General features: G+C 61.0%; 48 protein-coding genes and 2 pseudogenes (1 of these 50 only partly in view). 32 read left to right on the top strand and 18 right to left on the bottom strand.

Features of this window, described 5'->3' with window-relative positions; translation table 11 throughout:
* Window positions 1–883: 883 nt before the first annotated feature.
* The gene (locus PspS35_RS30550) at window positions 884–1012 is read left to right on the top strand and encodes a hypothetical protein (protein WP_275113824.1); all 129 of its coding nucleotides are present in this window, start codon (window positions 884–886) and stop codon (window positions 1010–1012) included.
* 184 nt (window positions 1013–1196) lie between these two features.
* Here PspS35_RS30550 and PspS35_RS19025 read toward each other — a convergent pair.
* The 5 genes and pseudogenes from PspS35_RS19025 to PspS35_RS19005 form a co-directional block, all read right to left on the bottom strand.
* Window positions 1197–1394: pseudogene (locus tag PspS35_RS19025) on the bottom strand (site-specific integrase); the annotation flags it as partial.
* Window positions 1395–1926: 532 nt separating this feature from the next.
* Window positions 1927–3243 (bottom strand): D-glucuronyl C5-epimerase family protein, encoded by a 1317-nt coding sequence (locus tag PspS35_RS19020; protein WP_159936328.1) that lies wholly within the window; start codon window positions 3241–3243, stop codon window positions 1927–1929.
* Between the two features lie 402 nt (window positions 3244–3645).
* The gene (locus PspS35_RS19015) at window positions 3646–3969 is read right to left on the bottom strand and encodes a DUF2388 domain-containing protein (RefSeq protein ID WP_159936327.1); all 324 of its coding nucleotides are present in this window, start codon (window positions 3967–3969) and stop codon (window positions 3646–3648) included.
* Between the two features lie 80 nt (window positions 3970–4049).
* Window positions 4050–4376 carry a DUF2388 domain-containing protein gene (locus tag PspS35_RS19010; protein ID WP_159936326.1) on the bottom strand — a complete coding sequence of 109 codons (327 nt, stop codon included), beginning with the start codon at window positions 4374–4376 and terminating at the stop codon, window positions 4050–4052.
* A gap of 90 nt (window positions 4377–4466) precedes the next feature.
* On the bottom strand, window positions 4467–5357 hold the full coding sequence (locus PspS35_RS19005; RefSeq protein WP_238785889.1) for a lipopolysaccharide biosynthesis protein: 891 nt from the start codon (window positions 5355–5357) through the stop codon (window positions 4467–4469).
* Between the two features lie 319 nt (window positions 5358–5676).
* Between PspS35_RS19005 and PspS35_RS19000 the strand changes: the two genes are divergently transcribed.
* The 5 genes from PspS35_RS19000 to fecE all read left to right on the top strand — a co-directional run bounded on the left by PspS35_RS19000 (window position 5677) and on the right by fecE (window position 11924).
* On the top strand, window positions 5677–8082 hold the full coding sequence (locus PspS35_RS19000; RefSeq protein WP_159936325.1) for a TonB-dependent receptor: 2406 nt from the start codon (window positions 5677–5679) through the stop codon (window positions 8080–8082).
* Between the two features lie 174 nt (window positions 8083–8256).
* Window positions 8257–9171: a Fe(3+) dicitrate ABC transporter substrate-binding protein FecB gene (locus PspS35_RS18995; protein WP_174244878.1), complete on the top strand. Its 915-nt coding sequence runs from the start codon at window positions 8257–8259 to the stop codon at window positions 9169–9171.
* A 2-nt stretch (window positions 9172–9173) separates the two neighbouring features.
* Entirely contained in the window at window positions 9174–10163 is a 990-nt protein-coding gene (fecC, locus tag PspS35_RS18990; protein ID WP_159936323.1) for an iron-dicitrate ABC transporter permease FecC, read from the top strand.
* Window positions 10160–11128 (top strand): iron chelate uptake ABC transporter family permease subunit, encoded by a 969-nt coding sequence (locus PspS35_RS18985; protein ID WP_159936322.1) that lies wholly within the window; start codon window positions 10160–10162, stop codon window positions 11126–11128. Before fecC ends, PspS35_RS18985 begins: the two co-directional genes overlap by 4 nt.
* A gap of 4 nt (window positions 11129–11132) precedes the next feature.
* Window positions 11133–11924, top strand: coding sequence for a Fe(3+) dicitrate ABC transporter ATP-binding protein FecE (gene fecE, locus PspS35_RS18980; RefSeq protein WP_159936321.1), 792 nt, complete (start codon window positions 11133–11135; stop codon window positions 11922–11924).
* Window positions 11925–12033: 109 nt separating this feature from the next.
* On the opposite strand, the gene PspS35_RS18975 is transcribed toward fecE, so the two are convergent.
* From PspS35_RS18975 to PspS35_RS18965, 3 genes are read right to left on the bottom strand one after another with little or no spacing between them, the layout of a single operon-like run.
* The gene (locus PspS35_RS18975) at window positions 12034–12963 is read right to left on the bottom strand and encodes a sulfonate ABC transporter substrate-binding protein (RefSeq protein WP_159936320.1); all 930 of its coding nucleotides are present in this window, start codon (window positions 12961–12963) and stop codon (window positions 12034–12036) included.
* Window positions 12960–14300: an LLM class flavin-dependent oxidoreductase gene (locus PspS35_RS18970; RefSeq protein ID WP_159938078.1), complete on the bottom strand. Its 1341-nt coding sequence runs from the start codon at window positions 14298–14300 to the stop codon at window positions 12960–12962. Before PspS35_RS18970 ends, PspS35_RS18975 begins: the two co-directional genes overlap by 4 nt.
* Entirely contained in the window at window positions 14293–16476 is a 2184-nt protein-coding gene (locus PspS35_RS18965) for a TonB-dependent receptor (RefSeq protein ID WP_159936319.1), read from the bottom strand. The genes PspS35_RS18970 and PspS35_RS18965 overlap by 8 nt, the downstream gene beginning before the upstream one ends.
* Window positions 16477–16683: 207 nt before the next feature.
* Here PspS35_RS18965 and PspS35_RS18960 point away from each other — a divergent pair, with 207 nt between their 5' ends.
* Both PspS35_RS18960 and PspS35_RS18955 read left to right on the top strand, forming a co-directional pair.
* Window positions 16684–17706 carry a LacI family DNA-binding transcriptional regulator gene (locus PspS35_RS18960; protein WP_159936318.1) on the top strand — a complete coding sequence of 341 codons (1023 nt, stop codon included), beginning with the start codon at window positions 16684–16686 and terminating at the stop codon, window positions 17704–17706.
* A gap of 29 nt (window positions 17707–17735) precedes the next feature.
* The gene (locus PspS35_RS18955; protein WP_159936317.1) at window positions 17736–18350 is read left to right on the top strand and encodes a TetR/AcrR family transcriptional regulator; all 615 of its coding nucleotides are present in this window, start codon (window positions 17736–17738) and stop codon (window positions 18348–18350) included.
* 248 nt (window positions 18351–18598) lie between these two features.
* Here PspS35_RS18955 and PspS35_RS18950 read toward each other — a convergent pair whose 3' ends face one another.
* A complete protein-coding gene (locus PspS35_RS18950) occupies window positions 18599–21352 on the bottom strand; it encodes a glycoside hydrolase family 3 C-terminal domain-containing protein (protein WP_159936316.1) in 2754 nt (917 codons plus the stop codon).
* A gap of 488 nt (window positions 21353–21840) precedes the next feature.
* On the opposite strand from PspS35_RS18950, the gene PspS35_RS18945 reads away from it, so the two are divergent.
* From PspS35_RS18945 to PspS35_RS18855, 19 genes are all read left to right on the top strand, one after another.
* Window positions 21841–22065: a hypothetical protein gene (locus tag PspS35_RS18945; RefSeq protein ID WP_159936315.1), complete on the top strand. Its 225-nt coding sequence runs from the start codon at window positions 21841–21843 to the stop codon at window positions 22063–22065.
* A 154-nt stretch (window positions 22066–22219) separates the two neighbouring features.
* A complete protein-coding gene (gspE, locus tag PspS35_RS18940; protein WP_159936314.1) occupies window positions 22220–23950 on the top strand; it encodes a type II secretion system ATPase GspE in 1731 nt (576 codons plus the stop codon).
* Window positions 23947–25149, top strand: a complete 1203-nt coding sequence (gene gspF / locus PspS35_RS18935; RefSeq protein ID WP_159936313.1) for a type II secretion system inner membrane protein GspF — start codon at window positions 23947–23949, stop codon at window positions 25147–25149. The genes gspE and gspF overlap by 4 nt, the downstream gene beginning before the upstream one ends.
* The gene (gene gspG / locus PspS35_RS18930) at window positions 25146–25586 is read left to right on the top strand and encodes a type II secretion system major pseudopilin GspG (protein ID WP_174244826.1); all 441 of its coding nucleotides are present in this window, start codon (window positions 25146–25148) and stop codon (window positions 25584–25586) included. The genes gspF and gspG overlap by 4 nt, the downstream gene beginning before the upstream one ends.
* Before the next feature lie 9 nt (window positions 25587–25595).
* Window positions 25596–26027, top strand: a complete 432-nt coding sequence (locus PspS35_RS18925; protein ID WP_159936311.1) for a type II secretion system protein — start codon at window positions 25596–25598, stop codon at window positions 26025–26027.
* Window positions 26024–26386: a prepilin-type N-terminal cleavage/methylation domain-containing protein gene (locus PspS35_RS18920; protein WP_159936310.1), complete on the top strand. Its 363-nt coding sequence runs from the start codon at window positions 26024–26026 to the stop codon at window positions 26384–26386. The genes PspS35_RS18925 and PspS35_RS18920 overlap by 4 nt, the downstream gene beginning before the upstream one ends.
* On the top strand, window positions 26383–27012 hold the full coding sequence (locus PspS35_RS18915; RefSeq protein WP_159936309.1) for a prepilin-type N-terminal cleavage/methylation domain-containing protein: 630 nt from the start codon (window positions 26383–26385) through the stop codon (window positions 27010–27012). Before PspS35_RS18920 ends, PspS35_RS18915 begins: the two co-directional genes overlap by 4 nt.
* Complete coding sequence (locus PspS35_RS18910; protein ID WP_159936308.1) at window positions 27009–27734, top strand: general secretion pathway protein GspK; 726 nt, start codon at window positions 27009–27011, stop codon at window positions 27732–27734. The genes PspS35_RS18915 and PspS35_RS18910 overlap by 4 nt, the downstream gene beginning before the upstream one ends.
* A complete protein-coding gene (locus PspS35_RS18905) occupies window positions 27731–28750 on the top strand; it encodes a PilN domain-containing protein (RefSeq protein ID WP_159936307.1) in 1020 nt (339 codons plus the stop codon). Before PspS35_RS18910 ends, PspS35_RS18905 begins: the two co-directional genes overlap by 4 nt.
* Window positions 28725–29333: a type II secretion system protein GspM gene (gspM, locus tag PspS35_RS18900; RefSeq protein ID WP_159936306.1), complete on the top strand. Its 609-nt coding sequence runs from the start codon at window positions 28725–28727 to the stop codon at window positions 29331–29333. The genes PspS35_RS18905 and gspM overlap by 26 nt, the downstream gene beginning before the upstream one ends.
* Window positions 29330–29854, top strand: a complete 525-nt coding sequence (locus PspS35_RS18895) for a general secretion pathway protein GspN (protein ID WP_159936305.1) — start codon at window positions 29330–29332, stop codon at window positions 29852–29854. Before gspM ends, PspS35_RS18895 begins: the two co-directional genes overlap by 4 nt.
* Window positions 29851–32058 (top strand): type II secretion system secretin GspD, encoded by a 2208-nt coding sequence (gspD, locus tag PspS35_RS18890; protein ID WP_159936304.1) that lies wholly within the window; start codon window positions 29851–29853, stop codon window positions 32056–32058. The genes PspS35_RS18895 and gspD overlap by 4 nt, the downstream gene beginning before the upstream one ends.
* A 544-nt stretch (window positions 32059–32602) precedes the next feature.
* Complete coding sequence (locus PspS35_RS18885) at window positions 32603–34996, top strand: TonB-dependent receptor (RefSeq protein WP_159936303.1); 2394 nt, start codon at window positions 32603–32605, stop codon at window positions 34994–34996.
* Between the two features lie 16 nt (window positions 34997–35012).
* Complete coding sequence (locus PspS35_RS18880) at window positions 35013–35978, top strand: amino acid ABC transporter permease (RefSeq protein WP_159936302.1); 966 nt, start codon at window positions 35013–35015, stop codon at window positions 35976–35978.
* Complete coding sequence (locus PspS35_RS18875) at window positions 35971–36744, top strand: amino acid ABC transporter ATP-binding protein (RefSeq protein ID WP_159936301.1); 774 nt, start codon at window positions 35971–35973, stop codon at window positions 36742–36744. The genes PspS35_RS18880 and PspS35_RS18875 overlap by 8 nt, the downstream gene beginning before the upstream one ends.
* An 18-nt stretch (window positions 36745–36762) precedes the next feature.
* Complete coding sequence (locus PspS35_RS18870; protein WP_159936300.1) at window positions 36763–37686, top strand: ABC transporter substrate-binding protein; 924 nt, start codon at window positions 36763–36765, stop codon at window positions 37684–37686.
* Window positions 37687–37698: 12 nt separating this feature from the next.
* Window positions 37699–39282 carry an FAD-dependent oxidoreductase gene (locus PspS35_RS18865; RefSeq protein ID WP_159936299.1) on the top strand — a complete coding sequence of 528 codons (1584 nt, stop codon included), beginning with the start codon at window positions 37699–37701 and terminating at the stop codon, window positions 39280–39282.
* 11 nt (window positions 39283–39293) lie between these two features.
* Window positions 39294–39716, top strand: coding sequence for a RidA family protein (locus tag PspS35_RS18860; protein WP_159936298.1), 423 nt, complete (start codon window positions 39294–39296; stop codon window positions 39714–39716).
* Between the two features lie 85 nt (window positions 39717–39801).
* Complete coding sequence (locus tag PspS35_RS18855) at window positions 39802–41136, top strand: LLM class flavin-dependent oxidoreductase (RefSeq protein ID WP_159936297.1); 1335 nt, start codon at window positions 39802–39804, stop codon at window positions 41134–41136.
* Between the two features lie 32 nt (window positions 41137–41168).
* Here PspS35_RS18855 and PspS35_RS18850 read toward each other — a convergent pair whose 3' ends face one another.
* Window positions 41169–41618 carry a hypothetical protein gene (locus PspS35_RS18850; RefSeq protein WP_159936296.1) on the bottom strand — a complete coding sequence of 150 codons (450 nt, stop codon included), beginning with the start codon at window positions 41616–41618 and terminating at the stop codon, window positions 41169–41171.
* A complete protein-coding gene (locus PspS35_RS18845; RefSeq protein ID WP_159936295.1) occupies window positions 41615–42529 on the bottom strand; it encodes an NAD synthetase in 915 nt (304 codons plus the stop codon). Before PspS35_RS18845 ends, PspS35_RS18850 begins: the two co-directional genes overlap by 4 nt.
* Before the next feature lie 183 nt (window positions 42530–42712).
* On the opposite strand from PspS35_RS18845, the gene PspS35_RS18840 reads away from it, so the two are divergent.
* Entirely contained in the window at window positions 42713–43201 is a 489-nt protein-coding gene (locus tag PspS35_RS18840) for a type VI secretion system tube protein Hcp (RefSeq protein ID WP_159936294.1), read from the top strand.
* 141 nt (window positions 43202–43342) lie between these two features.
* Here PspS35_RS18840 and PspS35_RS18835 read toward each other — a convergent pair whose 3' ends face one another.
* Both PspS35_RS18835 and PspS35_RS18830 read right to left on the bottom strand, forming a co-directional pair.
* A complete protein-coding gene (locus PspS35_RS18835; RefSeq protein ID WP_159936293.1) occupies window positions 43343–43849 on the bottom strand; it encodes a hypothetical protein in 507 nt (168 codons plus the stop codon).
* Window positions 43846–44760 (bottom strand): NAD synthetase, encoded by a 915-nt coding sequence (locus PspS35_RS18830; protein WP_159936292.1) that lies wholly within the window; start codon window positions 44758–44760, stop codon window positions 43846–43848. Before PspS35_RS18830 ends, PspS35_RS18835 begins: the two co-directional genes overlap by 4 nt.
* Window positions 44761–44943: 183 nt before the next feature.
* Here PspS35_RS18830 and PspS35_RS18825 point away from each other — a divergent pair, with 183 nt between their 5' ends.
* Window positions 44944–45432 carry a type VI secretion system tube protein Hcp gene (locus PspS35_RS18825; protein WP_159936291.1) on the top strand — a complete coding sequence of 163 codons (489 nt, stop codon included), beginning with the start codon at window positions 44944–44946 and terminating at the stop codon, window positions 45430–45432.
* Between the two features lie 141 nt (window positions 45433–45573).
* On the opposite strand, the gene PspS35_RS18820 is transcribed toward PspS35_RS18825, so the two are convergent.
* From PspS35_RS18820 to PspS35_RS18800, 5 genes and pseudogenes are all read right to left on the bottom strand, one after another.
* Window positions 45574–46131, bottom strand: a complete 558-nt coding sequence (locus tag PspS35_RS18820; RefSeq protein WP_238785888.1) for a hypothetical protein — start codon at window positions 46129–46131, stop codon at window positions 45574–45576.
* Window positions 46128–46843, bottom strand: a pseudogene (locus PspS35_RS18815) (hypothetical protein). The gene PspS35_RS18820 and the pseudogene PspS35_RS18815 overlap by 4 nt, the downstream one beginning before the upstream one ends.
* A 159-nt stretch (window positions 46844–47002) precedes the next feature.
* Window positions 47003–48466: an aldehyde dehydrogenase family protein gene (locus tag PspS35_RS18810; RefSeq protein WP_159936290.1), complete on the bottom strand. Its 1464-nt coding sequence runs from the start codon at window positions 48464–48466 to the stop codon at window positions 47003–47005.
* Window positions 48467–48522: 56 nt separating this feature from the next.
* Window positions 48523–49236, bottom strand: coding sequence for a cupin domain-containing protein (locus PspS35_RS18805; protein ID WP_159936289.1), 714 nt, complete (start codon window positions 49234–49236; stop codon window positions 48523–48525).
* Window positions 49237–49258: 22 nt separating this feature from the next.
* Window positions 49259–50110, bottom strand: a complete 852-nt coding sequence (locus tag PspS35_RS18800; protein WP_159936288.1) for a GNAT family N-acetyltransferase — start codon at window positions 50108–50110, stop codon at window positions 49259–49261.
* Between the two features lie 351 nt (window positions 50111–50461).
* Here PspS35_RS18800 and PspS35_RS18795 point away from each other — a divergent pair, with 351 nt between their 5' ends.
* The 3 genes from PspS35_RS18795 to PspS35_RS18785 all read left to right on the top strand — a co-directional run.
* On the top strand, window positions 50462–55288 hold the full coding sequence (locus tag PspS35_RS18795; RefSeq protein ID WP_159936287.1) for a hypothetical protein: 4827 nt from the start codon (window positions 50462–50464) through the stop codon (window positions 55286–55288).
* Between the two features lie 556 nt (window positions 55289–55844).
* Entirely contained in the window at window positions 55845–56513 is a 669-nt protein-coding gene (locus PspS35_RS18790) for a haloacid dehalogenase type II (RefSeq protein WP_090406246.1), read from the top strand.
* Between the two features lie 19 nt (window positions 56514–56532).
* Window positions 56533–57671, top strand: the 5' portion of a protein-coding gene (locus tag PspS35_RS18785; RefSeq protein ID WP_159936286.1) for an FAD-binding oxidoreductase. The gene runs 136 nt beyond the window's last position; the window shows 1139 of its 1275 coding nt (coding positions 1–1139); the start codon lies at window positions 56533–56535; its stop codon lies off the right edge, out of view.

Below are 57671 nucleotides of genomic sequence, written 5' to 3'. Positions count from 1 at the left end.
AGTATCCGATAATTGCCCTACGAGAACCATGGGCTGAGGAACGCTATTGATCGGAAAATTTTGCTCGCGCACGAATAGCTACAATCATCAGAAGTAGCTTTCTCAGCATGACGCGCGCAGATCATCCCCCTCCGTTGCTGATAGCTGCGATTAATTGTGGGCAGCTATCAGCCAGAAGCAGTCATTCAATCTCGGGTTGCTAGCGGCTTGACAGCGAAATTTCGCAGTGGACGAGTACATACCTGACTCCATTTTCCCTAACACCACTATTACCCTCTCAAGTACTCTAACTTTCCGTGAACATCAGGTAGGATCTGCTGATCCCTTTGCCGGAGGCCTCGGTCTGGTCTTCTCCAGATCGTGAACGATTTCACATGAATTCAAGGTATCACCGACGACATGGTGGCCATCGCACGTAGCCGAGCAATACGTGGCTATCGTCTCGGGGCGAACTGTCGTTGCTTATAGCGCCTCCTTTGATCGGCGCCTGCCCGCCATCGCTACGGACTAACAACCCCCGGAGCTGACAACCGCCTGCGCAATGCTGCTGTATATGGAGCGGTGAATGGGTGAAAGGGCTGGCAATGGAGCTGGATCAAGCTTATCGAGACCGCTATCGAATGCGGGGTGCTGGAGGTCGGCTCCCACCGCGCACCAAGCAATGCACTAATGACTCTGGACGTGCTGTACTACCTGCAACGTCGCACAAATGGATGTAAATCAACAACTTGGCCTGCTGGTAGATAATCAGTAGATACTGCCAAAGCTAATTCAATTTTTCACATAGCTAAATCAAGCATCTCATGTCTATTGAAAGTATTGGTCAGTATCAATAAGATGATTCTGCAACAACAAATTAATATTAACATCAGGGAGAGATCTTATGGCACTTAAACCAGGCCCAAAGCCAATTGCTAAATCAACCGGCGAAGTTGATAAGCGTCGTCGTGACAATAAAGACACGCAGGGAAATAATCCCGACTTGAAACCTAGCAAGACCTCAAAAAAATAGGTTGTCACTGGCAGAAGCTACTTTAATGGTAGCTTTTGTCATTGAGGCTTTTAGGGAATGAAGGCATAGTCGGTAATTTTTATTTATCTGAGGATCATTACTCACTATATGAGCGCTATAACAACATATCAGATAGCATCATTGCTGCAGCAGAGCTTGAGAGTTCAATTCTCTTGGTTTTTCTCGTGAGGAATTTGCGCGGCCAAGACCCGCAGGCGTACTCTTTGTTCTGCTCGCCCCAGCGATACCGATAGAAAAAGCTGACCGACACGCCGTCCTTACTCAGGGAAATTCGACCGGCGAGATTGCCATCCTCCCGGCGGATTCGGCCGGCATCGTTGGGAGTCAGCGACTCGAGTTCTTTGACGGTGATTTTGGCCATGAAATGGGCTCCCCCTACTTTTACCCCCACAAAAACGTCGGCTCTTAATGGACGTTACTGGACTCTCGTAGAGCAGAACACCGCTGGAGCTCAAGTAAATACTAGCTTATAAAATTCCAGAGTAAAATTTTGGAATCTTTCAAGAAGTATGAAAAAGGAGATGGGGTGCTAGGGGTCGAGTGTTCGAATCACTCCGTCCCGACCATTATTCCTGAGTAAAATCAGACTCTTAAGCCGATCAGATAGATCGGCTTTTTTGTGCCTGCGCAAAACCCGCGCAAAACTACCCGGTGATTTTGTAAGGAGGCGTCGGATTTGGCACCGCCTTGCAGGATGTTTGGCGCAGGGTGTCTGCCTTAGGAACGCGGTATTTCGCGGAATTGTTGGCACCGCAATGGTGTCACTCAGATTCTGGTTTCGACGGCCGAGGAAACTTTGCATTTGGAAAGCCTTTTTTAAGCGCCATTAGGCACGCTTCGGGCCAGGGTCGAGAAGATTTAACGGGATGGGCGGGCGCGGAGCCCGCCCTTTATTACTTGTTGTACCGCTCAAGTGATATTGCAGGGTCTTGATACTCAGGCACATCCTTCCAGTGATCGAAGTAGCCTTCCCACTTCGTGGCGTACTCATTGAATATTTCGTTGCCCGTGTTTTTGTACAACAGCTGCAATTGTTTTACGTGAATAAGGTGATAAACGTTCTGTTTCTTCTCGCCATTTTTTTTCGTGAAGGCAGTTGGGTAAGCAACCAAGTACGCCTTGTTCCATGGAATATCTATGGAGCCTTTGTTTCCTTTTGTTTGAATGGTGCCCACTTCAACCCAGCTCTTGGCTGGCAAAGAGGTTGATGTAGGGTTGTAAATGGATTCGGATATTTCCACCTTCACCACACCATCCTTGACGGTCTCCAGCTTGATCTTGTTGGGTGCTGGAGCTGAAGAGTAGCTAAGTACCGCATTCATCAGCTGCGAGTTTCCACGATCGGTTAGATAGTTCGTCCACATCTTTCCGGTCTTTTCCACATCACCCAAGCCATGCTCGCCATTGCCTGGTATTTCGATTATTGCATTGGTGACTTTCTCGCCGGATAGACGAATCTTGACGATGTTGGTCAGTTGATAGCGGCTGTTATAAAGTTCAGGGACATCAAACAGTGGAAGCATGGCGGCGAGTGCTTTCACGTTCTCTGCGGCCAGTTTTTTGGCTACTTGGTCGTCTTCGGAGTTTGCATAGGCGATCAGGATGTTGAGCGCGGTCAGCCAGCCATTCAGTGTCAGCAACGGAACTTCATGCGGATACTCTTCAATGGTCAGACCATGTGGCACCTTCTCAAGCACACCACCTTCGGCTGTCGGAATTGAAAAGCTTTTGGCGATCCGCTTATTTACATCGACATACTTCTGATCTCCACTTACTGCATGCAGGCTGGACAGGGAGTCAAGCCAGCGCGCCTGGGTGAGCGCGCTATAGAACTTGCCCGGAAGGGAAGAGAGACCGCCTTCTGGGTCGTAGTAGAAGACGAGGGCGCCTTTAAAGTTGGCCATCCTGGCAATTCCTGCATCTGCCACCTTCTTTGCAGCCTCGATGTACCTCGGGTCCTTGGTGGTGCGATAGGACTGGATGTAGTCGTTGATGACATACGGCCCGTAGATAGGGTGCTCGACAACCCCCTTTTCCGTAATTCGTCCAGGGTAGCCATCTGGAAGCCATCCAAGCTTGTAGTAAGCGAATACGTCCGCTCGTTCAGGGTTAAGCGGCATCGGCGCTCCGACCGTGGCTTTGTCGTCAGCTGGGCACCCAGTCAGGGTGGCGACGACGAAGGCGGCTAGTAGAGAACGTATTGCAATCATTGCGAAATTCCTTGAAGTATCCATTCAATTTCAAACACCCGTAGCGCTGGCCCGGTCAGTTTGCGGCGGATTCTACAAGCGAACGTCTGTTGTGTCTGGGGTTGTGGTTTTGGTGTTCGTCGGCAGGACGCCGGGGCAGGGACTTTCTTGGCGAAAGCCTGTAGGGAGTTTTGCGGGGGATCGTGATTCCAGGTCCAACCACGTTAGGCGTCGATTGCAGTGGGCGTCTACGTAAGTTGTTGCTATTGACTCCAGCATTGCTCAGATGGCGGAACGCAGCAATTGCGCACAAACCGCAGGCAAAGAAAAGCCCGCGATGGGGAGGGCGGGCTTAAAGGGTTTCACTAGGAGCTGGGGCAACCATAGGCGCTCGACTGTGAAAAGATCGTGAATAGTCTCAAGTCAGTACGATGCAGCTATGGCCTGGGCCAGTTGCTGGTCATTCATCAGCGGCGGCGTGTATGTGGTGCGATAAAAGCGAATGGCTTGTTCAAATTGGGCGCCGCGAATCTCGCCGTTTGAGCCAATGAACGCAAGGGCGTCAGCCTTCGCGGGTTTGAAATTGTTCGACGCGAGCATGGTCAGCCCAGTCGTTCCCGCAACGGTGTAGGTTGGAGCCATTAGTACAGATAGCATCGAGTTATTATAGGAGTCATCGGACTCCTCAGAGGCATGAGCGTTGATCGACACTATGAGGGCGGCTACCAGGGTCTTCCATGAGTCCATTCTTCGTTGCTTCCATTGCGGCCTGCGTGGGACGCATAGAATATGCTGGGACGAGAGGAGTGAACAGCCTTGAGTCGGCATCAGAACGAGGTCGCTATCGCCTGCGCCAGTTGCATGTCAGACATGTGAGGCGATGTGTAGGTCGAACGATAGTACCGGGACGCTTGCTCAAATTCCGCACCGCGAATATCGCCGCCTGAACCAATGAACGCCAAGGCGTCGGTCTTCGCCGATTTGAAAATCTTTGGTGGCTCGGTCGTGAGCGATGTGATTCCGCCAACGATGATAGTCGGCAAGGAAATGGTGATAAATATCCCAGCAGCGATAGGGTTGACGTTGTCGCCTGACAGGGCTGGTGTGCTAATCGACAACAAGAGTGCGATTGCCAGAGTCTTCCATGAGTCCATTCTTCGTTGCGTCCGTTGTGATCAGAGGGCGCCACCCTATCAGGGAGTGGCGCACCAGGAGCAAGAACCCCCGCCCGCCGCCACTGCCGATCAGCTCGCGGGCAAGGTGGGTGAGGCGTTTGTCTGCTGCTGGAGCATTGCGTCGACCTGTGCAAGCGTCACCCGCGCAATGATACTCGTGGGAATGCGCGACGTGTCGGACAAGTTGTACACCCGGAAGTCATCCCCTATCACTTTTTCGGCCATCAGTTCGAGCGAAGGCAATATGCGCGTGTGATAGTGCTGATCGAGCCCGCAGGGCGACTTGGCGGATTTATCGTTTTCGTAAAACCTCCCGGCGTTTTCGTGCAGGTCAACGCCGACAAGAAACACTTGGGAAAAGCCCATGTGGAATGCCAGCTGTAGCGCCAGATAAGCCACGGTGCGAGCATCGAAAAAACCTTCGCTCATGTCTTTACTGAACCCAATCGGCCTTTTACGAAGAGGCAGCAGAGCGTGATTGGCGACCAATGCGCTGTGCCGCCCCAGCATCCTGTCGAGCCAGGAGGGTCTTGTGGCCTTGGATAGCGGGTAAAGCTCGCCGGTGGCAAGACTCTGCGAGGCGCGTGCGTGGTCCTCCCAAAGCGCGACTCTTTGGCTATTGGCCAGCGCGTAGTGGAACAGATCGGGTTGTTGATCGGAAAAGCTTCGGTCTGTGCAGGCGTAGAAACACGGTTTGACGGTGCTGTTCATAAACATGGAGATAGCGCCGTTCATCGTGATCATGGGCACGTGCGCAAATCGTTCAAGAGGAAATGACTTCGCCGAAGCGCCGGAGGCAATGATGAACACTGCGCCTGCGTGGCTCTTGCGACAGTCAGCAAAATCGTGCAGCACCAGGGGGCGAGGGTGTGAACGCAGGGCGCCCGCTTGCGGTGCGAACAACAATGCATGCTTGTGTTTGCCAGCCTGCTCGGCATGGACGAAGGACATCTGTTTCATCAAGCCCAACCGTTCACTGAAGGAGTGGTGTGTATCACCGGACCTTGAGTGAGCGCTTGAATTCCATCGATCAGATAAACGGTGCTACTTGATTAAGCGCGCCGAGGAGCTCGCCGTGTTCAGCACTTGCTCGTCGACCCACCACGGATGCACGTAGGCCAGCCCGTAGGTTTTCGATTCACCCTCTATATGCGCCACGCACCCTGTACTATCCGGCGACTGTTGAGCACAGCGTTGAAAAATAATGGCTGAAGCCTGTCCCTTTTTTTCTTCTCGCCTGTCATTCCAGGCAAGTGAACAAAATCGAGAGCTTCTTCCAATGCCCGCAGTCCTACCTTTGCGCTTGCGCCCGCTGCTCAAGCTGAGCCTGATGCTGAGCCTCAGCGCCAGCCCGTTGTTCGTCCCTACCAGCTTTGCCGAAGACGCCGCTGCCCGCCGCAGCTATCAGGTGCCAGCCGGCAGCCTGAGCGCGGCGTTGACCCGATTTGCCGGGTTGTCGGGCGTCAACCTGTCGGTGGACCCGGCGCTGGTCAGTGGGCGCAGCAGCAGCGGTTTGTCCGGCGAGTACGGCGTGGAGGAGGGCTTTGCGCGTTTGCTGCAAGGCTCCGGCCTGCAATTGCAACCGATGGGTACGCAGGCCTACATGCTGGTGCCGGCGCCGGAAGGCAGCGCGCTGGAGCTGGCGCCGACCTCCATCCTCGGCACCACCGGCCTGTACGACGGCGACACCTATGCCGGTGGCCAGGTGGCGCGCCGTGGCTCTCAAGGCATGTTGGGCACGCGGGACTTCATGGAAACGCCATTCAGCATGACCACCTACACCGCCGACGCGGTGAAGAACCAACAGGCGCGCACCCTCGGCGACCTGATCAACAGCGACCCGTCGGTACGCGCCACCAACCCGGCCGGTGGGCGTTATGAGCAGTTCACCATTCGCGGCTTCAGCCTGTTCAACAGTGACGTGTCGTACAACGGCCTCTACGGCGTGTTGCCGACCTACACCATCGATATGGAAATGGCCGACCGCGTCGACATCTTCAAAGGCCCGACCCAGTTGATCAACGGCATCTCGCCACGCGGCAGTGTGGGCGGCGGGATCAACGTGGTGCCCAAGCGCGCCACCGACAAGGACATCACCTCGTTTACCGGCAGTTGGGCGTCGGATAGCCAGGCCGGCGGCGCGGTGGACGTGGGCCGGCGTTTTGGCGAGGACAACAAGTTCGGCCTGCGCTTCAACGGCGTGAAGCAATCCGGCGATACCGAATGGGATCACCAGAGTGTCGACCGCGAGATGGCCGTGCTGGGCCTGGATTTCCGCGGCGAGCGCCTGCGCCTGTCCACCGACGTCGGCCGCACCGAGCGTGACACCGATGCACCGCAAGAGCGTGTGCAGGTGGCCGCCGCCGCGCCGGTGCCGAGCGCCAACGATGTGCGCCGCAACTATGCGCAGTCCTGGAGCAAGGCCCGCACCAAGGACACCTTCGGCACGGTCAATGCCGAATACGACCTCGGTGACTCAGTGATGCTCTACGGCGGTGTAGGCGCGCGTAAAAGCAATCACGAGTTCCTGCGCCATGCGGTGTCGGTGAGCAACGCAGCCGGCGCGTTCGTCGTATCGCCGCGGGATTTCACCCGCGATGAAAACGTGCGCACCGCCACGGCCGGCGTGCGCAACTGGTTCCACACCGGGTCGGTGAGCCATGAGGTCAACCTGGCCGCCAGCTACTTCTATATGGACTTCACCAACGGCGGTGCGCGGTATGCAAACGCGTCGAGCAACCTGTACAACCCCGTGCAAACCCCGACGCCGTCTGTGGCCACGCGCCAGGATGCGAAGGTCTACACCGAGAATAAATCCAGCGGCGTGGCCCTGTCCGACACCCTGGGCTTTCTCGATGACCGCCTGCTGCTGACCCTCGGCGCGCGCTGGCAGCGTGTGATCGTGGACGACTGGAGTGATGGCGTCAAAGGCAAGACCAACTACGACGAAGAGAAGGTCTCGCCGTCCGGCGGCCTGCTGTTCAAGGCCACCGATAAGCTGTCGTTGTACGCCAACTACATGGAAGGCCTGAGCCAAGGCAAGATCGCACCGTCGACCTCGCGCAACGAAGACGCGATCTTCCCACCGTTTGTCAGCCGCCAGGTGGAAGTGGGCGCCAAGTACGATGCCGGCGCATTCGCCGTGACGGCGGCGGTGTTTCGCATCAAGCAACCGGCCTACGAGACCAACGCGACCACGCGGTTGTTCGGGCCTAACGGCAAGCGCGAGAACACCGGTGCCGAGTTGAGCGTGTTCGGCGAACCGCTCAAGGGTGTGCGCCTGCTTGGCGGTGTGATGTACATCGACAGCAAGCTCAAGGACACCACCAACGGCGCCTGGGACGGCAACCGTGCGCCGGCCACGCCCAAGTACAACGTCAACCTCGGCGCCGAATGGGACGTGCCGACCCTGGAAGGCCTGACCCTGACCAGTCGTGGCGTCCACTCCAGCTCCCAGTACCTGGACCAGTCCAACGTCAAGGAAATCGACGCCTGGAACCGGGTCGACGTGGGGGCGCGCTATGCCTTCAAGGTGGATGACAAGCACATCACTCTGCGGGCGAATGTGGAGAACGTCGCCGACAAGCGCTACTGGAGTTCGGCGGGCGCATCGGATGACAGCGAGCCGGGCCTGACCTTGTCCACACCGCGCACTTACCTGCTGTCGGCCACGGTCGACTTCTAGACGCCGATAAAGGCAAACAACCACCTGTGGCGAGAGAGCTTGCTCCCTCGCCACAGGTACAGTGTGCGCCCTTGAATGTTTTTTGATCACGCCGCCCTGATATGGAATAGTACCCGCCGTTTTCCCCAGCCTGTCTAGCTGGGGTGTTTTAACGCCGAGGTCCTTGTCATGCGAATCCTGCGCTCCATCCCAATCCTTGCCACCTGCATCCTGGCGTTCTCTTCAAGCGTGCTGAACGCTGCCCCCATCGACCTCAACGACGGCCAACACGCGGTGCACCTGCCCGATGCGCCCCAGCGCGTGGTGGTACTGGAGTTCTCGTTTCTCGACAGCCTCGCCGCCGTTGATGTCACGCCCGTCGGCGCCGCCGATGATGGCGATGCCAACCGTGTGCTGCCCCGTGTGCGCCAGGCCATCGGCCAATGGAAATCGGTGGGCCTGCGCTCGCAGCCGAGCATCGAGGAAATCGCCCGGCTCAAGCCGGACCTGATCGTTGCCGACCTTAATCGTCATCAGGCGCTGTACAGCGACCTGGCAAGCATTGCGCCGACCCTGTTGTTGCCGTCACGCGGCGAGGATTATGAGGGCAGTCTCAAGTCCGCCGAACTGATCGGCAAGGCCCTGGGCAAGAGCCCGCAGATGCAGGCACGCATCGCCCAGAACCGCGAGAACCTGAAGAAGATTGCCCAACAGATTCCCGCCGGTGCCAGCGTGCTGTTCGGTGTCGCCCGCGAAGACAGCTTTTCCGTACACGGGCCGGACTCCTACGCGGGCAGCGTGCTGCAAGCCATCGGCCTGAAAGTGCCGTCGGTACGCGCCAATGCCGCCCCCACCGAATTCGTCAGCCTGGAGCAACTGCTCGCGCTGGACCCCGGTTGGTTGCTGGTGGGCCATTACCGTCGCCCGAGCATCGTCGATGCCTGGAGCAAGCAGCCGCTGTGGCAAGTGCTCGGCGCCGTGCGTAACAAACAGGTAGCCGAAGTGGATGGCGACAGTTGGGCGCGTAACCGCGGCGTGTTGGCCTCGGAGCAGATCGCCGAAGACGCCCTGGCGATTCTCAAGGGCGGCAACGCCGTACTGAGCCAATAAGCATGGGACGCAGCCTCGCGGCGGCGGGCATTGTGCTGCTGGGCACTGTGCTGTTCTGGCTGTCGCTGTACAGTTGGTCGCCGTTCACGATCAGTGCGACGGACGCGTGGAACGGCTTGGTGCACCAGGGCCGTGTGGGCGGCAACATGGCCTATATCGTCGCCCAATTGCGCGTGCCTCGCGCGGTGTGCGCGGCGCTGGTAGGTGCTTGCCTGGGCTTGGCCGGGGCGCTGATGCAAGGCATTACGCGTAACCGCTTGGCGTCGCCGTCATTGTTCGGCGTAACCGCGGGCGCGGCGTTGGGGCTGGCATTGTTTTCGACGGGCTTGGTGGCGCCGCCGTTTGCCGGTGGCGCGTTGCTGATGACCTGCCTGGGCGGCGCGTTGGCCTGGGTCACGGTGTTCAGCCTCGGCGGCGCCTGGTCGTCGACCACGGCCCAGGGTCGCCTGGTGTTGGCCGGGGTGGCGGTCGCGGCGTTGTGCGCGGCCTTGACCCGGCTCACGGTGATCCTGGTGGAAGCCCAGGCGCAAAGTGTATTGAACTGGCTGGCCGGCTCCCTCGCCAATGTGGGGGCCGCCCAGGTGCAACTGCTGTGGCCGTGCACCTTGATCGGCGCCCTGTGGGCGCTGTGGTGCGCGCCACGCCTGAACCTGATCAACCTCGGCGAAGACGCCGCCCGCTCGTTGGGCGTGGGCATTGCCAGCCTGCGCTTGCAGGTGTTTGTCGCCAGCCTGTTGCTGGTGGGCGCCAGTGTCTGCGCGGTGGGGCCGATTGGTTTTGTCGGGTTGATTGCGCCGAATATCCTGCGTCAGTTTCTCGGTAACGACTACCGCTGGTTGATCCCGCTGAGCGCGGCATTGGGCGCGCTGATCGTGCTCGGTGCGGACCTGCTCAGCCGCGCCGTGGCCTTCCCGGTGGAAACCCCGGCGGGCGTGGTCACGGCATTGATCGGCGCACCGTTCTTTCTGTTTCTTGCCAGGCGTGCCCTATGATCCGCCCCCGTATTCGCCTGTGGCTGCTGCTCGGCTTGTTGCTGCTGGCGGCCTTCGTCAGCCTCAGCGCTGGCACGTTGTGGCTCAAACCCGCGACCGTCCTGGATCGCCTGTTGGCCCACGATGCCCTCGACTTCGAAGTGTGGAACCACCGCCTGCCACGCAGCCTGATCGCGATTCTCGCCGGTGCCGCCTTCGGCCTGGCCGGGGCGATTGTGCAGGGGGTGATCCGCAACCCGCTGGCCTCGCCGGAAATCCTCGGCGTGACCCAAGGCGCCGGGCTGGCGCTGACCGTGGCGATCATCAGTTGGCCGCACCTGCCGATTGCCTGGCTGCCGCTGGTGGCCTGCCTGGGCGGTGCCGGCGGCGCCTTGCTGCTGGCGTTGTACAACACCGGTGTGAGTTTTTCCGGGGTGCGTTTTGCGCTGTCCGGGGTGGCGATTGCGGTGACCCTGTCCAGCGTCACCGAGTTTCTGATCCTGTCCCACCCGCTGGATATCAACACCGCGCTGCTCGCCCTCACCGGCAGTTTGTGGAGCCGCAACTGGCACCATGTGGCGCTGGTGCTGCCGTTCCTGCTGCTGATTGCGCTGGGGCTGTGCCTGGCCAAACCGCTGAACCTGATCGCCCTCGGCGATGAAGCGGCCCACAGCCTCGGCACCGCCCTGAGCCGCACACGCTGGCTGGCGATGGCCTGCGCGGTGCTGCTCACCAGCCTGGGCGTGGGCGTGATCGGGCCGATTGGGTTCATCGGCCTGGTGGCGCCGCATATGGCGCGACGGCTGGTGGGCGGGCATCACCAGTACCTGCTGCCGGCGGCGATGCTGATCGGCGCGCTGTTGCTGGTGCTGGCCGATACCCTCGGGCGCACGTTGATCGCGCCCAGCGAAATCCCCGCCGGGGTACTCACAGCGGTGATTGGCGCGCCGTATTTTCTTTGGTTGCTGGCACGGTTCAAGGGTTGATGACATGAGTATTCTCCAAGCCAACCAGCTCGATATCGGCTACGGCGGCACGCCCATCGTGCAGGGCCTTTCGTTTGCGCCACCGGCGGGCAAAGTCACCGCGCTGATCGGCCCGAACGGCTGCGGCAAGTCCACCTTGCTCAAGGCTTTTGCGCGTATTCTCAAGCCTACGCAGGGTGAGCTGACGCTTGACGGTCAGGCGTACAGCGCCTTGTCCGCCCGCCAATTGGCCCGGCACATTGCGTTCCTGCCCCAAGTATTGCCGGTGCCCGAAGGCGTCAGCGTGCGTCAGTTGGTCGCCTATGGCCGCAGCCCGCACAACTCGCTATGGGGGCGCCTGAGCGGCAACGATCAATCCCACGTGACCCAGGCCATGCAGCGCCTGGAACTGGACAACCTGGCCGACCGCGCCCTGGCGGATTTGTCCGGCGGCCAGCGCCAACGCGCGTGGCTGGCGATGGTGCTGGCGCAGAACGCGCCGGTGGTGTTGCTGGATGAACCGACGACCTACCTGGACATCAGCCATCAGGTCGAACTCATGGACCTGATGTGCGAACTGGCCGCCGAAGGCAAGACCGTGATCACCGTACTCCACGACATCAACCAGGCTTGCCGGTATGCCGAGCATTTGGCGGTGATGCATGGCGGCAGGCTGGTGGCCGATGGCGCGCCGGGGGAAGTGATCAGTGCGCAGTTGATGCGGGAGGTGTTTGAGGTGCAGGTGCAGATCATCAATGAGCCGGTTTCCGGTACGCCGATGTGCGTCGTGGAAAAAAGCACCCGCACTCACGCCTGACGCGGTAAAAATTTGGGAGGGGGCTTGCTCCCGATTGCAGTGCAACAGTCAAAACATCAAGTGACTGACACACCGCCATCGGGAGCAAGCCCCCTCTCACATTTGGATTTCAGTGGACTTCGGATTTCCACACGGCCTGCTTCACCTCAATCGCCTTGGGCAGCAACCGGTTCTGGAAAAACAAATCCGCCGTCGCCTGCTGCGCCTGAATGATGCCCTCATCAATCGGCAAAATCGGCGAAGGCGGGCGATTATCCATATAGCGCGCAACCACCTCGGCGGGCAGGCCCATGAAGTTGGTCAGCACCTTGAGGCTGTCTTCGCGCTGGCTGCGGGTCAGTGCTTCGGCGTTGGTCAGTTCAGCCAGCAGATCATGCACAAACCCAGGATTGTCCCGCGCATATTCGCGCCGTGCAGTGTACACCGGCCCCGACAACCCCAGCCCTTCACCATTGGCCAGCACATGGCTCGGGCTTTGGCTCAAGGCGAGGGACGAGTAGGGCTCCCAGATCGCCCAGGCATCCACGCTGCCTTGTTCGAACGCAGCGCGTGCATCGGCGGGTGGCAGGTACACCGGCTGGATGTCCTTGTAGCTCAGGCCGGCGTTGTTGAGTGCGCGCAGGATCAGGTTGTGGGAGCTGGAGCCCTTCTGGAAGGCGACCTTCTTGCCTTTCAAATCCGCCACCGAGTGCAGTGGGCTGGCATTGCGCACCAGGATGGTTTCGGCGCTGGGCTTGGGCGGCTCGGCGCCGATGTACACCAGGTCGGCGCCAGCGGCCTGGGCGAACAGCGGTGGGATATCGCCGGTTGAACCCACATCCAGTGCGCCGACGTTCAGCGCTTCAAGCATCTGCGGGCCGGCGGGGAACTCGATCCACTTCACGTCCGTCTGCGCGAAGCGTTTTTCCAGCAGGCCATGTTCCTTGGCGAGCACCAACGCGATAGAGCCTTTCTGATAGCCGATGCGCAGCGTGTCGGGCTCGGCCGCCCATGCGGTTTGCGTCACCAGTAGGGCCAGCAACAGGGCAGGAATCTTCATGCTTGAGCCTCCTTGAAGCGATGTTCCGGGCGAGCCAGACCGAGGTTTTCGCGCAAGGTCGTGCCGCTGTATTCGGTGCGAAACAGTCCCCGCTGTTGCAACTCAGGCACCACCCATTGGGCAAAGTCCTCCAGCCCGCCCGGCAGGTGCGGCACCAGGATGTTGAAGCCATCCGCCGCGCCGTTTTCGAACCAGTTTTGCAGCTCATCGGCAATCTGCTTGGGTGTGCCGATCAGGCTGTAATGCCCGCGCCCACCGGCAATGCGCCGGCCCAACTGCGCCAGGTTCAGCTGTTCGCGGTGGGCCAAGTCACTCAGCAATTGCTGGCGGCTGCGTTGCCCGCTGTCGGTCAATGGCAGCTGCGGCAGCGGCCCGTCCAGCGGGTAGCCGGACAGGTCGAAATTACCCAGCATGCGCCCCAGCAAGGCGACGCCGACTTCGGGCTCTACAAGGTCTTGGAACGCCGCGAATTTTGCCTGGGCCTCGGCCTCGGTGTGCCCGACCACCACAAACACACCGGGCATGATTTTCAGCGAGTCCGGCTCACGTCCATAGTGACCCAGGCGCCCCTTGAGGTCGGCATAAAACGCCTGGGCATTGGCCAGCGACGTCTGCGCGGTAAACACCACTTCGGCGGTTTGCGCCGCCAAGTCGCGGCCAGCTTCCGAAGAACCCGCCTGCACGATCACCGGCTGGCCCTGGGGCGAGCGCGCCACGTTCAGCGGGCCTTTGACCCGGAAGTGTTCACCCACATGGTCGAGCACATGCCGCTTCGCCGGGTCGTAATAGGTGCCGCTGGCTTTGTCACGCACAAAGGCGTCGTCTTCCCAGCTGTCCCACAGGCCCGTCACCACTTGATGAAACTCGCGGGCGCGGCTGTAGCGTTCGGCATGGCCCAGATGTTCAGCGCGGCCGAAATTCTGCGCCTCGGCGGCGGCGTCCGAGGTCACCAGGTTCCATCCCGCACGCCCACCGGACAGGTGGTCCAGCGAGGCGAACTTGCGCGCCACATGGTAGGGCTCGTTGTAGGTGGTCGTGGCTGTGGCGATCAGGCCGATATGCTCGGTCACCGCACTCAACGCCGAGAGCAGGGTCAGCGGCTCGAAATGGTCCGAACGCGCCGTGTGGCTGGCGATCTCACCCGTGGCCGCCGCAATGCTGTCGGCCACGAACAGCGCATCGAACCTGGCCGCTTCGGCCACCCGCGCCAGGTGTTTGTACTGGGCAAAATCCAGCCCGGCATCGGCCGGTACGTCCGGGTGGCGCCATGCGGCCACATGGTGCCCGGTGGCCATCAGAAAGGCGCCGAGTTTGAGTTGACGGCTCATGTCAGAAATCCTTGCGCATTTGCACGCCGAAGTAACGTTCATCGTCACGGGGCACGGCGCGGTAGATGTAGTTGCCGCCGCTGGCCAGCAGCGGCGAGTAGGACTTGTCGGCGAGGTTCTTCGCCAGCAGCGCCACGCGCCAGCCGTTGCTGTAGTCGGCCAGCGCCACGCTGGCGTTCCAGATGCCGTAGGCGCCTTGTTTGGTGTCGAGGTTCTGGCTGATGTCGTACTGCACTTCGCTTTGCCAGCTGTAGTCGGTGCCCAGTTCGATATCCAGGCCGTTGTCCAGTGCGATGGTGTAGTCGGCGCGTACGTAGCTTTTCCAGTCCGGGCTGAACGGCAGCGGCTTGCCATTCACGTTGCACGTGGCCGCCGCACCCGCTGGGCAGGCGAATTCGTCGATGCGCGCTCGGGTGTAGGCCAGGGCGCCGGAGAGCTTGAGTTGCTGGGTGGCCTGCAACGCGTAATCGAGCTCGACGCCTTCGGTGCTGACGCTGCCGGCGTTGATCAAACGGGTCACGACCTGGCCGGCGACCGTGTCGAAAAAGTTGGCCTGGTAGTTGTCGTAGTCGCTGTGGAACACGGCCAGGTTGGTGGTCAGGCGGTTGTTCCAGGCGGTGGCCTTGATCCCGGCTTCCCAGGTGTTGGAGGTCTCCGGCTTGAGCGCGTCGGTGTCGCGCGGCTGCATGTTGAAGAACACGTTGTAGGCCGGGCCTTTGTAGCCACGGGAGTAGGTCAGGTAGCTGGTGACGTTATCGCTGATGTCGTACTGCACGCCGAGGCGGCCGGACCAGCCGTCTTCGTCCACCGAACCCGAGCTGGACGTGGCCGGCTGAATCCCGCTGACGGTGGTGGCCGACGTGGAGACGCGGCGGTGATCGTATTTCAGATCGTCGTGGGTGTAGCGCAGGCCGGCGATGCCGCGAAAGCGCGAGGTGAAGTTCAGCGTGGTCTCGCCGAACACCGCGTAGCTGTCGCTGGTGGTGCTGTAGTCGGCGATGCCACGCTCGGTGCGCGTGGTGGTAGTGAGCGTGCGCTGGTAGGTTTCTTGGTCCTTGCCGTGCATGTAGAACAGGCCGCCCACGTATTCGAGGAATTCACCCTTGGGCGAGGCCAGGCGCAGTTCCTGGGAGTATTGGTCGAAGGCCAGCTCGCCTTTGTCGGCGGTGCCGGGGAATGCCGCAGTCACCGTGCCGAGGCGGTCGCCGTCCTGGTACTGGGTGTTGTCCCAGCCGCGCCAGGCGGTGATCGAGGTGAGGGTGTAGTCGCCGAGGTTCCAATCCAGCTGGGCCGACAGACCTTTGTTGGTGTCTTCCACATGGCTGCGGGTGTCGGTGTTGATGTCGCGGTTGTCCCTGGACGCGCGCACCGGGTTCAAGGCGTTGCTGAAGGCCGGGGTCAACGACTTGCTGACGACACCATTCGGCGCGTCGTCGTGGGACTGCATGTAGTCGGCGATCAGGGTCAGCGTCACGTCGTCATTGGGGGTGAACTCCAATTTGCCGCGAATGCCCTTGTGGTTGTAGCCGTTGACCTCCTGGCCGTTGTGCTGGTTGTCGACGTTGCCGTCGTAGCTGCCGAACAGTGTGCTGAGCGAGCCCTTGAGCAGGTCGGGTACCAGGCTGGCGCCGATGCCGAAGCGGGTGCGGCTTTCATTGCCGCTGTAGTAGGACTGGTCGATGTAGCCGTGGGGCTCGGCGGTGGGCGCCTTGCTGGTGATATTCAGCACCCCGGCCGAGGCGTTCTTGCCGAACAGCGTGCCTTGGGGGCCGCGCAGCACTTCGATGCGTTCCAGGTCGAGCAGGTCGAGGGTGGCCTGGCCAGGGCGCGCATAGACCACGCCGTCGATCACCGTGGCCACGGTCGGCTCCACGCCGGGGGACGTGGAAATGGTGCCGACGCCACGTACAAACAATGACGTGTCCTTGTTCGATGCGCCCGTGCGAAAGTTCAGCGACGGCACCTGCTGCGCGATGCTCGCCACGCCGTTGCGGTTGTCGCGTTCCAGTTGCTCGCCGTCCAGTACTGAGACCGCCACCGGGACTTTCTGCAGGGATTCTTCGCGGCGGGTGGCGGTGACGGTCACCGCTTTGAGGGTGGCTTGCGGCTCGTCGGCGGCAATGGCACCGGCCACGGGAAGCGCGGTCAGACCGGCAAGAAACAATAAGTGAGAGTGTTTGTGCATGCTGTGCCCGCTCGAAAAAATGCCCTGGTCCACTGCGGTTCTGCGACCGTCAGCGCCTGTGAAACTGTCGTGGGCATTCGCTTGAGCGAGTAGCAGACAGCGCGCTTTGTTAGCGCTAACATCGGCATTATTGTTAGCTCTGCTTTAGAGCGTCAAATACTTAAAAATTAGTCCTATATTCTTTTTGGTTGTTAACAGGATCATCCCGTGAGCGAAGAAAAACCGCGCAAACGCCGTGGCGCCGGGCGCGTCACCCTGAACGCCGTGGCGCGCCAGGCCGGGGTGTCGGCGATCACCGTGTCGCGTTACTTCAACCAGCCGGAGCAGGTGTCGCCTGAACGCCGTGAACGCATTGCCCAGGTGGTCGCCGCGCTGGGGTATGTGCCCAATCTGGTGGCTGGCGGGTTGGCGTCGGCACGCGGGCGGATTGTGGCGATGGTGATCCCGAACATCTCCGGGCCGATCTTTGCCAACACCATCCAGGGCTTCAGCGACACCCTCAGTCGCTATGGCTACCAGTTGTTGTTGGCGTCGAGTTACTTCAGCGCCGAACAGGAAGAAAGCGCGGTGCGGGCTTTTCTCGGCTGGTCGCCGGCGGCACTGGTACTGACCAGCCGCTTCCACAGCGCGGCCACTGAAAAGATGATTGCCGACGCGGACATTCCGGTGGTGGAAACCTGGGACTACGTGCCCGAACGCGCACCGGTGCAGATCGGCTTTTCCCACTACGCCGTGGGTGTCACGGCCGCGCGTTACCTGCATGACAAGGGCCATCGACGCATGGCCTTCGTGCAGAACAGCGTGGCGGGCGACTTCAGCGCACAGGAGCGTGGCGAAGGCTTTGCCGCGACCCTGATCGAGCTGGGTGTGCAGCCCCAGGTGTTCGTCCCGCACGCTGGTCGCGCGCCGTTCGATGCGGGCAAGCAAGCGATGCAAGCACTGATGACTCGCGCCACACCGCCGGACGCGATTTTCTTCGCCAATGACAACCTGGCCGCCGGCGGCCTGCTGGCTGGGCAGCGTTGCGGGTTAAAGTGCGCGGTGCTGGGGTTCGGTGACTATCCGTTTGCCGAGATGCTGTTGCCGAGCCTGAGCACGATCAAGCCGCCGGCCCTGGAGATCGGCGTACTGGCGGCGACCCGTGTGCTGCAAAGCCTGGGCGTGTTGCCGGATGCCGTACAGCGTTTGAACCTGTTGGACTGCCACTTGATCGAACGGGAAAGCGCCTGAGCGTTTTCACTACTCACCAGGACCTGCCCATGACCGAACCCGCCCCCAAGACCCGCCGTGCGCCCAAGGGTGAAAAACGCCGCGAAGAGCTGCTGGACGCCGCCTTGCAAGTGTTTTCCCTGGAAGGCTACAGCGGCGCCTCGATGGCCCAAGTGGCGGGCATCGTGGGGATTTCCGTGGCGGGGTTGCTGCATCATTTTCCCAGCAAGATCTCGCTGTTGATGGGCGTGTTGCAGCGGCGTGATGAGGTCAACCAGCGCATTGCCGATGAAGTGCGTGCGCAGAAATCCCTCAATGGCTTGCTCGGCAGCCTGCGGGCGATCAACCGCTCGAATGCCACCGCGCCTGGCGTGGTGCGCGCGTTTACCATCCTGAATGCCGAAAGCCTGCTGGACACCCAACCGGCCTGGGCGTGGTTCCAGGCGCGCTACGCAGCGATTCACCAACGCATGCAAGGGCAGTTTGCCGACCTGGTGGCGGCGGGGGAGGTGCGCGGTGATGTGGACATCGCCGGGCTGGTGGAGGAGATCCTGGCCATGATGGATGGCTTGCAGATCCAGTGGTTGCGGTTTCCGGAGCAGGTGGACTTGGTGGCGCGCTTCGATACCTACATTGCACGGGTCGATGCAGCGATCCGAACCTGAGGCCAAAGTGGGAGAGGACTTGCCCCCGATGAGCATGGGTATCTACACATCTTCCAGTGGATGATGAATCTATGGCAAATAGGCTGTTGTGGTGAGCGGGCTTGCCCGCTCACCACAGAGTTGTGTATGAGCCTTTGAGAGTTTTGTAGAGACCCATGCCCCGATGAGGGAGTGTCAGCCAAGAATATTCCGACTGACCCCCGCCATCGGGAGCAAGGCCCCCCACAAAAAGCACCTTCTTTTACCCGTCAGTTACCGGCAGCGCTGCCCTGGGTGGTGTCATCGCTCATGTCATAGCCATCACCGTCGCTGGTGCCGCCATCCCCTTCATTCTGATGCAACACACCACCGGTCTTCACCTGTGGCAATTCACGCAGCGTCGAATTAAGCGCTGAACGCGGCAACGGGTTGCTGGTGGTGGTCGACAGTTCCTGGCGGAACGGGTTGACCAGCTTGGCGTTCAGGCGGATGTCCTGGGACGACGCGCCCACCGACAAGTTGAAGCTGTCGGCGTCCACCACCCATTGCTTGCTCTTGACGTCGTAGTAGGCCAGCGAGCGGTCGTTAAGCTCGATGGTCACGCGCTTGCTCTCGCCCGGTTTCAAGAACACCTTCTTGTAGCCCTTGAGTTCCTTGAGCGCACGCTCGACTTTCGGATTGTTCTGGCCCACGTACAGTTCGGCGACTTCGGCGCCCGCGACCTTGCCGGTGTTGGCCAGGTCGAACGACACCTTGATCGGCGCCCCGGCCACTGCCACCCCTGGCGTTACGCTGATGTTGCTGTAGCCGAAGGTGGTGTACGACAAACCATAACCGAACGGGTAGAGCGGCTTGATGCCTTTCTTCTCGTAGCCGCGATAGCCCAGGAACAGGTCGTCCTTGTAGCTCACCTCGGCCAGGGTTTCCTGGTTGTCGAACGTGGGGAAGGTCGCGTAGATCGGGTTGTCTTCGATGTTGCGCTCGATGCTGATCGGCAACTTGGCCGACGGGTTGACCTTGCCCAGCAGGATCTCCGCCAACGCCTGGCCGCCGTTCTGCCCAGGGTAGAACGCATGCAGCGCGGCCGGTACCTGGTCGATCCAGTCGCTCATCTTCAACCCGGTGCCGCCGTGCAGGGTGACCACGGTATTCGGGTTGACCTTGGCGATGCTCTGGATCAGTTGGCCCTGGAACTCCGGCAGGTCGAAGCTGTGGTCGAAGCCTTCACCTTCGTACTCGTTGCTGTTGCCCGCCGCTACCAGCACGGCGTCGTACTTGGCCAGGTCCTGTGGCGCCACCAGCGAGGCCCAGCTCATCTGCACGCCCACCAAACCGCCCATGGTCGAGAGGTAGCCGTTGCGGCGCGAGTATTCCAGCTTGATGTCGACGGCTTTGCCGGCTTCCAGATTGACCTTGGCAAACACTGGGATGGTCGGCGGAATGCTGTTGTTGGGCAGCGGCTTGCCGTCGCCGTTATCCAACACCTTCTTGCCGTTGACGTAGAGGCGCACGGCACCGTCGGCGCGCACCTTGAACACCTGCTCGCCGCTGACCGTCGGGGTGATCTGGCCGCTGTAGCGGATCGAGGTGGCCGCCGTATCGCCGTTCACCGGCAGGCTGTCGGTGGACCAGTCCAGGTCGACATGGCGGTCGGTGCGGCTGGCCGCCGGGTCGCCGGACCAGTTGGGGTTGCTGAAGAACTCGGTCTTCACGCCTTTGACGCTGTTGCCGTCGCTGTCGGCGTGGGTCCAGTTGGACGCCGCAGGGTCCAGGGACAGGCCGTCGATAAACTCGACCTTGGCACCCGGCGCCAATTGCTGCAGGCCGCTCAACTCGCTGATGTAGTTGGCCGCCATCACATTCGCGCTGCCGAACCCGGTAGGCGGTGCGTACTTGGCCAGGTTGCCGACCACCGCGAGGGTCTTGACCTTTTTGGCATCCAGAGGCAGCAGGCTGTTCTGGTTTTTCAGCAGCACTATGCCTTCGCGCGCGGCGTTCAGGGCCACGCGGTTGCTGGTGGCGCTGTTCATGTTGTGGCTGGTCAACGGCGCTTTGCTGTCGAACTTGTACAGGTAGATCTGCTTGAGGATGCGCCGCACCTTGTCATCAATGGTCGCGCTGCTCAGCTCGCCGCTGTCCAGGAACGGCTTGAGCACCGTGCTGTTCATCTGGTAGCCCATCATGTCCAGGTCGGTGCCGGCCTGTGCCGCCGGCAAGCCGTCGACCACCGCGTTGTAGTCGCTCTGGACGAAGCCTGGGTAGCCCCATTCGGTCTTCAGGATGTCGCGCATCAGGTGTTTGTTCTGGCAGGCAAACTCGCCGTTCACCTTCTGGAACGCGCACATCATCATCGCCACCTTGCTGTTCTTCGAGGCGGACTCGAAGGGCGGCAGGGTCATCTCGCGCAGCACCCGTTCGCTGATGATTTCGTCGAGGTGGAAGCGGTTGCTCTCCTGGTCGTTGGCCGCGTAGTGCTTGGCGTTGGCCCACACGCCACGGGACTGGATGCCGTTGATCACCGCCGGCCCCAGGCTGGCGCCGAGGAACGGGTCTTCACCGGACAAATACTCGAACGCACGGCCGCTGTAGGGCATGCGGTACAGGTTCACGCCGGGGCCGGTGACGAACTGATAACCGCCGCTGGCGGTGTCGTAGCCCAGGGCACGGCCCAGGTCGATGGCGCGGCGCGGGTTCCAGCTGGCGGCCAGGTTCGGGCCGGAGGGGTAGACCACGCCCTGGGCGTTGCCTTCACTGGTGTAGCGCACACCGACGCCGCCGTCGGCACCGTGAATCTGCGGGATGCCGTATTGGCTTAGCGGCTTGACGTCCCAGCCACCGGTGCCGCCGATGTAGGCGAGTTTTTCTTCCATGGTCATCTTCGCCAGGGTTGCATCGGCTGCCTTTTCGGCACGGTTCACCCGGCCTTCGTCCAAGGCCGGGCTGGTGGCCGCGTGCACCTGGGACACGGCCAGCGCCAGCAGGGCAAACGCCGACTGCGCACCGATCATCTTGCGTTTATTCATGGGGTTTCTCCGACAACTGTTTAGTAAAAATAGGGTGACGCTCGTCACTTTTTCGTGGGCAATAGTTCGCCTTGATCGCAATGTTTAACCAATGGCTAATTGCAATTACTTGGCGGGTTTTGCAGGTTCTGTAAGTTTAATAATTGTATTAGTTATTGTTATGGGTGATGTCTTGGCGATATCACGAGATGGCATTTTGAACCGCGAAATCGCGATAATTAAGGCAATTCTTGCGGTTATAAGTCAAACAAAAGCTAATTTTTGCGTGAAATAAGAAATATTTCATTACGATTTTGAACTTAGGCTAAACCTACCAGTCGATTGGTTTAAGAAAAATAATGGCGGCATGGCGAACTAGTGGCGTTGCTCGGTAGTTCTAAAAGGCCATGTTTTATACACGCTGTCATACACAACGCTTTGGTGTAGGGTCTTGAACGCATTCAAGGCGCCACTTGAGCGGTCCGCGGTTTTTTATCTGGAGAATATTTATGAAGAAGTCCCTGTTGGGTGCTGGTTTTGTGCTGGGCGTTGCATTGAGCGGCGCGGCCGTTGCGGCTGAAGCCACCGACGCGGATGCCAAGTCCGGCACCGCCGATTCCACCGTGCTGACCCAGACCCACGATGCCAAGGCCGCCAAGAAGCAGAAGGCTGAAACCACCAAGGGTGGCCGGCCGTTGAATGGCAGCCAGGGCGCGCCGAAGACCTCGAACTAAGGTGAAAACGCGGTCCCCTGTGGGAGGGGGCTTGCCCCCGATAGCGGTGTATCAGCAAGCACATGTGGCAACTGGTCCACTGCTATCGGGGCAAGCCCCCTCCCACATGGGTTTCCCAGAGTCCTTTAGAACCTCGCCCCTCAGATAGCTGCTCATGCCAAGCCCCTCAACACCTATCAACGCCTGCCAACTGCGCATCCCGCACACCGAACAGGTCTGCGCCTGGCTGATGCACAACGCCGGCTTGAAAACCGTTGACCTGGACCGCGCCCGGCGCCTGTCCCAGGAGTCTGACGACACCGAATTGCTCGGCTTGCTCACCCGTCTGGGGCTGGTCTCTGAAGTGGAACTGGCCCGTGCCTGGGCCGATCTGCTCGGCGCGCCGCTATTGCTGGCGGACGCTGCGCCACCGTTGCTGGACCCGTTGCCGGCCTTGACCGAGCGCTTTATGCGCCATTACCAAGTGGTGCCCGTGGGCTGGAGCCAAGGTGGCCTGCGCGTGCTGGCAGCCAACCCGGCGTTGGTCTATCCGTTCCAGGCAATGGCCTATGCCTGCGGCGTGCCGGTGTGGCTGGCGGTGGGCCCGCGCAACGAAGTCGACACCCTGATCGAGCGTTATTACGGCCAGGGCCGCTCGGCGATGGGCACCCTGATCGAAAACCTCGACGAGCAGGGCGGCGCGCTGGAAGACATCGAACACCTCAAGGACATGGCCTCCGAAGCGCCGGTGATTCGCCTGGTCAACCTGATCCTGCAGCGCGCGGTGGAACATCGCGCCTCGGACATCCATATCGAACCTTTCGAAAACCAGCTCAAGGTGCGCTACCGCATCGACGGCGTGCTGCACGAGGCCGAGGCGCCGCCGTCCAGTTCGTCGGCGGCGGTGATTTCGCGGGTGAAGATCATGGCGCGCCTGGACATCGCCGAACGCCGCCTGCCCCAGGACGGGCGGATCATGCTGCGCATCCAGGGCAAGGAACTGGACTTGCGTGTGTCCACCGTGCCCACCAGTTTTGGCGAATCGGTGGTGATGCGTCTGCTCGACCGCCAGACCGTGCAGTTCGATTTCCAGAGCCTGGGCTTCGACGGCCAGCGCCTGGAAACCTTCCTTGAAGTGCTTGAGCGCCCCCACGGCATCCTGCTGGTCACCGGCCCGACTGGCTCGGGCAAGACCACCACCTTGTATACCGCGCTGTCACGGCTCAACACCGCCGAGCGCAAGATCATCACCGTCGAAGACCCGGTGGAGTACCAGCTCGAAGGCATCAACCAGATCCAGGTCAAACCGGCCATCGGCCTGGACTTTGCCGGCGCGCTGCGTTCCATCGTGCGCCAGGACCCGGACGTGATCATGATCGGTGAAATCCGCGACCTGGAAACCTGCCGCATCGCCATCCAGTCCTCCCTCACTGGCCACTTGGTGCTGTCCACACTGCACACCAACAGTGCGGCAGCGAGTATCACGCGCCTGCTGGACATGGGCGTGGAAAGTTACCTGATCGCCTCGACCGTCAACGGCATCCTCGCCCAGCGCCTGGTGCGCCGCCTCGACCCGGCCACTCGCGAAGCGTTTGAAGCACCGGCCGAATTGATCGCCGAACACGGCCTGGACCGCTTTACCGAGCAGCGTCCGATCCTGCTCTATCGCCCCGGCGCCGACGCGCCGGGCGGCGGCTACCACGGCCGCAGTGCAATCACCGAATTGCTGGTGATGAACGATGAACTGCGCAGCCTGCTGATGCGCCAGGCCGACGCTGCCACCCTCGAACAGGCCGCCCGTCGCAGCGGTTTGCGTACCTTGCATGAAGAAGGCCTGCGCCAGGCCGTGGCCGGGGTCACGTCCCTGGAAGAAGTGCTGCGCGTCACCCGAGGGGAGGGCACGTGAGCCTGTTCAAATACCGCGCCCTCGACAGCCAGGGCACGCCGCAGAACGGCACCCTGGACGCCAAGGATCAGGACGCTGCCGTCGCCGCGCTGCACAAGCGCGGTTTGTTGTTATTGCACATCGATGTTGCGGGTGCCCAAGGGCTGCGCAAGGCGTTTGGGCGCGGCCAGTTGAACGGTGCGGCACTGGTCAGTTTTACCCAGCAACTGGCCACGCTGTTGGGCGCCGGCCAACCGTTGGAACGCTCACTGGGTATCCTGCTCAAGCAGCCTGGCCAGCCCCAGACCCGTGCGTTGATCGAGCGCATCCGTGAACAGGTCAAAGCTGGCCAGCCCCTGTCCAAAGCCTTGGAAGAGGAGGGCAGCCAGTTCTCGCCGCTGTACCTGAGCATGGTCCGCGCTGGCGAGGCGGGCGGCGCCCTGGAAAACACCTTGCGCCAGCTCAGTGACTACCTGGAACGCAGCCAGCTGTTACGCGGTGAAGTGATCAATGCGTTGATCTACCCGGCGTTTCTGGTGGTCGGCGTGCTCGGTTCCCTGGCGCTGTTGCTGGCGTACGTGGTGCCGCAGTTCGTGCCGATCTTCAAGGACTTGGGCGTGCCAATCCCGCTCATCACTGAAGTGATCTTGGACCTCGGCCAATTCCTCGGCGCTTATGGCCTGGCGGTATTGGCTGGCTTGATCGTGACGATCTGGACCCTGGCCGCGCGCCTGCGTGATCCCCGGCGTCGCGAAGCATACGACCGCCGCGTGCTGGGCATTCGCCTCATCGGCCCATTGCTGCAACGGGTCGAAGCCGCCCGCCTGGCGCGCACCTTGGGCACCTTGCTGAGCAATGGCGTGGCCTTGCTGCAAGCCCTGGTGATCGCCCGGCAAGTCTGCACCAACCGTGCCCTGCAAGCGCAAGTCGCCCAGGCCGCCGAATCGGTCAAGGGCGGCGGCACCCTGGCCAGCGCCTTTGGCAACCAGCCACTGCTGCCGGACCTGGCCCTGCAAATGATTGAAGTCGGCGAACAGGCCGGCGAACTCGACAGCATGCTGCTCAAGGTCGCCGACGTGTTCGACGTCGAAGCCAAACGCGGCATCGACCGCTTGCTCGCCGCACTGGTGCCGTCCCTGACCGTGGTCATGGCGGTGCTGGTGGCAGTGATCATGCTGGCGATCATGCTGCCGCTGATGAGCCTGACCAGCAATATATGAACCCCCGAGGACTCACCCCCATGCGCTCAAAACCTGCACGCCGCCAAAGCGGTTTCACCCTGTTGGAAATGCTCGCCGTGATCGTGCTGCTGGGCATCGTCGCGACCATTGTGGTGCGCCAGGTCGGCGGCAATGTCGACAAGGGCAAATACGGCGCGGGCAAGGCGCAACTGGCCAGCCTGTCGATGAAAATCGAAAGCTACGGCCTGGATGTCGGCTCACCGCCCAAGACCTTGCAGCAACTGGTCGACAAGCCAGGCAACAGCGTCGGTTGGGCCGGGCCGTACGCCAAACCGTCGGACCTCAAGGACCCGTTCGGCCATGCCTTCGGTTATCGCTTCCCTGGCGAGCACGGTGCGTTCGATCTGATCTTCTATGGCCAGGACGGTCAACCCGGCGGCGAAGGCTACAGCGCCGACCTGGGCAACTGGGAATAACCCACGACCATGGCCAACGCCCAACGCGGCTTTACCCTGCTGGAGATGCTGGTGGTGATCGTCTTGATCAGCATCGCGGCCGGGTTGGTCGGGTTTGGCCTGCAACAAGGCTTGCGCGCGGCGAAAGAGCGCCAGGCCGTCGGGCAGATCGTCGAGGCGCTGCGCAGCACGCGGGCGCGGGCGATTGTCAGTGGCACCACTGAAAGCACCGTCTTCGATTTGCGCAACCTGAGTGTCCAGGCACCCGGACGCCCGAAAAAGCACTGGCCGGCCGAGTTGCAGGTGACGCTGCACACCGCCGAGCAAGCGGGCTCGGCGGTAGACTTTTACCCCGACGGCAGCTCCACTGGCGGCAACTTGCTGCTGGCCAATGGCAGCCGGCGTTGGCGCATCGACATTGGCTGGCTGACCGGCAGCGTCCAGTCCAAGGCCTTGCCATGAAGCACCAGCGCGGTTTCACCCTGCTGGAAATGCTCGCCGCGCTGACGTTGATGGCGATCTGTAGCACGGTGCTGTTGGTCGCCTTTGGCCAGAGTGCCCGTTCATTGTTGCAGGTGGCCCATAGCGACCGCCTCACCCATGCGGCCTTGAGCGTGATGGATCAAGAAGGCACGGGCCCGCTGGCGAGCGGCACGCGCCAAGGCGAAATGGACGGCATCGGCTGGCAACTGCGCATCGCCCAACAGCCCAGCCGCACTGGGCAGGCGCACCTGTTTCGCCTGGACCTGACCGTGCGCGAGGGCCCGCGCCAGGCACAGTTCAGCACCTTGAAACTGCGTGCTGCTGGGGCCGGTTTGTGAAGCGGCGCCAGCAGGGCTTTACCCTGCTCGAAATCATGATCGTGCTCAGCCTGCTGGGGGTGTTGCTGACCCTGGTCGGCGGCGCGTTGCTGGGTGCCAATCGCGCAGTGCTCAAGGCCCAGCGCTACACGGTCAGCCTGGATGAAATGCGTGCCGCCCAGCAGTTCTTGCGCACCTCCATCAGCGAGGCGTTGCCGTTGGATGTGACCGAGGACGACAGCCAGGTCGATGGTTTTTTCGCCGCAGGGCCGCAGCGCATGCAATTTGTGGCGACTTTGCCCGGCGTGCTCGGCGGCGGCATTCAGCGTTTCACCCTGCAACTGACAGGGCCCGAGGCGCCGCGTGATTTGCAGGTGGCGTTCGCACGGTTTGAGTCCCTGGCGCAAGTCAGCGTGCCCGCCTCGCGCAGCGAGCCACAGGTGTTGCTCAGGGGCGTCGAAGACCTGCAGTTCAGCTATCGCGGCCTGTCGCCCAAGGGGCAGGCCACCGGCTGGATCAACGCGTGGCCGTGGCCCAAGCGCCTGCCTTACGCGGTGCGGATTGCCGCCCGCGTCGACGGCCCGGTGCCGTGGGTGACCCAGGTGATTGCCTTGCGCTTGAACCTGTCCGGCGGAGCGCCCGAATGATCAAGCATCAACGCGGCGTGGCCCTGCTGCTGGTGCTGTGGGTGCTGGCCTTGCTCAGCCTGTTGCTCGGTGGCTTGGCCGGCTGGGTTCAGTTGCAAACGCGCCAGGCCGCGTGGCATCGCCAGCACACCCAGGCGGTGCTGGCAGCGGAGGCGGGCGTGGCGCTGGCGATGCAGGCCGTGGCCGACCCGTTGCAGCGCAAACAGTGGGTTGCCGACGGGCGTGAAATCGCGCTGTCGTTCGACGATGCACAACTGCGCGTGAGCCTGCGCAGCGAGCGCGGCAAGTTGTACCTCAACAGCGCCGAGGTGGGCGATTTTGCCCGCCTGGCCCTGGCCTGTGGTGCCACCCAGGCTCAGGCCAAGCAGTTGGCCAGGGACTTGCAAGTGCGCCGCAACCAGGGCCTTGCACCGTTTCGGGTGGTGGAAGAGGTGCGGCAACTGCCGGGCATGACCCAGGCGCTGTACAGCGCACTGGTGCCCGAAATCAGCCTGTGGAGCGGCCTGGACCGGCCCGACCCGGCCTTCGCCAGCCCGTTGATGCGCCGTGCCTTGAACCTGCCGCACCAAAGCGCGGTGGGCGCCGATCCCGGTGATGTGCTGGTGGTCAGCAGCCGCGCCCAACGCCCCGGCGGTTATCACGCCGAGCTGCAAGCCACAGTGTTATTGAGCCCCGCGCAAGGCAGCGCCCAACCTTATCGAGTCCTACGTTGGCAAGAATGAATAAATACCTGGAGCCTGCCTTGCAGCGTTGGCAAGGCAGCCTGTTGCAACAGGGCTGGGGCCTGTGGCTCAAAGAGCTGCGCGGCTGCCTGCCTGGCTGGTTGTTGCCCCACGATATTCCCGAGTGCGCCTACCCGTGGCCGCTCACTGCGCCCGTGGAAAAGCTCCCCGGCGAGGCACGCCAGGTGGTGCTGCTGGCACCTGACGCGGTGCTGGTGCAAAGCCTGCAATTACCGGTGGCCGCTGCACGTAACCTGTCGACGGTGGTCGGCTATGAACTGGACCGCTTCACCCCGTTCGATGCCGCCCAGCTGTACTTTGTCGCCCGCCAGGAACGCCGCACGGCCACCCATCTGCAGGTGACGCTGGTGGCAATCCTGCGCGAGCGCCTGGACCAGATCCTCGACGACTGCGCGGCACTTGGCGTGCAACCCCATGCCGTGGATGTCTACGACAGCGCCGGCGTGCCGATGGGCATCGACCTGCTGCCGGCGCCGTTGCGTCCGCGCCAGCGCCCGGCGGGCAAGGGCTTGCAACGCAGCCTGCCGTGGCTGTGCGGCGCGTTGCTGATTGCCGCCATGCTGCTGTGGCTCAACGACCGCCAGCGCGTACTCGACGCCATGCAACAGAGCGTGCGTGCGCAAAAGGCCCAGGTTGCCGAGGTCCAGGACCTGCGCCAGCAACTGCTCAACACCCGCGGCGCCGCGCAGTACCTGATCCGCCGCAAGGCCGCGCAGCCGCCCCTGGCCGCGCTGCTCAGCGAGCTGACCGCTTGCCTGCCACCCGACACCTGGATCGACCAATTGGAAGTCAATGACGGCGCCGACGTGTCCTTCTCCGGGCAAAGCGCCAAGGCCAGCGCCCTGATCACCCGCATCAAGCACTGCCGCAGCCTGGAAAATGCCCAGTTCGAAGGGGTCATCCAACCCGATGCGCAAACCGGCAAGGATCAGTTTTCCTTGCGCGCCCACCTGCACCAGGAGGCCGCCGATGCGCCGACCACTGACACCCCGTGAACGCCGTGGCGCCGCCTTGATCGCCCTCGCGCTGGTGCTCGGCGCTGCCTATTGGCTGTTGGTCGACAGCTGGTTCGCCGGCCCGTTGCGCACCCTGGGCGAACAGGCCGAGCAATTGCGCGAACAGCAGCAACGCTACGCTGGTGTGCTACGCCAGGGCGACAGCCTGCGCGAACAACTGGAAGCAGCCCGCCAGGACCCGGCCAGCAGCACCAGCCTGTTGCCCGGCGACGACCCCAGCGCGGTGGCCGCCGACTTGATGCAGCGCATCGCCGACCTGATCAACAGCCGCGCCGGCCTCGGAGGCGGCTGCAGCCTGACCCAGCGCATGCCCATCACCCCGGAGCAGGACGATGCCGAGCCCTATCGCCAAGTCAAGGTCAGCCTGACCCTCAACTGCGCTATCGAGCCCTTGACCGCGATCCTGCATGAGCTGGAGTACCAGCGGCCGTTCCTGTTTGTCGATGAAATGAGTATCCGCCGTGCGCCGAACGCCCCCGCCAGTGGTGGTGCCGGCAAGCTGGTGGTGCACCTGTTGGTGCGCGGTTACCTGCAACCCGCCGCCGCGCAGGTACGCCGATGATCGCCAACCTGCGTCCCCTGGAATGGGGCTTGATCAGCGTGGCCGCGCTGTTGGGGCTGCTCATGGCCGGTATCCTCAGCAGCATCGGCGACGCGCCGCAGTGGTTGCCGCCGCCTGCGCCCGATACCCGCGCCAATGCCTCGGCCAAGGTACTGGTGGCCCCGAGTGCCACCCTGGACAGCCTGGCCGGCACGTGGCAGGCGCCGTTGTTCAGCCCCGACCGCAGCCCCGACCACGCGGTGGGCCAAGGTGCGGTCTCCAGCCTGTCGAGCCTCACGCTGACTGGCATCGTCCTCGACGGTGACCTGCGCGTGGCGCTGCTCAAGCGCGCCGACGGCCCGTCGTTGAAAGTCCACCAAAACCAGACCCTGCCCAATGGCTGGCGTTTGGAACACCTGACCCCCCGCGACGCCCGTTTCGTACTCGACGGCCGCAGCCAAACCCTGAGCCTGCGGGCCCTGCGTTTGCCGCCGCCGTCCAGCACACCGCCGATTACCCTTCCTCATGAGTCCGCCCCTTGATCGATACTTTCCCTGGCGCCTTGCGCACCACCGCATTTTGCCTGGCCACCGCCGTCGCCCTCGGTGGCTGCGGCACCTTCCCCGAGCATCTCGACCCGGACGAGGCCCTGTTGCACGAAGCGATGCAGGGCACCGGCTCGCAACGCCCAGCCGTGGACCCTGCCAGTGAACAGGCCCCGGTCGACAACGGCCAGCCCCAGGCGAAGACACCGCCCCAGCGCCAGTTGATTCGCGGCAACCAGCAGTTCGTGCGCCAACCGGTTGCGGCGTCGGCGGCGAAGGAGCAGGGCGGCGGCGACATCGTGTTCAACTTTGCCGACCAGCCGATTGAAGCGGTGATCAACAGTGTGATGGGCGACTTGCTGCACGAGAACTACAGCATCGCCCAGGGCGTGAAGGGCAACGTCAGCTTCTCCACCTCCAAACCGGTGAACAAACAGCAGGCGTTGTCGATTCTGGAAACCCTGCTGTCCTGGACCGACAACGCGATGATCAAGCAGGGCAGTCGCTATGTGATCCTGCCGGCCAATCAGGCGGTGGCGGGCAAGCTGGTGCCAGAGATGCGCGTCTCGCAACCGTCCAGCGGCCTGTCGGCGCGGTTGTTTCCGCTGCGCTATATCTCCGCCACCGAGATGCAGAAACTGCTCAAGCCGTTCGCCCGCGAGAATGCGTTTTTGCTGGTGGACCCGGCGCGCAATGTGCTGAGCCTGGCCGGTACGCCGGAGGAACTGGCCAACTACCAGGACACCATCGACACCTTCGACGTGGATTGGCTCAAGGGCATGTCCGTCGGTGTGTTCGGCCTGCAACGCGCCTCGGTGGCCGAGTTGATGCCCGAGCTGCAAAAGATGTTCGGTCCCGACAGCGGTATGCCGTTGGCGGGCATGGTGCGGTTCCTGCCGATCGAGCGGACCAACTCGGTGGTGGCGATTTCTTCGCAGCCGCAGTACCTGAGCGAAGTGGGCGACTGGATTCACACCATCGATGAAGGCGGTGGCAACGAACCGCAAATGTACGTGTATGACGTGCGCAACATGAAGGCCAGCGACCTGGCCAAGTACCTGCGGCAGATCTACGGCAGCGGCGCGATCAAGGACGACACCCCGGCCAAGGTCGCCCCTGGTTTGCGCACGGCGACGTTGTCGTCACCGGGCACCAACAGCACCTCCGGCAGCACGCCGGGTGGGCTGAACAACAGCCAGCCGGTGGTCGATGACGAAGCGCAGGAGCCCGAAGCCCAGGAGAGCGCCGAACCGGAAAGTCCCGAAGGCGCCCCAGCCAAAAGCCTCGACGCAGGCACGCGCATCACAGCGCAAAAAAGCAGTAACCAACTGCTGGTACGCACCCGTCCGGTGCAGTGGAAAGAGATCGAATCGGCGATCAAGCGCCTCGACAACCCGCCGCTGCAAGTGCAGATCGAGACGCGCATTCTTGAAGTCAAACTCACCGGTGAACTGGACCTCGGGGTGCAGTGGTATCTGGGCCGCCTGGCGGGTAATTCCACCAGCACCACCGTAGCCAACGCCTCCGGTAGCCAAGGCGCGCTGGGCGGTGGCGGGGCGGGGTTGGGGGCGGCGGATTCGTTGTTCTACTCCTTCGTCAGCTCCAACTTGCAGGTCGCGTTGCATGCGCTGGAAACCAACGGCCGCACCCAGGTGCTGTCGGCGCCGTCGCTGGTGGTGATGAACAACCAGCCGGCGCAGATTCAGGTGGGGGACAACATTCCCATCAGCCAGACCACGGTCAACACGGGCACTTCGGACACCACCTTGAGCAGTGTTGAATATGTGCAGACCGGGGTGATCCTCGACGTGGTGCCACGGATCAATCCGGGTGGCTTGGTGTACATGGATATTCAGCAGCAGGTCAGTGATGCGCAGGATCAGGTCTCGTCCAACAGCGACACGCCGACGAATCCGCGTATCTCCACGCGGTCGGTGTCGACGCAGGTGGCGGTGCAGAGTGGGCAGACGGTGTTGCTCGGCGGGTTGATCAAGCAGGACAACGCGGAGTCGGTGAGTGCGGTGCCTTACCTTGGCAAGATTCCGGGGTTGCGGTGGTTGTTTGGGAATACCAGCAAGTCCAAGGACCGGACCGAACTGATCGTTTTGATTACGCCCAGGGTGATTACCAGCAGTAGCCAGGCGCGGCAGGTGACGGATGATTATCGCCAGCAGATGCAGTTGTTGAGGCCGGCTAACTGAAGGAACGTGGTCAAAAGTGTGGGAGGGGTGGTGCGACGATTAGACTTGCCCTCGATGGCGATGGGTCTGAGTACATATCCGTTGTTCAGGTAACGGCCACCTAGGGTTCCGCTTTTACAGCGGCTCACTTTTGGAAGAGCCCCAAAGTGACCCGCCGTAAGGGCGGAACCATAAGAAGCCGTTACCGAAACAACGGATATACACTCAACATCAAATATATGAATAAACAAATCAATAAATAATGAAATACAAGAATATTAGCTTATGCCCAAATAGCATTATATTTCCCAAACCCATTCCGTTATGTTTGATCGCAACAGCCTACCCCTGACCTCGGATGGTACCCAGCGTAATCAAGATTCTGCGCGCCATAACCGGGTGATCATCCCCGCAGCAGAATCGTTGGAAGGGAGTTCAACGTATGTTGCCAATTCAACCCCCGCACTCGCCCTAACCCCAAATCGCCGCAACACACCCAAAAACCGAGCACCGCGCACCGTCGCGTGACTGCCCGACTTCGCGATTTGGACAGACAGGCACGCCCATGAAGCAAACGCTAAAACCCACCACCCTCCTGGCACTGGCCCTCCTGGCCAACACCGCCCATGCCCAGGACGACAGCACCCTGTCCACCGTGGTGGTCACCGGTAACCGTGGCGCCGAGCAGCGCACGGTCACCAGCAGCCCGGTGCCGATCGATGTGGTCAGCGCCAAGCAACTGCAAAGCACCGGCAAGCCCGGTTTGATGGAGGCATTGAGCGCGGTGATCCCGTCGCTGACCCTGCCGGAAAAAACCGGTTGGGACGCCAGCGGCATTGCTCGCGCCCCGAACCTGCGCGGCATGAGCGCCGCCGAGGTGTTGGTGCTGGTCAATGGCAAGCGTCGGCATACCGCCGCGACGCTGAACATCAACGGCATCAACACCGGTGCCGCACCGGCAGACCTGGACCTGATCCCCATCAGCGCCATCGACCATGTGGAAGTGCTGCGCGACGGCGCCGCTGCGCAGTATGGTTCCGACGCCATCGCCGGGGTGATCAACGTGATCCTCAAGGCCGATACCAGCGGCACGTCGGTGACCAACGCCGGCCTCGGCTACGACGGTAAAAAGCAGACCGTGCAGCAAAGCCTCAACAAGGGTTTTGAAATCGGCAACGGCGGCATCGTGCAACTGGCGCTGGATGCACGTAGCCAGAACGATGACAACAAGGCCAGCGCCAACGGCTACACCTACGCCCAAGCCTATGAGCAGGCGGGTCGTTCCACCTATGGCGGCTACGGCACGCCGAAGACCAACCTGCTGACCCTGGGCTACAACGCCGAGTTGCCGATCGACGACGATTTGAGCCTGTATTCCTTCACCACGTATTCACGACGCAAGGCCGAGCAGGGGCAGAATTTCCGCCTGCCGACCATCACCAACACCATCACCACCGGGCCCAATGGCTACCCCGGCGGCTACACGCCGACCTGGTACATCGACGAGGACGACTTCCAGGCCGCGTTCGGCGGCAAGGGCACCGTCGGTGAGTGGGACTGGGATTTGTCCACCACCTACGGGCGCAACGAAGCAGAGCAGGGCACGACCCATAACCAAAACCCGTCCTTGGGCGAGGCCACGCCGAACAGCTTTACCTCCGGCACCTGGGTCAGCACCGAGTTGACCACCAACCTCGACTTCAAGCGCGGCTTCGATATCGGCCTGCAAAAGCCGTTGGATGTGAGCTACGGCTTCGAGCACCGGCGCGATACCTATGAGGTGCAGGCCGGTGACTATGAGTCTTACGCCAACGGCGGCTACTGCGTGGCGCCGGGCAATTGCGCCTCGAGCGGCGCCCAGGTCACCAACGGTATTTCGCCGGATGAAGAAAGCAGCGCCTCGCGCAATAGCCTAGCCAGCTATGTCGATGTGGGCTTCAATCCGGTGCCGGACTGGTACGTGGGCACTGCGTTTCGCTACGAGCATTACAACCAAGGCGTGGGCGCCACCCGCAGCGGCAAGCTGACCACGCGCTATGATTTCACCCCGCAGTTCGCCGTGCGTGCCACGGTGAGCAATGGCTTTCGCGCGCCGTCCCTGGCCAACAGCCTGTTCAGTGCGCGCTCCACCACCTATGGCGTGGTGGATGGGGTGTATCAGTCAATCAACTACGGTGTGCTGCCCACCGGTTCGGCGGCGGCGCAGGCCCTGGGCGCGCAGGATTTGAAGCCCGAGCGCTCGACCAACTTCAGCCTCGGTTTCACCCTCACGCCCACTGACCGCCTGAGCTTCACCGCCGACGCCTACGTGATCAACCTGCGTGATCGCATCACCCTGACCGGCACCTTGCTCGGCCCGCAAATCACCCAGGTGCTGCAAGACAACGGCATCACCTCCACCTCTGGCGGCCAATACTTTATCAACGGGGCCGACACCCGCACCAAAGGCCTCGACCTGGTCGGCAACTACAGCCAGGACCTGGGCCAATACGGCGCGCTGAAGTGGACCGCCGCGTTCAACTGGAACCAGACCAAAATCCTCAACTACAAGGAGTCCACCTCGATCCTGGGCACCTCCTACGACCTGATGGACCGCCAGGCGCGCAACCTGATCACCGGCGTGCAGCCCAGCACCAAGCTGATCCTGGGCGGTGACTGGAGCATCGACCGCTTCAACCTCAACCTGGCCCTGACCCGCTACGGCTCGTACAAGGAGGTCAATGTGTCTGCCGACCGCAGCCTCGACCGGGTCTACGCGGCCAAATGGATCACCGATCTTGACCTTGGCTACAACCTCACCAAAGACCTCAACGTGGCCATCGGCGCCAAGAACCTGTTCGACATCTACCCCAAGAAACAAGGCGTGCCCAGCAGCACCATGGTCAGCAGCTACGGCACTTATTCGCCCTACGGATTCACCGGCGGGTACTACTACACCCGCTTGACCTATGCCTTCTGAGGCCGAGGAACACACCATGCCTATCGTCGCCAAACCCTATGACCTGATTGACCCACCCCGCGTGGTTCGCCAGGCCCGTGTCTCCACACCGATCAAAGCCCTGCACGTGGTGCCGGCCCGGCATCCGTGGCGGTGGGCCGGGTCGATTTTTGCCGCGCTGGTACTGCTCGCCATCGTGCATTCCCTGGCCACCAACCCGCGTTGGGAGTGGGGTGTGTTCGGCCAGTGGTTCTTCTCGCCATCGGTGCTGCGCGGCCTGGGGCAAACGTTGCTGCTGACGCTGCTGAGCACGGTGTTCAGTGTGCTCCTCGGCACGGCACTGGCCCTGGCGCGGTTGTCGGGCTCGCCGCTGCTGGCGGCCCTGGCCTGGGGCTATATCTGGTTTTTCCGTTCGATGCCGGCGTTGCTGGTGCTGATCATCCTGTACAACTTTGCCTACCTGTATGACCACATCGTGCTCGGCGTGCCGTTTACGGGTGTGGTGTTTGCCGAGTGGTCGACGGTGGACGTGCTCAGCCAGTTCACCACGGCGGTCCTGGGATTGAGCCTGATGCAGGCAGCCTACGCGGCGGAGATCATTCGCGGCGGCCTGATCGGTGTGGACGCTGGCCAGCATGAAGCAGCCGCAGCCTTGGGCTTGCCGGCGTCACGCCGCATCTTCCGGATCATCCTGCCCCAGGCATTGCGTTCGATCCTGCCCTCGGGTTTCAACGAAATCATCGGCCTGGTCAAGGGCACGTCCATCGTCTACGTGCTGGCCTTGCCGGAGCTGTTCTACACCGTGCAGGTCATCTACAACCGCACCCAGGCGGTGATCCCGCTGCTGATCGTCGCCACCGTGTGGTACCTGATCATCACCACCGTGCTCACCAGCGCCCAGTATTACGTCGAGCGGCATTTCGCTCGGGGCACGGCAAGGGTGCTGCCGCCCACGCCGTTGCAGCGCCTACGCGGCTGGCTCAAGGAGAAATCCCATGAGTGAAGCGCGCGCAGGACGTATCCAGATCCAGGGCGTGGGCAAGCGCTTTGGCAGCCAGCAGGTGCTCAAGGACATCGACCTGACCATCGACCCCGGCAAGGTCACGGTGATTCTCGGGCCGTCCGGCTCGGGCAAGTCCACCTTGCTGCGCACCATCAACCACCTGGAGAAAATCGACAGCGGCCACATCACCATCGACGGTGAATACGTCGGTTATCGGCGCAAGGGTGACCTGCTGTACGAGCTCAAGGAGCGCGAGATTCTCAAGCGTCGCATCGACGTGGGTTTCGTGTTCCAGAACTTCAACCTGTTCCCGCACCTCACCGCCTGGGAAAACGTCGCCGAAGCGCCGTTGGCCCACAAACGCTGGAGCAAGGCCGAGGCGCCGGCCAAGGCCGCCGAACTGCTGGCCAAGGTCGGCCTGGCGGACAAGGCCGATGCCTACCCGCGCCAGCTCTCCGGCGGCCAGCAACAGCGCGTCGCCATCGCCCGCGCCCTGGCGCTTGACCCGAAAGTGCTGCTGTTCGACGAGCCCACCTCGGCCCTCGACCCGGAACTGGTGGGTGAAGTCCTCGACGTGATCAAGGGCCTGACCCAACTGGGCGTGACCCTGGTGATCGTCACCCACGAGATCGGCTTTGCCCGCGAAGTGGCTGACCACGTGGTGTTTCTCTGTGACGGCCAACTGATCGAAGAGGGCCCGCCCGAACAAATCTTGCGCCAACCCCGACATCCCCGCACCCAGGCCTTTCTCGGCAAGGTGCTTTAGTTCAAGGAGTGACTGCCCATGTTTACCACCACTGCCCGCGTGGCCTTGCTGGCGCTTGCCGTCAGCACCGCGCAAACCGCGTTCGCCGTGCAACCGGTCGACCTCAGCCCCGACCGCGTGCGCATCCATGTGCCGCGCAACGAGGCGGCCATCGCGCAGATCCCGCCGGGCTTCAAGTTTGCCCAGCCGGGCAAGTTCACCGTGGCCACCTCTGGCGTAGCCGGGCCGCCCCTGGCGCTGCTGGCCAGCGACGACAAGACCACCATCGGCAGTGAAGCCGACACCGCGCAGTTGATCGCCGACAGCCTGGGCCTGCAACTTAATGTGGTGCAGACCAGTTGGGAGGATTGGCCCCTTGGCGTCAGCTCGGGCAAGTATGACGCGGTGATCAGCAACGTGACCGTGACCGAGGCGCGCAAGAAGCGTTTCGACTTCGCCACTTATCGCCAGGATGTGCTGGGGTTTTACGTCAAGACCGCCAGCAAGATCACCGAGATCAAACAGGCCGAGGACATCGCCGGGCTGAAGATCATCGTCGGCTCCGGCACCAACCAGGAAAAAGTCCTGCTGGCCTGGAACGAGGCAAACGAAAAGGCCGGCCTCAAGCCCGCGCTGTTGCAGTACTTCGACGACCAGGCCGCCGCGCAATTGGCGGTGCAGTCGGGGCGCAGCGACGCGTTGTTCGGGCCTAACTCGGTGTACGCCTATTCGGCGGCAATCACCGGTGGCATCAAGCGCGTTGGCACGGTGAACGGTGGCTGGCCCTTGCAAGCCGACATCGCCGTGACCACGCGCAAGGACAACGGCCTGGTCAAGCCGATCCACACCGCGTTGGAAGGCGCGATTGCCGGCGGCCAATACGAACAGGTGCTGCAACGCTGGGGCCTGGACGTGGAGCGGGTCGACAAGTCGCTGATCAACCCACCGGGCCTGCCGGATTAAGGAGCAATCGACATGGGACTGACACGACGTGAAGCGCTGTCGAGCATCGCTGCGGTAGGCGGCGAAAAAGCCGTCAAGGATGCACTGGCGGTATTGGGGCTGGGGCCGTCGTCGCACCGCCGCCCGCAACCGTTGAAATTGAAGGACGGCCTGGGGCAGGGCACTCGCGTGCTGGTGCTGGGCGCCGGGATTGCCGGGCTGGTCAGCGCCCTTGAGCTGAGCCGCGCCGGGTTTGACGTGCAGGTGCTGGAGGCGCGTGAGCGGGTCGGCGGGCGCACCTGGACCCTCCGCCATGGCGACCGCGTGGACTACAAGGATGGCCGCACGCAAACGGCGGCGTTTGATCAAGGGCATTACTTCAACGCAGGCCCGGCCCGCATCCCCAGCCAGCATCGTACGATCCTCGACTATTGCAGCGAACTGGGCGTGCCGCTGGAAGTGCTGGTCAACAGCAGCCACGGCGCGCAAGTGCGGCCCGATGTGCAACAGCCGGCGTTCAGCGTCGGCCAGGCGATCAATGATGCGCGCGGGCACTTGTCCGGTTTGCTGGCCAAAGCCGTGCAGCGTGATGCCCTGGATGATGTGTTGAGTGCTGAGGAGCGCACGCGGTTGTTGGCGTTTTTGCAGGTGTATGGCGACCTGTCCCAGGAATTGGCTTTTGAGGGCACGATTCGTTCGGGGCACCTGGATTCTCCTGCTCATCCGGGCGCCTTGCCGGCCAGCCGCAGCCCGTTGGCGCTGGACCAACTGCTGCACCCGCAGCTGTGGGGCGCGTTGCTGCATACCGAGTTCCCCGAATTCTCCGCCACCATGTTCCAACCGGTCGGCGGCATGGACCGCATCACCGATGCTTTCTACCAACGGGTGCGTGACCATGTACAGCTGGGCGCTGTAGTCCGGCAGATCCGTCAGTTGGAAGATGGCGTGGCGGTGACCTACCACGACCAGCACAGTGGCCGTGAACAGGTGGTGCGTGCCGATTACCTGATCTCAACCTTGCCGTTGCCGCTGCTGGCCAAGCTCGACACCGACTTCAGCGACCCGATCAAAGCCGCACTGCTCAGCACCCGCAGCGATCAGGCGACCAAGGTGGCGTGGCAATCCCCGCGTTTCTGGGAAACCGACTATCGCACCTACGGCGGCCTGTCGTGGATCGAGCATCCCGCGCGTTTGCTGTGGTACCCGAGCAACGACCTCAACACCCGCGAAGGCTTGCTGGTGGCGGGTTACGTGACCGGCGAGGGCGCTGATGTGTTTGGCGCTAAACCCTTCGCCGAACAATACGCCGTGTCCAAGCAAGCCGTGGAGCTGCTGCACCCTGGCTTCTCCAAACAGCTGCGCAACCCCCTGGCTGTGACCTGGGAGCAGATCCCCTACAGCGAAGGCCCGTGGCTGCAACGCGAACACTTCCCGGCCGACGCAAGCAGCCTGCTCGAAGCCGGCCACGGCCGCGTGTACTTCGCCGGTGACGGTCTGGTGCAAAGCGGGGTGGGCATCTGGCAGGAATCGGCGGCCAACTCGGCGCGGCATGTGATCGCGCAACTGGCCGAACGCGTTACCCAACAACGACAGGTCGCGGCACTCGCCGCCTCTTAAGGAGACACACCATGAGCGACAGTATTCAACGCACCAGCGTCGGCGATTTTCCGATTTCGCAGACCGTTACCGTACCGGCGTCTGCCAGCCTGATCTTTGTCAGCGGCACCTTGCCGGACCTGGCCGATCCAACGGTTCCAGGGGTGTTTGGCAACACCGAAGTGCAGACGGTTTCGGTGTTCAACAAACTGCGCAAGATCCTGCGCCAGCAGGACCTGGACCTGGGCGATATCGTGCAGTTGCGGGTGTTTCTGGTCGGCGCCGAAGAGACTGACGGCAAGCTGGATTTTGCCGGATTGCAGCGTGGGTATACGCAGTTCTTCGGTACGCCGGAGCAGCCGAACAAACCGGCACGCACGGCGTTGCAAGTCGTCGCGTTGCCGCTGCCCGGAGCGTTGGTTGAAGTCGAAGCCATCGCCGCTCGTACAGCCTGACAAGTGTGGGAGGGGGCAAGCCCCCTCCCACAGGTTGATCCATTTTTTGCCTGTCAGTCCTCATGTTCATGATGGAGAGGTCCCTATGTCCACAGCACCCCGGCAACTCAAGTTTGGCGCCATCCTCACCGGCGTCGGCACCGCACAAAACGAATGGCTGCATCCGCAGATTCCCGGTGATGCCAGTGTTGATATCGACTGGTACCGCGCCCAGGCGCAACAGGCAGAAGCGGCCAAGTTCGATCTGGTCTTCATCGTCGACAGCCCCTACATCACCCCGGATTCCGCGCCGCATTTTCTCAACCGCCTGGAGCCGCTGACCCTGCTGTCGGCCATCGCCGGCGCGACGTCGAAGATCGGCCTGGTGGCGACGCTGACCACCTCCTACACCGAGCCCTTCAACGTCGCCCGCCAGTTTGCCTCCCTGGACCTGATCAGCGGCGGCCGCGCCGGTTGGAATGTGGTCACCACCGGCCTCGAAGGCGCCGCCGGCAACTTCGGCCGTGAGCAGCATATCGACCACACCGAGCGCTACCGCCGTGCGGCAGAGCACCTCGACGTGGTGCAGGGCTTGTGGGATTCCTACGAGGACGACGCCTTTGTGCGTGACAAGGCCAGCGGCGTATTCCTCGACCCGCAACGCCAGCATCGTCTCGACCACCACGGTGAATTTTTCTCGGTGACCGGCCCGTTGAACATCGCACGTTCGGCCCAGGGCCAGCCGGTGATTTTCCAGGCGGGTATTTCTGAATCCGGCCGTAGCCTGGCGGCGAATTACGCCGAAGGGATTTTTGCCGGTGTGGGCAATTTCGAAGACGCCCAGGCCTACTACAGCGACATCAAACAACGCACTGCTGCCGCCGGACGCAACCCGGATCACGTGACCCTCCTGCCGGGCATTTCGCCGATCATTGCCGACACCGACGAACAGGCCCAGGCCATCGACCGCGAGCGCAATGGCGAACTGGACCTGAACAAAGCACTGGTGCAACTGGGGCGGCCGTTCAACTACCACGACTTCAGCCAATACCCACTGGATGAACCCTTCCCCGAACTGGGCGACCTGGGCAGCAACGGCTATCGCGGCCACGCCGAAAACATCAAGCACGTCGCCCGTGACCAAGGGCTGACCCTGCGCCAGGCGGCGCTGCGCTTTGCCAAACCGTTCTCCAGCTTTGTCGGCTCGCCCAAGACCGTCGCCGACGAAATCGAACGCTGGTTTGTCGAAGGCGCGGTGGATGGTTTCAACATCCACGTGGGCGCACCGGATGACTTCGCACGGTTTACCGACCAGGTGCTGCCGTTGTTGCGCGAGCGCGGGTTGTTTCGCATCGAGTACAGCCACAGCACCTTGCGCGGGCACCTGGGGCTGCCGGTGCCGGTGAATCGGCATACGGCGGCACGGAGCGTGGCGGCCTGAGGATTACCACCATTTCCAGCGGCCCTGTTGTTTTAGGGTCGTGATTTGCGTTTATGCCTGATTTCCAACATTTCTCGGCGCATTTGTCGTTGGCGTTTGCTGTTCAGGCATAGAAGCCCGATCAAAGGACTTAGTAAGGCAAGGGTAAAAAGGAGGTGATCGGGGCTGTAGAGGATTGTCGGCACTACGAGCAGCAAGTCGATGATGAACACACCAACCTGAAGCCACACCCATCGTGGATAACCGTGAAGGACCAAGCTCTGCGCGACGCCGAATACCACACACGCAATCCCGGCTGCGATGAAGAACGCATCACTGGTCAGTTCATCGGATGCGTGGGCGAAGTAGGTGAGATTCATCAGCGTGGCGGTGGTGGCAATCGAAACGCACAAGGCTATAAGACCGCCAAACAACGCCAGTCTGTGGCGAGCCCAAAGAGGACGAGGATCTATAAGGTAAAGGGGCTCCCGGCAGTTCTTCATTCGCTGAGCTCTTCGTAGATACCGATGGCCAGCGTCTTGGTGTTTCCGGACATACCGCTGCTGGCGAGGCCCAGTGCAGCCGCAATGGCATCGTTGCGATGGGTCATGGTGATTGGTTTTATCCGTGCCGCTGGGATTCGTTTTGGGGCATTGCCCGCAGCTTGCTTAAGCTTGAGGAGCTTGGGTGTCAGGCGCGGGTCTTGGATTCTTAGTAGTTCATTCGTTAGTTTTGCCCGTTCCTGTCGACTCAGCCCGCGCAATACTTCTCGTAGTGGTTTACCTGTCGCGCGCTTGGACAGGTTGATTACTTTCACCGTCGTTACGGCAGAAGAGGCGACACCAAGTAAAGACACAGCGTCCAAAGCTGCCATCATCCCTTCGTACCAAATATTACTGTCCAGGTAGTCATTCATCGGCGGATCCCAAACTTCGTTTACCGTTCGATAGCCTCCGGCGGCGTACTGGAACAACCCCGCTACTGCTGCTGCGGTGCCAATGAATGAGATAACAACACTTGTGCCACCCGTAAAAGGTATCAAGGCGATTCCGCTGTAAATAACATGCCAACTCAACAGCGCTTCAGTGCACGCAACCGCCGTATTTAAAGCCTCCACCGCCAGCCTCGACTCGCGAGGCTCATGCTCCAACATCCGCTTGAACTCCACCGGCCCCACATACCTCGGCGCTTCCCGCAGCACCACCTTGATCGGCTGCACCCTGCAAATCGCCTGGAACTCGCGCAGTCCCACCACGTTGAACTCCCCATCGATATACACCACCCCCGCACCGATCAACGCCGGGTCGGCGTCTATGGCGAAGAACAACCTCCGCAGGTCGAGGCTGCTTTCAATGCGTTGGCGTGTGGTGCGGTGGGCTGATGGGAATCCATCCTTGAACAGGGCGACGGTCATTCCTTAACTCCTTTTTTGGGAGCTGGGAGAGTAAAGACGCCGTGACTGGGATGAATGTCGGAAGCTTCGCCATTTGCAGTCAGGCACTTCCGGAAGGCACTTTGACGTCTTGTAAGCCCGCTCCCGATTGAGGAAAAGTGCGCCCCACGTCACTTGCGACGGACCACAGGACAAGGAGCCAACATGGCAGTCGATATGTTTTTGAAACTGGGCGATATCAAGGGCGAATCACGGGACCTGGCCCATCGTGACGAGATCGACATCACCAACTGGGGCTGGGGTTTATCGCAAACCGGCTCGATGCATTCCGGCACGGGAGGCGGCTCGGGCAAGGCCGACTTTGCCAACCTGAACCTGACCAAACCCCTGGATAAATCCAGCCCCAACCTGATGATGGCCTGCGCCACCGGCAAGCATTACCCCGAAGCCAAGTTGGTGGTGCGCAAGGCCGGCGGTGCCAGCCCGGTGGAGTATTTGGTGATCACCTTGAAGGAAGTCATGGTGGTGTCCTACAGCACCCGCGCTGAAACGGCCGATGATGTGTTGTACGACAGCATCGCCTTGAACTTCGCCACCGTCGACGTCAGTTATCAGCCGCAGAAGGCGGACGGCGCCAAGGACGGCGGGCCGGTGAAGTTTGGCTGGAATATTCGGCAGAACGTCAAAGCTTGAGTGGGAGAGCCTCAGGGAGAGCGCTGTTGTTGTCGACAGCGCTGTTTCAGTTGGTTCACCTGAGTCATTGCTGATTATTAGGTCTGCAGCTAAGCCATATGAAATGTTCACGTGGCAGGCTGCATGGGGGCGGTAGAAAGATCACCACCATTTCCAGCGGCCCTGCTGTTTCATAGTCGCGATAATGGCTTGGCGTTTATGGCGCAGTTCAAGGGATTTTTGCCGCAGTTCGCGGCAGCGGTTGCTGTTGAGAATTAGCAGGCCGACAAGGGGGCAGAGCAAGGCCAGTGCATAGAGATAGGTGTTGGGGCGCCACAGGATGGCGGGTAGGGATATCAGCAGGCAAAGGAGGTAGATCGCGACGTTTATCCATACCCAATGGATGCGTCCGTAGAGCACTTCGTATTTGGCCAGGGCGAATACTGCGCCCAAGCCCGCGGCGCCGAAAAAGCATGTCTTGGCGACAAAATCTACGGGGTGAGTAGGCAAATACGTAAGCATCGCCAAGATCGTCGTCAACGCGATCGAGAAACACCCTGCCAATGCATCACCTCCAATCACGGGCATGAACCGCTTGAGGAGTTGCCAAGGATCCTCAATAAAAAGTGATGAGTAATATTGACCTTTTATCTTCCGTTGTTGGTTCACAGGTTAACTTCCTCGTAGATCCCCAACGCCAGAGTTCTCACGTTTCCAGAGACTGTACTGCTGGTAAAGCCGAGCAAGGCTGCAGCTATATCCATTTTGTGCGCGCCAGTTGCACGCTGCATTTGAATAGCGCTGATACGTTTGGCCACATTGCCGGAAGCTTTTTCCAGCTTGAGCAACTTGGTCGTTAGTCTTGGATCTCGGATTTTAAGCAGCTCATTGTTCAATTTTGTCCGTTCTTGCCGTGTCAGGCCTCTAAGCACTTGCCTAGCTGTTTTTCCGGTTACTTTTGTGGTGGTTGTGACGACTTTCACGGTGACGAATGCCGAGCTGGCAACACCCATCAAAGCAATACCGTCCAACACTGCTGTTGCGGCCTCATACCATGTCTCGTTATCCAAGTAGTCATTAACTTCCGCAAAGGCTAACTCTGATGCTGTACGTAAAGCGCCACCGATGCATTGAACTGTACTTGCAACGGCAGCCGCTTTACCGATAAACGAAATTATCGAGCTAGCCCCAGCTGTAAAAGGCATCAGCGCAGCCCCACTCGCAATGACCATCCAACTCAACACTACTCCGGTGCACGCGATTGCCGTATTTATAGCTTCCACCGCCAGCCTCGACTCGCGAGGCTCATGCTCCAACATCCGCTTGAACTCCACCGGCCCCACATACCTCGGCGCTTCCCGCAGCACCACCTTGATCGGCTGCACCCTGCAAATCGCCTGGAACTCGCGCAGTACCACCACGTTGAACTCCCCATCGATATACACCACCCCCGCACCGATCAACGCCGGGTCGGCGTCTATGGCGAAGAACAATCGCTGCAGGTCGAGGCTGCTTTCAATGCGTTGGCGTGTGGTGCGGTGGGCTGATGGGAATCCATCCTTGAACCGGGCGACAGTCATTCCTTAACTCCTTTTTTGGGAGCTGGGAGAGTAAAGACGCCGTGACTGGGATGAATGTCGGAAGCTTCGCCATTTGCAGTCAGGCACTTCCGGAAGGCACTTTGACGTCTTGTAAGCCCGCTCCCGATTGAGGAAAAGTGCGCCCCTCGTCACTTGCGACGGACCACAGGACAAGGAGCCAACATGGCAGTCGATATGTTTTTGAAACTGGGCGATATCAAGGGCGAATCACGGGACCAGGCCCATCGTGACGAGATCGACATCACCAACTGGGGCTGGGGTTTATCGCAAACCGGCTCGATGCATTCCGGCACGGGAGGCGGCTCGGGCAAGGCCGACGTTGCCAACCTGAACCTGACCAAACCCCTGGATAAATCCAGCCCCAACCTGATGATGGCCTGCGCCACCGGCAAGCATTACCCCGAAGCCAAGTTGGTGGTGCGCAAGGCCGGCGGCGCCAGCCCGGTGGAGTATTTGGTGATCACCTTGAAGGAAGTCATGGTGGTGTCCTACAGCACCCGCGCTGAAACGGCCGATGATGTGTTGTACGACAGCATCGCCTTGAACTTCGCCACCGTCGACGTCAGTTATCAGCCGCAGAAGGCGGACGGCGCCAAGGACGGCGGGCCGGTGAAGTTTGGCTGGAATATTCGGCAGAACGTCAAAGCTTGAGTGGGAGAGCCTCAGGGAGAGCGCTGTTGTTGTCGACAGCGCTGTTTCAGTTGGTTCACCTGAGCCATTGCTGATTATTAGGTCTGCAGCTAAGCCATATGAAATGTTCACGTGGCAGGCTGCATGGGGGCGGTAGAAAGATCACCACCATTTCCAGCGGCCCTGCTGTTTCATAGTCGCGATAATGGTTTGGCGTTTATGGCGCAGTTCAAGGGATTTTTGCCGCAGTTCGCGGCAGCGGTTGCTGTTGAGAATTAGCAGGCCGGCAAGGGGGCAGAGCAAGGCCAGTGCATAGAGATAGGTGTTGGGGCGCCAGAAGATGGCGGGTAGGGATATCAGCAGGCAGAGGAGGTAGATCGCGATGTTTATCCATACCCAATGGATGCGTCCGTAGAGCACTTCGTATTTGGCCAGGGCGAATACTGCCGCAACTCCCATGCCACCAATAAAGGATGCGTTAGTGGACGTGTGAATGGGAAGTGCAGATAAATAGGTCATTGCTACCAGCAGCATGACCAGGCCAATTGAAAAGCATGCTGCAATAAGGTCGGCGCCTATTACCGGCATGAAACGTCTCAGGAATTCACGCGGATCTTCGATATAGAACGCTGAGTAGTAGACATCCTCTCCGGTCATTGTCTTCCCGTCGTTTGTTCTCTTCAGGTTTTTCAGACGGATAGTTTCTCTCTGCTTGTTCACTCGGCCACCTCTTCGTATAGACCGATAGCGAGTATCTTCACATTTCCGGTCATGGCACTGCTGGTAAACCCCAGTGTTGCTGCCCAGGCATCTCTTATATGGTTGGCAGTGGCCTGTTTCATTTCGGTTGCGCTAATGCGTTTGGGCGCCCGACCTCATCCAGAACAGTCATTGCAGCGTCATACCATGCATTGTTGTCCAGTTCATCGTTGAATTGAGGGTTGTAGGCCTCACTGAATGTTCGAACAACACCAGAAAAGCATTGAATGGTGCTCGCAACTGCCGCCGCGTTACCGGCGAAGGAGATCACCGCACTTGCTCCGCCAGTGAATGGCATAAACATAATTCCACTGCTGATAACCACCCAACTCAACACTGCCCCGATACAGGTCGCTGTTGTATTCAGCGCCTCTCTCATCAGCCTCGACTCGCGAGGCTCATGCTCCAACATCCGCTTGAACTCCACCGGCCCCACATACCTCGGCGCTTCCCGCAGCACCACCTTGATCGGCTGCACCCTGCAAATCGCCTGGAACTCACGCAGTACCACCACGTTGAACTCCCCATCGATATACACCACCCCCGCACCGATCAACGCCGGGTCGGCGTCTATGGCGAAGAACAATCGCTGCAGGTCGAGGCTGCTTTCAATGCGTTGGCGTGTGGTGCGGTGGGCTGACGGGAATCCATCCTTGAACCGTGCGACAGTCATTCCTTAACTCCGGAGTGTGCGGGAGTCGAGAGGGTAATGATGTGGTGGAGAAAATTAATGTCGGACGTTTCGCCTTTTCGAGACGGCTACTTCTCGAAGCGGTCTGAAGGCTTACCGCCAAATAAAGGGAAGCGGCGTTGCGACGCTCCCCTAGGTGGTTTATTCACCAAACCCGACAATGGCCTTGGTTTCCAGGTACTCCTCAAAGCCGTGGACGCCGTACTCCCGACCATTGCCCGAACGTTTGTAGCCGCCGAACGGTGCCATCGGGTTCCACGCGGGGTAGTTCAGGTGCACTTGCCCGGCGCGTATACGTGATGCGACGGCACGGGCCTGCGTCAGGTCCTGGGCCTGAACGTGGGCGCCCAGCCCGTAGACCGTGTCGTTGGCGATGGCGACCGCTTCATCCAGCGTTTCATAGGCAATGATGCACAGCACCGGGCCGAATATTTCTTCCTGGGCGATGCGCATGGCGCTGTCGACTTCGGAGAAAATCGTCGGTCGGGTGTAGAAGCCCTTGTCGAAACCCGCCACGCGTCCAGGCCCGCCGCACACCAGTTTGGCGCCCTCGTCGAGGCCTGCGTGGATCATGGTCTGGACGCGATTGAATTGGGCTTCGTTGGCAATCGGGCCCAATTGCGTGTCTTGCGAACTCGGGTCGCCCACGATCAGTGCGTTTGCGGTGGCTGCCGCCAGGGCTTCGACTTCGGCCAGGCGGTTGCTTGGCACGATCATGCGGGTCGGCGCGCTGCACGATTGGCCGACGTTGCGAAACGCCGACATCACCCCCAGCGGCACGGCCTTGGCGAAGTCGGCGTCGGGCAGCAGCACATTCGGCGACTTGCCGCCCAATTCCTGGGTCACGCGCTTGACCGTCGGCGCGGCCGCCTGGGCCACCAGCGCACCGGCGCGGTTGGAGCCGGTGATTGAAATCATGTCGATATCGGCATGGGCCGCCATAGCGGCGCCTACGTCGGCACCGCTGCCGTTGACCAGGTTGAACACGCCGGGCGGCAGGCCGGCGTCATGCACCAGTTGTGCAAACAGCAGGGCGCTCAGCGGCGACAGTTCGCTGGGTTTCAACACCACGGTGCAGCCGGCAGCGAGGGCCGGGGCGACTTTTGCGGTGATCTGATACAGCGGCCAGTTCCACGGTGTGATCAGGCCGCACACGCCGATGGGTTCGCGCTCGATCGCAGTACCGCCTTCAACGGTCTGGAAGCGGTAGGTCGAGAGCAGGTCACGGGCGACCCGAACATGTTCGGCCGCCAGCGGCACTTGCATCGCCCGGGCAAAACCGATGGCCGCCCCCATTTCCAGGGACAGCGCCTGGGCAAGTTGTTCTTGGCGCTCAAGGATCAGCGTGTGGATGTTCCCCAGCACCTGCGCTCTTGTTTCAGGCGGGGTCGCGGACCAACCGGCAAACGCAGCGCGTGCTGCGGCGACGGCCCGGTCGACATCCTCGGCCGACCCGCGTGCGACATGGCCAACCACCTCTTCGGTGGCCGGGTTGACCACTGGCAAGCTGGCCGCAATGGCCGGGGAAACCCAGCACCCGTCGATGTAAAACCGCTGAGACGTGTGCGGGTCGATGCTGTAGCTGTTCGAAGGGTGTGTGCTCATCCAACTGGCTCCTGAAACGGTAATAGGCGCTGCAGACATCTGGCTAAGCCAGGGCCTTATTTCACGGCGTAGACCTTGCGTACATACACCGTGCTGGTCCAGGCGCACGGCGCACCTTTGGCCACGAATACGGTATCGCCGGTATTGACTGTGACCTCGCCACCCTCGTTGTCCTGCAAGGTGACGCGGCCTTCGAGCAGGTGCATCAATTCATGCAATTTATGCGGGCGGCCGTGGCGGGCGTAGGGCGTCGAGTCCCAGAGGCCGATGCGCAACTCGGTCACCGCATCGTCGAACAGATTGAGCGCGCGGCACTGCGGGGTGGGGCCGATCAGGATCTGCGGTTCCGGCGCAGCGGAAGGGTTGAGCAAGGTGTGCCGGTCGAGCATTGTCAGGCCAGGGCAGGCGGGTGCATCGGCCTGGTCGACTGCGCAGAACGCCCAGACGCTGCCTGCGCTCGCCTGCACCCTAAGGCGTGTGCCACGGCCGATCACCGCGCTGCTGCCGACACTCAGGTCGAGTGTCTGTTCTGCGCTGCTGAGCCGCACATGCCCGGCGTGCACCACCAAGGTTTCGCTGTGGGGAAACGCGTCGATGACCGCTTCGCCGCTGAACGAAACTAGGCCGGCGGACACGCCATCGTCGCCCTGACAGGCGAGCTGGCGGGTGTCGCCGAACGGGTCCAGCGCACTCAGGGCGCCAGGGGTGAAGGACGTGGCAACGCGGCTACCGTCGGCGCGTGCCAACAGCAGGATCTGGGGACATGACATGGGGAGTGCTCCGGGAGGAAAGTCAGCCGATCGCCTGGGTGATCAAGGCAAAGGGGTGGACGCCTTGGCTGGCCTGGGGTGGGGTGCCTTTGGCCATCTGCGCGACGGTGTCGATGTTCTTCAGGCCCGCCTGTTCGAGCCAGTCGCTGAGGCCGCAGGCGACGGGAATGTCGATGCGTACAAAGGCGTCCGGTACCCGGGCCAGCAAGGTGGCGATCAGGTGTTTGGCCTGATCGATGGTTTCGGCGACCACGGGGCCGATGCAACGTCCGCGCCCAAATGGTCTTAGCAGGGCGAAGCCGCGTAGCTGACCGTCGCGCTCGATACCGACGGCGTGCTCAACCTGCAGGTCGCGCAGCACGTCACGACGGTCCAGCCCGCTGGCGGCCTTGGCGAGCGCGAGCAGGGCAGTGTGGTCATCAGCACTGAGCGCGCGGCAGGTTTCCCCCTCGGCCAATGTTGGCCGTTCGGGCACCTGCACTTGGCCCTGGTGTTGTTGCACGTGACCGAACTCGACAAAGCCTTGGCTGGCATACAGCGGCGCGCCGGCGAGGGTCGCATTGAGAACCGGCGTGCGTGACCCGCAGGCGGCAATGGCCTGTTCCATCAACCGGCGGCCGATGCCCTGGCCTTGGTAGTCATTGCTGACGATCACCAGGCCGATGGTGGCGTAATCACCCTGGGGGCAGGTAAACGCGCTGCCGATCAGGCGCTCGCCGTCCATCACCACGAAACCGTCGCTGACCCGTTGCAACATCGCCCAGTCTTCCAGGCGGTGGGGCCATTTGAGTTGCACCGACAGGGCGTGCGCGGCCGGCAGGTCGGCCACGGTCATCGGGCGATAGACATAATCGGGGTGTGGCAGGGCGGACATGGCGAGCCTCCATAGAGCAATGTGTTTGCGGTGTCAGGTTGCTTGTATCCCACCTGGGTTGGAGGCTGGCAAGGGGGGTGGGGATATTCGGTAGATTCCTTGGGCGGTGAGGGGGTGGGGCCACAGGTAGTACTTAATTTTTGTGGGGTGGCGGCAGTAAATGCCACGGGGTGTTTATGGGTACTTGGCTGCTATTCAGGCAAGCGCGAGCCATGCCAGGTGTGGGGAGAAACACCCCGAAAGCAATAGGACGCACGCAGGAACTGTTTCAAGCCAGTAAGCCAATTAACGCCACACGTCGTCGCAGTGCGTGGCGATGCGTTGATCGACTTACTGCTTGAAGGAAGCTACATGAGAACAAACGAGCATTTCCCCGTCCAATTGATACCCAGTGTGGGCCAGAAGCACGATCTGCCGTCAAACAAGATGGATCAGCCGGCATCCTCTGTGGTTCAGCTATTGTTCAGTCGCGATCCTCGCGCCGCACAGCACAATACGCCCAGCGGTGAGACCTCGCCAGAGCGGCAGGGACCGATGCCCAGCATGGCGTTTATTCACACGATGCGTCAGATCGAAGAGCTGCTCAGGCACGCCCCGGCACGAGACCAACCCAGCCCCGCAGAACAGATTCGTCTGCTGATAGAGCGCTCCGCCACGCCACTTGAAGACCCCGCGCTGGAACAGCAAATCAATCAGTTGCTGAATCAGCCAAGTGTCCAGAACGCCCAAAAAAACTATGTGCAACTGATTCGGGAAACATTGAGCCAATCCCCCGGCGTGGATAGGGATTGGTCGTTGCCGGAGCAAAACACTGCGGTGCGCTCGCGCCGCTCTATCTCGTATTTGCTCATCAGCCAAGAGGCCCAGAAAAATGCCAAGGCTCTGGTGGAAAAGGGCGACAGTGAAATGGCAGTGCAATACGCCGCGGCGCTAACGGATTGGGCCATTTCAAGCAAGACGTCCCGTGAAAAGACATCTGTTCCCGCAACTGTTGCCAATATCCCGCTTTACTCCACCTTCGGACATGCATGGTCAGCGTTTACCAACGCTCTCAAGGACGAACCATTTTTAACGTTTGCCAAGGCAAACAAGATCGATACGTCGAACTTCAGGTGGTGGCCTAACCTCGGGGAGTTGGTGTGCTCCATCAATGGCGAGACGAAAAGATTTACAAATAGCGATTCAGGTTGGCAACAAGCCTCTGCGGCGGTTTATGCCGCCGCGAAAGCGCTGGTGCCAGGCCAACCATTTTCGTTTAATTTTACGGGTGAACACAGTGCGCCTGTGGATTTGGTCGGGGATTTCTATGCCGTTCCCTTCGGGTCCTCTGCCGCCGAGCGTTTGTACCGGGCCGGACGGCTGCATGTGACCAAAACGTTCGAGTCCCTGCAATTTCCTGACGATGTCAGCGCGCGCTACAACAAACCCGAGTACCACAATATCAGGCAAATGCAGTTGCAAACGAAAGCGATCGTGGGTGACGATTTCACTCAACGCAAAGGCGCGTTTTTGCCGCTGGATCGCCCTAGGGCACCGGCAGAGCGGGTTGAACAAGCCGATCTCGAATTGGCTCAACTCTGCGGTGCCTATCTGATGTCGCTCAGAAGGGAAACCCGACAATTTTATGCGGCGCCGCGAGACATCTTGGAACCACCGAAAGACTCAACATTCGAACTCGCACGCCAGGCATTCATTAACGCGCTCCGTACCGAACCATTTTCCAGCTTCGCGCAGGAGAAAAAACTTCATGTCGCATCGGTCAGTGTCGATCCGCGCACCGGCGAATTGAGTGGCATCGTTATGGGGGACCGCAACATCTCTACCAGAGCCGTTTTCAAGACAACCGACGCTTCTGGATGGTCCGCCATTGCGCCCCAAATCTGGAAATTGGCCCAGAACCTGGCCGCCGGCTCCGGTGAGCCGGTACAGAACACCGACGGTTATTTCCCCAAAGTCGCTCAGATCCTGAACTTTTACGCAGAGAACCCAGTGGGAGAAACACTGCTGGATATTCTCAAGCAAAGCGCTGCGCTGACGCGCGATGGGTTCGCCGCATTACGCAAAGACGTACCCGCGGCTGACACGCGAGCACGCGAGGTCATGTCAAAGCAACGTGTCGCTATTGAGCAACTCGATACGGGCAGGGGGATCGAGGCGCAAGACACTCCAATCACCGTCTCTAATCCCGCTCAAGCCATCAGCCCGAAGAGTGAGATAGCACGTCGCCAATTTGCCGGGGAGCCCGGCTTGGATTCGGTCGTAGGGCGATTACTCAGCGACGCCATAAAAAAGGCATCACCTGGGCTCGATTTCGATGTCAACCAGATTGCCCTCGCCGAGCCCGATCCGGATAGTCCAGGCCAGTTCAAGAACACGCCACTGGTGGAACTCGCCTTGAGCTCACTGGCGAACGTTGAAGTCACGCGCTTTCCCGCCAACAGCAAGTTGATCGAAACCCGCCCCGATCTCTTGGCACGTTCAGGCATCACACCGGGCACGCCTTTGCAGGTCGATATGAACGCGGTCGAAAGCGCTTTACGTGCATTACCAAGTCAATTGGGCGAGGCCTTGGAGGTGGACTTGCTCAAATACTGGGACGAACCCGCGTTCAGCGTGCCGGCAAGTGGAGGAATCAGTCCGTACGCGGGCAGTCACCGGGCGTTGATCAGCAGTCTGTTGCAGGGCAACCTACGCCAGTCTGCACTCAAGCAACCTGGGCTGGATGAGCAGCAGCGTGAGACCCTGGACCTGGTCGTGCGTTATCCCAAAGACTCGACACGCCGCGCGCTAACAGACAGCTCTGCGGTGACGGTATACAGGCTCGATGGCATTTCGCAGGCCAACCAAGGCGCGATTGAAACCCTCTCGGCCAATCTACTGATCCAGCGTCAGCTCGCCGACCGGTTGATTCTCTTGCACTGCGAGCCCAGTGGCAAAGTAACGCCTTACGACTCCTACGCGGCGTTCGATATAGCGCACAAACGACAACTCAAAGAGCAAGCCCCCGAGCAGCAGTTAATCAACACCTTACGAAAAGTGGACGGCGATGTTTTCGAGACCCAGGCAGAGGTGGTCATCAGTCAGCGACTGAGTGGCAGCTTTGCAAGCAACCCGGCCGCCACCAATATGGACAAACTGGATCAGCCCCAACGCAAAATGCCCGGTTGGGTCAGTAAAGCCACTGAAGCCGAGCGTTTTGTTTTGCATGAGCTCAGCCTGCAACTGGCAAGCATTACTCAGCGCAACAACGGGCGTGCCTACAACAGCAATATCCCGGACATTCGCCCCTTTGCCGAACAGGCCTTCGATAATCTGAAGGCGGTGAGTCACTCGGCCAAAAACCTGGAGGTGGTCTTCAAGGTTCCCGTGGGTGGGAACTCGCCCGGCGGCGTGGTCAGCGGCAGCATCCACCGCGAGCGGATGAGCATGACCGATGTACTCTTGAGAAACCTGTCGGGGTTGCCTGGGCGAGACGTGGAGGTCTTTCTCAAACCCGGAAACACAAGGGTTCCCGAGCTGGAAAAAGATGGAGTGCTGTACAAGCTGATCCAAGACGTCGACGTAGGTAAAAACTATCCGCAATTGCTCAAGCGCGAACTACTGGCCGACCCCGCTAAAAAGACCGAACGCGAATCCTTGTTTGCCCAGCAAGTGCCGGTCGAACTGCAAATGAAAGCCCTGGAGTTAGCCGTTCAAAAGCAATCAGGGTTCGATACCACGGGGTTCCGTTACGTCCAGGCCGTCGTCAACCCGGAGCGCGGACCCAAGAGCGTCGACGGGAAAGCGATCGTCGTACGACCGCTGGCGTTCATCGCCGGGCCAGGTGCCGCTCCCGACGTCGTCGACAACATGTACCTGATCGAGCCCGAAGACAGTGCCACCGGCCCTCACATTCTCTATCGGCCGCTGATCTCTGACGCGCCGTTACTGCAATTTGCGACCCGCCAGGCCTTGCTGGAAGCCATACAACAGCCGGGCCGTTTGCAAAAAGACATCCTGGCCTGGTTTCCCGGCGACTCAACCCGGGAGTACTACAAGGCATGGAGCTTCAAAGAGCCCTCTTCCCAAATCACGAGCATCTTTGGCGTGGGGGATGGAGAAACCGTCCCCGCCGCACCTATCCTGGCTACGGGAGGGTATGACGCGGCCAATCAACTAAACGCGAAGCTGCAAGCCGGACAGTTGATGAGCCACTTGTACGAAGCCAATGCCCAGGGCCTGACCAGCATCGCGGAACAACAATCTGTCTCTGATGACGAAAGCCGCTGGGCGACGCTCAAGGAGGGCGGCTTCCTGTTACTCAACGCAGTGCTGCCTGCCCTGCGCGGGCCTGGCGCGGCCGTCGGCCTGGCCTTGCAGTTCCAGGGTATTCTCAGCGACCTCCAGACGCTGGCCGATGATGAAAAGGGAAATAAAGAAACGGCCATGGCGGACTTGCTGCTCAACCTAGCGACGTTGCTCGTGCATTTTCGTGCGCGGGCAATACCCTTGCACCCCGAAGTACGCCCAACGTCAGCGGCAATCGAACCGCCTCTGCGTGCCGACTATCAAACCCATATCATGCAAGCCCCATACGGTGAAGCAGTCCGCCCCATGATGGTCATGAAGGGCACCATGAAAGAGATGCAACTGGTCAAAGGCAACCTCTTTACGTTTGAGGATGAATACAAAGGCAAGCCTCGACTCAACATCAATGCTCATGGCCGGGACCTTAGCTTCATGGAGCAACTTTCTGGTAAAAGCTCAACCATCCTCTATGACGGGGCCGAGCATACGGCTCAACAGCTTCATGCGCACCTGCTCGCGAAAGGGATTGACCCCAGTAAGTTCGACAATATTCGACTACTCGTTTGTTACTCCGCTAATGGCAGCGAAAACTCCTTTGCGGCAGAGTTTCAGAAATTGATCGATAAACCGGTCAAAGCTTTTGTAGGCACCGTTACGGTAACGCCCAGTCCCGAGCTTGTTACCGCCGAGTTCGAGGACAGCACTCGGCGACACGGTCCAGAACTAGGTCCTCAGCTGCTGAGTGACACCTACTCGCAGTACGACAGCGTTGACACCGTCAAGGACCGTCAGGGGATTTCCCTGATCCGAAATCCGGTTGAGTACATTCTCTTCAGCTACTACCCCGTGTACTACCCGCCCCGTACGGGTGCCGTCCCTTCAACTACCTGAGTGCAATGCATCACGCGGCAGTGGCATTGGTTAACCACCTTGGCAAACAGCCCTGCAAGCGTTCAACGGCTACGCCGTTTCACCTCATGCCGCTGGGGATGAGGTAAAGCGGGAAACCGCCAGGCTGTTCCGAGCCGCTTCGTACGCTCGGGCAACGGTGTACTCGCAATCTCTTTACCCCCTCCTGTGGCCAAACCGCCATAGTGAGGGGGTGGATTGAGTTTCTCGAATCCGTAGCGCCAACCCCGGCGTTAACGTCACCTGCAGAACAGATCCGTCCTCAACACTTTCTGCCGCCCCCGAACCCCATCCCAAAGCCCCGCGCGCCTAAAAGCCCCCTAAAAGCGCACAAACACAGGCGCTGCCCAAGCCTGGCGCGCACCGCAAACTCTGCTGAGCCCCACCCCCAAAACGGTGGTTTGTATTGAGCGCAGGCTGTTTTAGACGGCATATGCTGATTTCACAGTGGTGTAATGAACCTGTGCTGCAACGAGGCCGACGCGCCGCCAGGGCAGTGAACCCTTGTCACACTCAACGAACTTCAGGACTGCACTCCATGAGCTTTCTTCGTCCCAAATTCATTACGTTCGACTGCTACGGTACGCTGACCAACTTCCATATGGGCACCATGACCCGCGAGCTGTTCGCCGATCGCATCAAACCCGAGCAGATGGACCAATTCGTCAAGGACTTCTCCGCCTACCGCCTCGACCAGGTCATGGGCGACTGGCGCCCGTATGACGAGATCCTCAAGACCGCCCTGGCCCGTACCTGCAAGCGGTGGGGCATCGACTACCGCGAGGAAGGCCAGCTGTATTACGACGCCGTGCCGACCTGGGGCCCTCACGCCGATGTGCCGGCCGGTCTGTCGAAGATTGCCGACAAGATCCCGCTGGTGATTTTCTCGAATGCCAGCGACAGTCAGATCATGTCCAACGTCGACAAGCTCGGCGCGCCGTTTCACAAGGTGTTCACCGCCGAACAGGCCCAGGCCTACAAACCGCGCCTGGCGGCTTTCGAGTTCATGCTCGACAACCTGGGGTGCGGTCCGGAAGACATCTTGCATGTGTCTTCGAGCTTCCGTTATGACCTGATGCCGGCCCATGACATGAAAATCAAAAACAAGGCGTTTGTTGCCCGGGGCCATGAAGTGCCGGCCAACGCGTTCTACGGCTATCAGCAGATCACCGATATCGGTGGGCTGCCGGCGCTGGTCGGTCTGTAACGCACACAAGGGGCAAGACATGGGCAGCGAATCCTATTGGCTCGACACCGCACCGGCGTTTACTGGCGCCCAACTGGGCGGTTTGCCCAAGCAGGTCGATGTGGCCGTGGTCGGTGGCGGTTTCACCGGCTTGGCGGCAGCGCGGGCGTTGGCGCTCAAGGGTGCCAGCGTGGTGGTGCTGGACGCCGGGCGGGTGATCGGCGAGGCCTCGGGGCGCAACGGTGGGCAGTGCAACACCGGGGTGGCCCAGGATTACGCCGGGCTGCACGCCGGCCTCGGTGCGGCCAAGGCGCGTGCCTATTACCAGGCGTACGAAAGTGCGGTGCAGAGCGTGGTGTCGCTGGTCGAACAGGAAGGGATCGCCTGTGACCTTGTGCGCAACGGCAAACTCAAGTTGGCGGCCAAGCCCCTGCATTACGAAGGCCTGGCCCGTACCTGTGAGCTGATCCGTCGGGAGGTGGATGCCGAGGTCGAATTGCTCAACGCCGAACAGACCCGCGCTGAAGTCAAGTCGGCGCAGTTCCATGGCGGCCTGCTGCAACGCAACGGCGTGCAGATGCACGTCGGCCGCTTTGGTGTCGGCTTGGCTGAAGCGGCGGCGCGGCGTGGGGCGATGATCCACGAACACACCGAGGTCAAGGACTGGAAAGCCCAGGCCGGCGGTTACCAGGTCAACACCGTCAAGGGTTCGCTGCACGCCGGCCAAGTGTTGCTGGCTACCGGCGCGTGCCAGCATGGGGACCTCGGTTGGTACCGCCGGCGCATCGTGCCGGTGGGCAGTTTTGTGATCGCCACCGAAGTCTTGCCCCAAACCCTGATCGACCAGTTGCTGCCGCAACATCGGGCTTATGTGACCAGCCGCATGATCGGCAACTACTTTCGCCTGACGCCGGACAACCGCCTGCTGTTCGGCGGGCGTGCGCGGTTTGCGATGTCTGACAGCGTCTCCGACGCCAAGAGCGGCAAAGTGCTGCGAGCGGCGATGTTGAACATGTTCCCGCAGTTGGCGCACGTGAAGATCGACTACTGCTGGGGTGGCCTGGTGGACATGACGTCCGACCGCCTGCCCCGCGCCGGCCAGCATGGCGGGGTGTTCCACTCTATGGGCTACAGCGGGCATGGCGTGCAGATGTCGGTGCACATGGGCCAGGTGATGGC

This window comes from Pseudomonas sp. S35 (assembly GCF_009866765.1).
GTDB lineage: Bacteria > Pseudomonadota > Gammaproteobacteria > Pseudomonadales > Pseudomonadaceae > Aquipseudomonas.
The sequence above is the reverse complement of the archived record's forward strand: the minus strand, read 5'-3'. Positions and strand labels throughout refer to the sequence as shown.

Excerpts from the sequence above, each read along its gene's own strand:
- fecE (WP_159936321.1), top strand. The coding sequence starts at position 11,133 with ATGAGTATTCTCCAAGCCAACCAGCTCGATATCGGCTACGGCGGCACG.
- PspS35_RS19010 (WP_159936326.1), bottom strand. The coding sequence starts at position 4,376 with ATGGACTCATGGAAGACTCTGGCAATCGCACTCTTGTTGTCGATTAGC.
- PspS35_RS18955 (WP_159936317.1), top strand. The coding sequence starts at position 17,736 with ATGACCGAACCCGCCCCCAAGACCCGCCGTGCGCCCAAGGGTGAAAAA.
- PspS35_RS18855 (WP_159936297.1), top strand. The coding sequence starts at position 39,802 with ATGTCCACAGCACCCCGGCAACTCAAGTTTGGCGCCATCCTCACCGGC.
- PspS35_RS18795 (WP_159936287.1), top strand. The coding sequence starts at position 50,462 with ATGAGAACAAACGAGCATTTCCCCGTCCAATTGATACCCAGTGTGGGC.
- PspS35_RS18965 (WP_159936319.1), bottom strand. The coding sequence starts at position 16,476 with ATGCACAAACACTCTCACTTATTGTTTCTTGCCGGTCTGACCGCGCTT.
- PspS35_RS18875 (WP_159936301.1), top strand. The coding sequence starts at position 35,971 with ATGAGTGAAGCGCGCGCAGGACGTATCCAGATCCAGGGCGTGGGCAAG.
- fecC (WP_159936323.1), top strand. The coding sequence starts at position 9,174 with ATGGGACGCAGCCTCGCGGCGGCGGGCATTGTGCTGCTGGGCACTGTG.
- PspS35_RS18885 (WP_159936303.1), top strand. The coding sequence starts at position 32,603 with ATGAAGCAAACGCTAAAACCCACCACCCTCCTGGCACTGGCCCTCCTG.
- PspS35_RS18895 (WP_159936305.1), top strand. The coding sequence starts at position 29,330 with ATGATCGCCAACCTGCGTCCCCTGGAATGGGGCTTGATCAGCGTGGCC.
- gspG (WP_174244826.1), top strand. The coding sequence starts at position 25,146 with ATGAACCCCCGAGGACTCACCCCCATGCGCTCAAAACCTGCACGCCGC.
- PspS35_RS18870 (WP_159936300.1), top strand. The coding sequence starts at position 36,763 with ATGTTTACCACCACTGCCCGCGTGGCCTTGCTGGCGCTTGCCGTCAGC.
- gspE (WP_159936314.1), top strand. The coding sequence starts at position 22,220 with ATGCCAAGCCCCTCAACACCTATCAACGCCTGCCAACTGCGCATCCCG.
- PspS35_RS18880 (WP_159936302.1), top strand. The coding sequence starts at position 35,013 with ATGCCTATCGTCGCCAAACCCTATGACCTGATTGACCCACCCCGCGTG.
- gspM (WP_159936306.1), top strand. The coding sequence starts at position 28,725 with ATGCGCCGACCACTGACACCCCGTGAACGCCGTGGCGCCGCCTTGATC.
- PspS35_RS18790 (WP_090406246.1), top strand. The coding sequence starts at position 55,845 with ATGAGCTTTCTTCGTCCCAAATTCATTACGTTCGACTGCTACGGTACG.
- PspS35_RS18920 (WP_159936310.1), top strand. The coding sequence starts at position 26,024 with ATGAAGCACCAGCGCGGTTTCACCCTGCTGGAAATGCTCGCCGCGCTG.
- PspS35_RS18800 (WP_159936288.1), bottom strand. The coding sequence starts at position 50,110 with ATGTCCGCCCTGCCACACCCCGATTATGTCTATCGCCCGATGACCGTG.
- PspS35_RS18810 (WP_159936290.1), bottom strand. The coding sequence starts at position 48,466 with ATGAGCACACACCCTTCGAACAGCTACAGCATCGACCCGCACACGTCT.
- PspS35_RS18850 (WP_159936296.1), bottom strand. The coding sequence starts at position 41,618 with ATGAAGAACTGCCGGGAGCCCCTTTACCTTATAGATCCTCGTCCTCTT.
- PspS35_RS18840 (WP_159936294.1), top strand. The coding sequence starts at position 42,713 with ATGGCAGTCGATATGTTTTTGAAACTGGGCGATATCAAGGGCGAATCA.
- PspS35_RS18865 (WP_159936299.1), top strand. The coding sequence starts at position 37,699 with ATGGGACTGACACGACGTGAAGCGCTGTCGAGCATCGCTGCGGTAGGC.
- PspS35_RS18860 (WP_159936298.1), top strand. The coding sequence starts at position 39,294 with ATGAGCGACAGTATTCAACGCACCAGCGTCGGCGATTTTCCGATTTCG.
- PspS35_RS19020 (WP_159936328.1), bottom strand. The coding sequence starts at position 3,243 with ATGATTGCAATACGTTCTCTACTAGCCGCCTTCGTCGTCGCCACCCTG.
- PspS35_RS19005 (WP_238785889.1), bottom strand. The coding sequence starts at position 5,357 with ATGAAACAGATGTCCTTCGTCCATGCCGAGCAGGCTGGCAAACACAAG.
- PspS35_RS18975 (WP_159936320.1), bottom strand. The coding sequence starts at position 12,963 with ATGAAGATTCCTGCCCTGTTGCTGGCCCTACTGGTGACGCAAACCGCA.
- PspS35_RS18945 (WP_159936315.1), top strand. The coding sequence starts at position 21,841 with ATGAAGAAGTCCCTGTTGGGTGCTGGTTTTGTGCTGGGCGTTGCATTG.
- PspS35_RS18830 (WP_159936292.1), bottom strand. The coding sequence starts at position 44,760 with ATGACTGTCGCCCGGTTCAAGGATGGATTCCCATCAGCCCACCGCACC.
- PspS35_RS30550 (WP_275113824.1), top strand. The coding sequence starts at position 884 with ATGGCACTTAAACCAGGCCCAAAGCCAATTGCTAAATCAACCGGCGAA.
- PspS35_RS19000 (WP_159936325.1), top strand. The coding sequence starts at position 5,677 with ATGCCCGCAGTCCTACCTTTGCGCTTGCGCCCGCTGCTCAAGCTGAGC.
- PspS35_RS18910 (WP_159936308.1), top strand. The coding sequence starts at position 27,009 with ATGATCAAGCATCAACGCGGCGTGGCCCTGCTGCTGGTGCTGTGGGTG.
- PspS35_RS18825 (WP_159936291.1), top strand. The coding sequence starts at position 44,944 with ATGGCAGTCGATATGTTTTTGAAACTGGGCGATATCAAGGGCGAATCA.
- PspS35_RS18905 (WP_159936307.1), top strand. The coding sequence starts at position 27,731 with ATGAATAAATACCTGGAGCCTGCCTTGCAGCGTTGGCAAGGCAGCCTG.
- PspS35_RS19015 (WP_159936327.1), bottom strand. The coding sequence starts at position 3,969 with ATGGACTCATGGAAGACCCTGGTAGCCGCCCTCATAGTGTCGATCAAC.
- PspS35_RS18805 (WP_159936289.1), bottom strand. The coding sequence starts at position 49,236 with ATGTCATGTCCCCAGATCCTGCTGTTGGCACGCGCCGACGGTAGCCGC.
- PspS35_RS18985 (WP_159936322.1), top strand. The coding sequence starts at position 10,160 with ATGATCCGCCCCCGTATTCGCCTGTGGCTGCTGCTCGGCTTGTTGCTG.
- PspS35_RS18950 (WP_159936316.1), bottom strand. The coding sequence starts at position 21,352 with ATGAATAAACGCAAGATGATCGGTGCGCAGTCGGCGTTTGCCCTGCTG.
- PspS35_RS18845 (WP_159936295.1), bottom strand. The coding sequence starts at position 42,529 with ATGACCGTCGCCCTGTTCAAGGATGGATTCCCATCAGCCCACCGCACC.
- PspS35_RS18925 (WP_159936311.1), top strand. The coding sequence starts at position 25,596 with ATGGCCAACGCCCAACGCGGCTTTACCCTGCTGGAGATGCTGGTGGTG.